Here is a 56,784-nt window from a genome sequence, read left to right on the forward strand (position 1 = left end):
CCCCAATCATTAGATGATTTTGTAGGTCAGCAACGTGTCCGACAGCAGCTCTCACTACTTCTCGAAGCATCAAAACTGCGTGGTAAGTCAGCAGACCATGTGCTGTTATCTGGACCTCCCGGTCTAGGAAAGACAACCTTGTCGATGATTATTGCCGCAGAGATGGATGCGCCCTTGCGTATTACCTCAGGGCCAGCCATCCAACATTCCGGAGATTTGGCTGCTATTCTTTCTTCCTTGACTCCCGGTGAAGTTTTATTCTTAGATGAGATACACCGTATGTCTCGTCCAGCAGAAGAAATGCTGTATATGGCGATGGAAGATTTTCGTGTGGATATTGTGGTCGGGAAAGGTGCTGGCGCTACGTCTATTCCTCTGGAACTTCCACCGTTTACGTTAGTGGGGGCAACTACTCGGGCTGGTCTTTTGCCGGGGCCTCTACGAGACAGATTCGGTTTTACCGGACACTTAGAGTATTACTCAACAGAAGAACTGGAAAAAGTGTTGCGCCGTTCGGCAGGGCTGATGGATATGAATATTAGCGCTGAAGGTTTTGCGGAAATTGCAGGACGTTCTCGTGGCACTCCTCGTATTGCTAATCGTCTTCTGCGTCGTGTACGAGACTGGGCATTAGTGCACGACATCCCTCATATCAGCGCCGTAGAAGCTGGACGAGCTCTTGACATGTATGAAGTAGACTCGCGGGGGCTTGACCGTTTAGATCGTTCCGTCCTTGAATCTCTTATTCATAAGTTTGGTGGTGGTCCTGTTGGGCTGTCAACTCTTGCTATTGCCGTAGGCGAAGAAGTTGAAACAGTAGAGACGGTCGCAGAACCTTATCTTGTCCGTGAGGGGATGATTGGTCGTACACCCCGAGGCAGAGTAGCGCTTTCAGCTGCTTGGGAGCATCTGGGGATAGAACCTCCAGAACAACTCTCATAAGATAAATATGTGGTTTTACCCAATTGCCTTACTGAGCTTAACGGTATTGCTAACCCTGATGTAATTGATGTTGGTCAGGTTATTGTTATTCAGCTTGGCTAATAACAAGGCGGGGCTGGGCATCACTTTTTGTGTGGTGCTCAGCCCCGCCTCTTTTTATTTGTTGGTTTTTAGGGCGGTGTAGGCGACCCCTCCCATGACGGCTGATAGGAGGAAATACCAGGGGTGACCTAGTACGGCTGGGATGAGGAATGCTACTGCGCCGATGGTTGCAAATAATGCAATTTTTTGTTTATCTGTCATGATGTTTTTCCTTTGTGATAGAGTCGGGGGTAACGCCCTCCCGCCCCTGATTAGTTCGGTTATTCAGGAGCGGGAGGGTTTTGTTACCTACTTTTCTCTTGAGTCTTCTTGATGGTAAAAGGGACAATAAAAAATATTATCGCCGATAGCTCCCACGTTTTGGCTGAGAATCAATCCACTCTTTCGCATTCTCAGGCAAATAAAGTGCTTTACCGTTAGGTAACACGAATATCATTAGTCATTACTTTACCGTGGTAACTGTTGATATATTGTCAGCCTCGTTGCTACATGTCTGTATTCACCAGTAGTACAAAAGATAAATGAAGCCATATCTTCATAAATATGTCTGATTTTATGCTCTGCAAACTCATCAGCGTATGCGGATTATTCGTTCGTGAACTACGATAGAGCGTGGAAACTTTTCTGCCAAGAAGTATTTTCTGATAAATATTTCTTGGTTTCAGTGATGACATGCACCGTTATCAAACATTGTAGATACTCACCATTAGAAGAAAAGTTCCACTAAATACGAATAAAAATGTTGAGCACATCGTTTACTAAGTATCAAGAAGTTAACGCATGTAGGTCGGGAGAGTAAAGGGGCGGTATGGCTAAGCGAAGCCAACGAGCTAAAGCGAGTAGAGCGCTTATCGCCATGGCTGTGATAGTCGTGGCTTTATGTGCTGGAATCTTTGCTAGCACATCCTATGGAGGGTCATGGCGAGCTAAGTTCGCTTTAGACCTCTCTGGCGGAACACAAATGATTCTTGCGCCTAAAGTCAACGGGGCGCAAGACCAAACAGTTTCTGCCGAACAACTAGAGCAAGCTGTCGAAATTATTCGTCAACGTGTTGACGGTTCAGGTGTGTCCGAAGCAGAAGTGACGACCCAATCAGGGCGTAATGTTGTTGTCTCGGTGCCAGGAACTATCGATCAAAAAACACGTGAGCTGATTCAAGCCTCTGCACAAATGGACTTCCGCGCAGTAATTTACTCAACTTCTCCAGAACCTGTTGCTGATGATAAAAAACTGGCTGATGACCAACTTCCTCACCCCGATGGAGAAGCGACAGACGGTTCCGACGTGCGGTGGGTGACCCCAGAACTCTGGCGTGAATATGAAGCAACTGACTGCACAAGCGGGAAAAGCCCTAACGCAGAGCATCAAGACCCTCACCAAGCTATTGTGGCTTGTGCAGTATCTGGGCATGAAAAATATATCCTAGGACCTGTAGAGCTGAGTGGCTCCGATATATCTAACGCAACCGCCTCACAGGTTGCTAACAGTAATGGTGTCTCAACGGGACAATGGGGTGTAAACATCAATTTTGATGAGAAGGCCCGCGAAAAGTTTAAAGACATCACCACTCGCCTTTACGGAATCTACGGAAAAAACCAGCAAGATCCACGTGCTCGTTTTGCGATTATGCTCGATGGCGCAGTTCTTTCTTCTCCGGTAGCTCAAGCAGTGATTGCCGACGGTAACCCACAAATTACCGGTAACTTTACGGAAGAAAGTGCACAGTCTCTTGCTCAGCAGCTCAAATACGGTGCTTTGCCCATCAGCTTCACCATTCAATCTGAACAGCAGATTTCTGCAACGTTAGGTTCTGACCAGCTCAAGATGGGGCTACTTGCTGGTGTTATCGGTTTGCTATTGGTCTTCGTCTATTCACTTTTCCAATACCGCTTACTAGGGTTCGTGACGATTGCATCGCTGATCGTTGCTGGTGTTATCTCTTATCTGGCAATTATTTTGCTTGGGTGGTCTATTAACTATCGTCTTTCCCTTGCCGGTATTGCTGGTTTAATCGTCGCTGTTGGGCAGACTGCTGACTCCTTCATCGTGTACTTTGAACGTATCCGTGATGAAATTCGTGGGGGTCGCACTATCCCCGCTGCAGTAGATCATGGCTGGCGTCGTGCTCAACACACGATTCTTGCTTCTAAAGCAGTCAACCTCCTTGCAGCAGTAGTGTTGTACATCTTCTCCGTCGGTTCGGTTCGTGGATTTGCTTTCACCTTAGGTTTGACCGCTATCGCCGACCTCATCGTTGTGTTCCTCTTTACACATCCTGTTCTGACGCTTCTTGCTCGTACCCGATACTTTGGTGAGGGTGGACGATTCTCTGGTCTAGACCCTGTTGCCCTTGGTGCTACACCGTTATATCGAGGCGCTGGTCGTTTGCGCACTGCAGAAGAATCTGAGCAAATGAGTATCGCTGAACGTCGTCGAGCTGCTGCTCGCGCCCAAGAAAACGCTCAAGAAGTAGAGGCTTCTCAGAGCACACAGAAGGAGGGGTAATTGTGGCTAACGCACTTGCTCGTTTTGGTAACGACTTACATTCTGGACAGCGTTCATACCAGTTTGTTGGAAAACGTAGATTGTGGTTAAGCATTGCAATGGTTCTCGTTGTTTTGTCCCTTCTCATCCCCGTCGTCAAAGGAGGGTTCAATCTAGGTATTGAGTTCCGAGGCGGTTCAGAGTTTACGATTTCTGATACTTCAAATACCGATATTTCGGTAGGGCAAAAAATTATTGCAGAGCACGCCCCTGAAGCCTCTGACGTTCGAGTGACTCATATCGCTGCGAAAACTATCAGGGCGCAAATGAGCCAGCTTAACGATGAAGAGACTCTTGCGGTAAAAACTGCCCTTCAAGAGGGGTACGGTGTTTCTGCAGACGACGTCACCTCGTCCTTTGTTGGGCCAAGGTGGGGCGCCGATGTGACCAGACAAGCACTCTACGGACTTGTCGCGTTCGTCCTTCTTGCTCTTATCGGCATGGCTTTATACTTCCGTACGTGGAAGATGTCTCTATCTGCTATTGCGGGATTGCTTTTCACCGTAATCGTGACAATCGGAATTTACGCTTTAGTAGGCTTTGAAGTGACGCCTAGCGCAATCATCGGTTTCTTAACCATTTTGAGCTATTCACTCTATGACTCTGTGGTAGTTTTCGATAAGATTCGTGAGAATACCGAAGGCATTGAGAAACGCCGTGACCTCACCTATGGTGAACAGATTAACCTTGCAACGAACCAAACTCTTGTTCGTTCCATTAACACTTCTGTTGTGGGCGCATTACCTGTTGGTGCAATTCTTTTCATCGGTGCGTTCATGCTTGGTGCTGGAACTCTACAAGACCTCTCGTTAGCTTTATTCGTCGGCATTATTGTGGGAACGATTGGAACACTCTATGTTTCTGCACCAATGTATGCGGCGTTGCGTCTAGGTGAGAAAGAAATTCGTGAGCATACACAGATGGTAGAAGATATTCGTTCTGGAAAAGTTATTGAACCAGAAGATGCTTCTGAGACTTCTGAGCAGAGCTCTCTCAACGAAATACGCATTGAAGTCAACACGATTTCATTGGATCGTTAACGTTGATTAGACAATAACTATAGTTTTTGTTAAAAAATCGGTAGCTATGAAAAGAAATAGCTACCGATTTTTTATTTTTGTTATAGTGCGAACAATATAAGGCTAAAATAGCCATACTAGCCTTGGAAGGATGAACACTATGGCGGATTCAGCACACACAGCACAAGATATTGTTTCACAAAAGGTTGTTGGTAACCTTCTTCCTACGACTCTTGGCGGATCGCATCGGGTGATGTCTGCCTCAGAGCGTATTCCCACTCGTCATGTTTTCGGACGTTCCATTCAGACTTCACGAACAAGTCCTACACGTTATTCACCAGTACTTGCCCCAGTGATTCGAACTGTTAAAAAATTTCATCCCGAAGAGGACCTTGACGTAATACAACGGGCCTTTACCGTTGCCGATAAATATCACCAAGGGCAAAAACGTAAAAGCGGTGACCCCTACATTACTCACCCCGTTGCCGTCACCACGATTCTTGCAGAGATGGGAGCCACTGGCCCTGTTCTTGTGGCTGGGCTACTTCACGACACCGTAGAAGATACTCCGTATACGCAAGAACAACTCATCGAAGACTTTGGCGAAGAAGTTGCTTATCTTGTTGATGGCGTCACGAAATTAGATAAAGTAACTTACGGGGAATACGCCTCGATAGAGACGATTCGTAAATTAGTGCTTTCTATGAGCAAAGATATTCGCGTCTTATTGATCAAACTTGCTGATAGGTTGCATAATGCTCGCACGTGGCGTTTTGTTCCCTCTGGCTCTGCAGCTAAAAAAGCTGAAGAGACTCTAAAAATCTATGCTCCTTTAGCACACCGGCTTGGTTTGAGCGCTCTTAAATGGGAGCTAGAAGATCTTTCTTTTGCTGCGATGTCTCCAGAGATTTATCGTGAAATTGTGCGCATGGTGGGGGACCGTACACCTAAGCTTGAAAAATATTTGGATGAAGCCAAAACGACGATTGAACAGCGTCTTGCCAAAGTTGGTATTAAGGCTACTGTCCATGGGCGTCCTAAGCATTATTATTCTATTCATCAGAAAATGAAGTCGAAGAATAAGAGCTTTGACGAAATTCATGACATCTTAGCTGTTCGTATCCTTGTCGATGATGAAGACACTTGTTATGGCGTATTAGGGCACGTAATGTCCTTATGGACCTCGGATCAGGGACGCTTTAAGGACTATATTAAATCTCCTAAAAATAATCATTATCAATCGATACATCTAACATTTGTTGGTCCAGGAAATCTTCCTCTCGAGGTTCAAATACGAACCTATAAGATGCATGAAGAAGCAGAATATGGTGTTGCTGCACACTGGAGATACAAGGCTGCTTCTCGCGGTGAAGATCTTGGAAAAATTGATGCTTCTGGTCGTAAAAAATCAGAGAATAAATCTTCTACTTTTAATGCTGGAATTTTACAAAATATCGCAGAGATATCGAATTCAACACCAGAGCCTGTAGCATTCTTTGAAGAGTTAGCTTATCACTTAGAGACTGACGAGATTGTGGTGATGACCCCCAATGGTGACGGCATCATCTTACCTGTTGGAGCCACACCGGTAGATTTCGCCTATGCTATCCATTCTGAGGTCGGCGAGAAAACTGTTGGAGCTATCGTGAATGGAAAGATAGCTTCTTTATATACGGGATTAAACTCTGGCGATGTTGTCGAGATTCGTACGTCAAAGAGCCCTCAGCAAGAACCTAGTGAAGACTGGCTAAAATTTGTGCGTTCTTCTAAAGCTCGCCAAAAGATTCGTCAGTATTTTGCTAAAGGTCGCCGATTAGAAGCTATTGATAAAGGCCGTGACGCACTAACTAAGGCAATGCGTCAGCATGAGTTGCCTCTGCAAAAGATGCTGACTGCAGATTTATTGATGCAAGTAGCCCATACTTTCCATCAAAATGATGGTGCTTCTTTGTATCATGCCATCGGTGAAGGAAATATCAAAGCTCAAGATGTCATCTCAAACCTTGTAAATATCTACTATGGCGATGAGGACGATAACCTTGACGTGTTGCCATCCGATTTTGATGAAGATATGTTCTCTTCTCGTCGCACAGTTAGCGATAACGGAATCGTTGTTCCCGGCGCAGATGGTATTTTGACGAAAATTTCTAAGTGCTGTAACCCTGTTCCACCGGATGAAATTCTTGGTGTCGTCACGCGTACTAGCGGAATATCGGTTCACCGAACAGACTGCCCTAATATGCGCAATATGGGGGACGAACCACGATTAACTGAGGTTCAATGGGCGTCAAGTTCTCAGGCTGTCTATCGAGTCAATATTCAGGTTGAATCAATAGACCGTAAATCTTTATTGATGGATCTGACCAGAGCCATCGGTGAGAACCATATTAATATTTGTCATGCTCGAGTACTGACTAGCGAAGATCGCTTCGCGATTAACCGTTTTTCGGTGGAAGTACGTGACCGGTATATGTTGGATCATGTTCTTAATGTTCTTAAGAATGTTGAAGGAGTCTATAAGGCGTATCGTCTCACAGGGGCAAAGCCCGTACACGAAAAATCTTCTACCAGTTAAACTTTCATAGGGTGTGAGGTCGGGATGTTCTGGGATATTTGTTGAAGGACCTGTTGAGCTTTTTGACGGTGGGGTACATACTTCTTGTGTTCAAGGTATGTGTGCATAGTGTCGACAGAACATCCTGAAAAGTTTGGAGTGTTGAGGAATCGTTCGACACTTTGACGAGCGATAGTTTCATCGTGGTGATAGATGAGCAAGTCTAAAGCGGTTCGTAGCGGAGTCGTAACGTGTACCTTGCCTAGGGCTAGGTAATCAGTAGGCGAAAACTGGTTTTGATGCGTAATGATGTTCTCTTGCCTAGTTTTACGAGTGTTAATTCTTGAATAGCGGTCAAAATCTATATAGAAATTCTCAAAGGCAGATGGAGTGCAACCCCATATCCATGCTGCACTATAACGAGAGATTCTACCTCTGGCAAAATATCGAGGAGGGAGGATAAGGCTTAAGGCGCTAGCTCTTAATAAAGGAGTGATACGTAACGCTGAAGGAGCATAAATATGGGGGAGTACCTCCTGATATTGATACTCTTGGGCGAGAACACGTAGCTCTTGAAGAGTGCCGTTAAAAGTCTCTTTGCTCAGAAGCTGAGAACAATATAATTTCATTTGTTGCTCAGAACTTAGTGAAGAACACACTATAGGTGTTGTTGGAGGTCTAAGACTTTGTTGAGTCCTGACACCTAAAACATGTTGAGGATGGCTCTCGACGAACAAGGGGCAAGGTAGTGTCTGAAGAAGAGAGCTAGGGCGCTGAGAATAAGCTGGTGGTGTACTCATACGCCCATTATGCGGTAGTTCTGAGTGAAACTATGTGTAGTAAAAAATATTTGTGGATATCTTCTTGTCTGCCTATATTAATCTGAATTCTTTCTACCCTCGGATTGCGGCTCGAGCGATACACGGACTACGGTTCACTAAATTATTAATTTTGGTAGCTAAGCAACCAATACGTCCGAAACTTCGCACAGAAAAGGCTCCCCAGTAAAAAACATCAGGGGAGCCTTTTCCGTGAGGGGTTTCAGTATAGGTTTTTTGAGCGTGCCAGTTGCTCATAATCTCCTTACCGAAAACAATTTTTTAGGCGTTAAAATCTGCAGAAGACGCCTGAAGCGTGCTCAACCATGTACGACGTGCATCGAGAGCTTCTTGAGCTTTTTTAATCTTCTGAGCATTGCCTGTTGCTTCCGCCTTCTTGAGGTCTTCTTCAAGGCCTGCTATGGAGTCCTCTAGCTGAGCAAGCATGGAGTTTGCGCGGGCTTTCTTCTCAGGGTCGCTCTTAGACCACTTAGCATGTTCTGCATTGTAGATAGCGTCCTGAACCTTCTTAAGTTCGCCTTCAACGCGACGTACTGCATGACGAGGTACACGACCGGCTGCATCCCAACGGTCTGCAATAGCTTCGAACTGAGCTTTTGCAGCTTTCACATCAGTGACCGGTAAAATGGCTCGTGCTTCTTCTAGAAGTTTTTCTTTGACTTCAAGGTTAGCCTCAAACTCTTTATCTAGCTCTGCATGAGCTACTTTACGAGCTTCAAAGAAACGATCTTGTGCGGCACGGAAACGAGTCCAAAGAGCGTCATCTTCACGACGTGAAGCACGAGGAGCGCTCTTCCAACGGTCCATGAGGTCACGGTATTTTGTTGCTGTTGCTGCCCAATCGGTAGAAGTAGAAAGTTCTTCTGCCTCTGCGATGAGCGCTTCTTTAATCCGTTTAGCTTTGGCATTCGCCTCATCGAGAGAGGAAAAATGTGCGCGACGGTGCTTATCAAAAGTTGTGCGAGCAGAACGGAAACGAGTCCACAAACTATCTTCTACACTCTTAGGTAGGTGGTGAGTGCGCTGAGTGGTTTTCCACGCGTCAAATAGTTCGTTCATGCGAGCATGAGAGTTTTTCCAGTGGGTTTTCTCAATGTCTTGAGAAGCAATGGACTCTGCTTCGCTCACGATTTCTTCACGAGCTTTAAGGGCTGCTTCGCGTGCTGCTGCTTGTTCTTCTTTTTCAATAACTGCACGTTCAGCAATTTTTCCGGTAATAGCAATGAGACGTTGCTGTAGGTCTGCATAATCGCCAACCATGTTGCGAATAGCAACCTGAGCGCCGAGCTGTTCTACAGATTTCTGCAAATCAGCAACAGCCGCACCATGCTCAACGCGTGCTTCAAGAAGTGAAATCTGAGCTTGGATATTTTCAAACTTACGAGCAAAATATGCGAGGGCTTCGTCGGGGGTAGCTTCTGGAAGCTGGCCGACAGCGTATTCTTCTCCCTCGACAATGACAAAAACGTGTCCGTCGTCGGATACTCTGCCAAACTGGCGTGCTTTATCGAGGTCTACTGGGGTGTTGTCGTCGGATTGTGTGGTCACCGCTATAACTCTTTCACATGAGGCGCACAAGCGCGTTAAACAAACAAAAGCCGCATTCTTCGGCTAGTTCCTCTGCGTATCAGAGGCGCAATTCGCCGTGAATGCGTACATCTTTAGAATACCTTTAGCTTTAAAAACTAGCAACGCAACACGTGAGAAAACCTCTATGAGAATGAGTTTCAAACTACATTTTATGTAGATGACTCCTGTTGATGTTGGGTGATAGCAAAACAACCGAGTACCCTAGAGTAAAGAACTAATAAACACCATCCGGCTTCATCTAGTCGTATATATAGGAGTAACACATGGCTCGTAAGGCTTCGCTATCTGGTTTTCCCGAATTTCTTCCCGAGGAACGCCTGGTAGAGAATCACGTATTGGATACTCTCCGTACCACCTTCGAGCTTCATGGATTCTCACCTATTGAGACTCGTTCGGTGGAGACAGTAGAGCAGCTACTGCGTAAAGGCGAAATCGATAAAGAAGTTTATGGTATCTCTCGACTACTTGACGAAGACGCCGCACACAACAGCACCAAAAAAGACAAAGAAAAACTAGCTCTTCACTTTGATCTCACCGTACCTTTTGCACGATACGTTGTAGAGAACGCCGGATACCTCAACTTTCCTTTTATGCGCTACCAAATGCAGAAAGTATGGCGAGGAGAGCGACCTCAAGATGGTCGTTTCCGTGAATTTACCCAAGCTGACGTAGACGTTGTAGGCGATGGAACATTGCCTTTCCGCTACGATGTAGAACTCGCTCTAGTCGTCGTAGACGCACTTTCACAACTGAACATTGGTGACTTTAAGCTACGCGTCAATAATCGAAAACTCTCTGAAGGTTTCTACCGTGGAATTGGGCTCGACGACACGGCAGGGGTGCTCCGCTCCATCGATAAACTCGAAAAAATTGGGGCAGAAGCAGTAGCGCAACTTCTCAAAGATGAGCTCGGAGCCAGTGACGAACAATCACAAGCAGCTCTATCATTAGCTCAAATCAGCGCCGAAGATACCTCGTTTGTTAAACAAGTACGCGCTTTAGGTGTTGAACATGAACTTCTTGAAGAAGGCCTTGCCGAACTAGAACAAGTTGTTGGTGAAGCAACTAAACGTGCCCCTGGGCGTGTTATTGCAGACCTGTCAATTGCTCGCGGTTTAGATTACTACACTGGAACCGTCTATGAGACAGTTCTTGTTGGACACGAAAAACTTGGTTCAATCTGCTCTGGAGGTCGCTACGAATCACTAGCTTCTAACGGTAAGAGAACCTTCCCCGGTGTGGGTCTTTCTATCGGGGTAACCCGCCTTGTCTCACGTATCATTGCAGAGCGCATGGCAGAACCAACTCGTAAAGTTCCTTCTGCCGTATTGATTGCTCTAACACATGAAGACATGTGGTCTGAAGCGCAAGACGTTGCCGTGGCATTACGCTCAAGAGGTATCGCTTGCGAAGTTTCTGCACAAGCAACCAAATTTGGTAAACAAATTAAATATGCAGAAAAACGTGGCATTCCTTTTGTCTGGTTTACATATGAGACAGAAGACGGCGGCTTGACTCATGAGGTAAAAGACATTCGTTCCGGAGAACAACTCCCAGTGAGCCCTGCACAATGGGTGCCATCAGCCGAAGACCTCACTGTACGTGTAGTAGCCACAGAGAACTCCTAAAAGATGAAGAACCTCATATGAGTTCTTGAGTGAAACAACTCTTTGAATATTTTTCAGTTCTTCATTCGCTGAGGAATATTAAGATTATGATTAGAATGACTATCACATTTTCGTGAACATACCACCTGAAGATAGGTGGTACCCGTGGAAAGGAATCGAGTGCTACGCACACACACCCTCGGCGAACTAACCGCCGAACACATTGGACAGACTGTCACATTAACCGGATGGGTAGCCCGCCGTCGCGACCACGGCGGTGTCGCATTCGTTGATTTACGTGACCGTGAGGGCGTCACACAGTGCGTTTTCCACGATGAACAAGACTTTGAGCACCTTCGCAATGAGTACGTTCTTAAAGTTGTTGGTGAAGTAACCCGCCGTCCAGAAGGTAACGAAAATCCTCAACTAACAACCGGTGAGATTGAAGTTGAGGTTAAAGAAACTGAGGTGCTCAATACTGCTGCACCGCTACCATTCCAAATTGACGAACACGTAGAAGTCGGTGAAGAAGCTCGCCTCAAGTACCGTTACCTTGACTTGCGTCGTCCAGAACCAGCACGCCTAATGCGTCTACGTTCTGAAGCAAACCGTGTTGCACGTAATGTTCTTGCAGAAGATGGGTTCACTGAAGTTGAGACGCCTACTCTAACTCGTTCCACCCCCGAAGGTGCACGAGACTTCCTTGTTCCAGCTCGTCTAGCACCTGGCTCTTGGTATGCACTTCCTCAGTCTCCTCAGCTTTTCAAACAGCTCCTACAGGTAGGTGGCATTGAAAAGTATTACCAGATTGCTCGTTGCTACCGTGACGAGGACTTCCGTGCAGACCGTCAACCCGAGTTTACTCAGCTTGATATTGAAGCCTCTTTCGTTGATCAAGAAGATATTATCGATCTTGGTGAACGCATTGTTGAGGCGGTATGGAACCTTATCGACGTCAAAGTTCCACGCCCTATTGAACGTATTACGTTCAAAGACGCTATGGAAAAATACGGTTCAGATAAACCTGATTTACGTTTCGGTTTGGAGCTAACAGAACTAACAGACTACTTTAAAGACACAACTTTCCGGGTCTTTAAGGCTCCTTATGTTGGCGCTGTTGTTATGCCTGGTGGTGCTTCCCAGCCCCGCCGCACTCTTGACGCATGGCAAGAGTGGGCTAAACAGCGCGGTGCAAAAGGTCTAGCTTATGTCCTGATTCAAGAAGACGGGGAGCTTACTGGCCCTGTTGCAAAGAACATCACCGAAGCTGAACGTGCTGGTCTGGCAGAAGCTACCGGCGCTAATCCTGGCGATTGTATCTTCTTCGCTGCAGGTGAAGCTAAAGCTTCTCGCGCGTTGCTTGGTGCTGCGCGTGTTGAAATTGGGCATCGAACTGGTCTGATTAAAGATGGTGAATGGTCCTTTGTTTGGGTTGTTGATGCACCCATGTTCGAACCAGCCGCAGACGCTACAGCATCTGGCGATGTGGCATTGGGCAACTCTTCGTGGACTGCAGTGCACCACGCCTTTACCTCACCTAAACCTGAGTTCTTAGAAAACTTTGATCAGAATCCCGGTGAAGCTCTTGCCTACGCATACGACATCGTATGTAACGGTAACGAAATTGGTGGTGGATCTATCCGTATTCACCAGCGCGACGTTCAAGAACGTGTCTTTGCCGTGATGGGTATCGGGGAAGAAGAAGCCCGAGAAAAGTTTGGGTTCCTTCTTGATGCGTTCTCCTTCGGTGCCCCTCCTATGGGCGGTATCGCTTTTGGTTGGGATCGTGTTCTGCAACTTTTGGGTGGCACTGATTCCATCCGTGATGTTATTGCGTTCCCGAAGACTGGCAATGGTTTTGACCCGCTAACGGCCGCGCCTGCACCAATTACTGCACAACAGCGTAAAGAAGCTGGTGTTGATGCAAAACCTAAAAAAGACGAAAAATAATCTTTGAGTCTTTACCTCTGAGATAAAAGGTTTGGGGTGCAACATATGTTGCACCCCAAACCTTTTTCGTATCTGATGCCCATAGATAAAAATAAGGTTTACCTAACTTTTAGTCTTCTTCTCTGGCATACTGGACTCATGAGCTTTCGTTGATGATGAGAAGAAGGGGTATCTCATGGGACGCGGTATATGCGGTGCGCTTCTAAAAGTTTTGCGTGCAGGAGATTATTCATGTACGGTACGTCGCATCTGGCAGCACAGCCCAAGTATGCTCGCATTACGAGTTAGCTCCCCAGAATTTGTTCAAGAAGTTCACCCCGTACAGGGAGAGTATCTTCGGTGTTGGTTTCCCTCTTTAGAGAACCCGAATAGAGAGGAAATGCGAGGATATACCATTACTGAGGTGGATGAACAGACAGGGGAGTTTACCTTATTCTTTCTTCTCCACACACCATATGGTCCGGGTAGTTATTGGGCTACTCATGCCGAAGTTGGTGACACCTTTGAGTTTTCCTATTATGGGTCACACCCTTTTGAAGTGCCGTCTAAGATACCTCAAGGTTTTGTCTTTATTGGTGACGCTGCAGGTATTCCTTATATTAATTCGGTGATTGAGGTTTTAGAGGGACGTTTTCCAATACAGATTTGGTTATCTCGGTGGCATGAAAGTGATGAAAGCATCCCGTTATGCTCTGGAGAAAATATTACGGTACATTGGATTGAACCTACCCCAGAAGCAATGCTGGAGAAAACAAAAAGCTGGGATTGGGAAGGGTGGTTCCCTCATCTTGTCTGTGAGGCTAAAGTTCTTTTGCCCACCCGAAGATATCTTCTTAAAGAGACTTCAGTTTCTAAAACTTTTATGCATTCTCACGCCTATTGGGTCAAAGGTCGTGCGATGGGAACTACGCGAGATATTCGCGAGGTAGAGGGCTAACTTTTTGGGATACGTTTAAAACGATAACTTAAAGAATAAATATCTTATTGCTCAACGTTAGATATAAGAAGAACAGGTTTTTATGAAAGTCGTGATTCAACGTGTACAGCAGGCTGAGGTCTGTGTAGGTGGACAACAAGTTGGTGCTATCGACCGTGCGGGGTTACTAGTTTTAGTTGGTATCACTCACACTGATACCCCTGAGATTGTCAAAAAACTTGCGGAGAAAACATGGAAATTGCGTCTTCTCGAGGGTGAAAAAAGCTGTTCAGATATTGGGGCACCCATTTTAGCTGTGTCGCAGTTTACCTTATATGCAGATTCTCGCCGTGGACGTCGTCCTTCGTGGTCAGCTGCTGCTAGACAAGAACTGGCAGAGCCTCTATTTAATAGTTACGTTCAGTATCTTGAAGAATTAGGTGCAGAAGTCTCTCAAGGAATATTCGGTGCTGACATGCAAGTTAGCCTCATCAATGATGGTCCTGTAACTATTATTCTTGATAGTGATGAGCTATAAAAGTCCTTCCGCAATGGTGGGGAAGGGTAGGATAGCAACGTGACAGATTCTCTTTTTACCTTTGATGATGGCAACGAAAAACCTGCTCCTGAAGCGAGTCGATCTTTTACTCAGGCACCTTTGGCAGTGCGGATGCGCCCACGTACCTTAGATGAGGTGATTGGACAGAAGCAACTTCTTCATCAGGGCGCACCTTTGAGGATTTTAGCGGGAGAGTCAGCTGGACCAGCTGGGCCCCAGTCTGTCATTTTATGGGGCCCTCCAGGTACGGGAAAAACTACTCTAGCGCATGTTATTGCTAGGGGTAGTGAGCGAAAATTTGTTGAACTTTCTGCAATAACAGCTGGTGTTAAAGACGTTCGTCAGGTCATGGAACAAGCTCTATTAGATCGTGACATGTATGGAACAACTACCGTATTATTCCTAGACGAGATTCATCGGTTCTCTAAGGCCCAGCAAGATGCTTTACTTCCTGGCGTTGAGAACCGTTGGGTTGTTCTCGTTGCTGCAACTACGGAGAATCCGTCCTTTTCTATTATTTCTCCGCTGGTGTCACGGTCTTTAGTGCTCACTTTAGAATCTTTACAAGACGATGATATTCGTCAACTATTACTTCGAGCAGTTGAAGATTCTCGCGGTTTCGCTGGAAACGTCCAGATATCAGAACATGCACTTGAACATTTTGTCGCTTTGTCAAAAGGTGACGCTCGTAAAGCGTTAACTGCCTTAGAAGCAGCTGTAGCTACCGCTTATGGGCAAGAAAAACTATCTCTTAAAGAAGTGATAGAAGAATCTGAAAGTTCACGCCCTATCGTGGTTTCTTTAGAACATGCTGAAGAGGCGTTGAACCAAGCATCTATTCGATATGACCGTAACGGTGATCAACATTATGACGTCATTAGTGCCTTCATTAAGTCTATTCGTGGTTCAGATGTTGATGCCGCATTGCATTATCTTGCAAGGATGATTACGGCGGGGGAAGATCCTCGTTTTATTGCCCGTCGTTTAGTCGTACACGCTAGTGAAGATATTGGCATGGCAGATCCTACCGCTTTAACTACTGCAGTGAATGCCGCACAGGCTGTGCAACTAGTTGGTATGCCAGAGGCTCGTCTTAATCTTGCTCAAGCAACTATTCACCTTGCGACAGCACCTAAATCTAATGCTGTGATTGCTAGTATCTCTCAGGCGATAGGGGACGTGAAAGCCGGTAAAGGTGGAGCCGTTCCTGTGCACCTTCGTGACAGCCATTATCCTGGGGCAGCTGAAATGGGTCATGGGCGTGATTATATTTACCCTCATAGTGTTCCTTTTGCTGTAGCCGAACAACAATATCTGCCAGATGATTTAGTAGGTCGGAAATATTACCACCCCACTGAGTATGGTGAGGAAAAGAATATTGCTCGTCGTTTGAGAGCTATTGTAAAAATTTTACGAGGGTCTTCATCTGGTGAAACCACACGGAAAAATCATGAAAAATAGGTGTGAAAAAATACACCTAAGATGTGTAGGTGTTTATGCACATGTGAGGTAAGGTAGAACCGTGGTTGGCAAGCCTATCTAAAACGCACATTTCGATGTGATCACCAAATAGGTTGCAGTGTCTGAAGTGCGGCTGCTTCACACTCTCCACCGCATAAAATCGTGTGCGGATATTTTGGAGGCCAATCCATCAGAACAAATGGTCGGCACACTAGCTGTTTTGTGTGCTACCAACCGCTATGAAAGGTAAATTGTGGCTAAAAATAACCGCACCCGCCGTACCGTGCGTCATTCTCGTGCTCTTGGTATTGCGCTGACTCCTAAGGCAGAAAAGTACTTCGAACGTCGTCCTTACAGCCCCGGTCAGCATGGTCGTAACCGTCGTAAGGCTGATTCCAACTACGCAACCCACCTTCGCGAGAAGCAGCGTCTACGCGCTCAGTACAACATTCGTGAAGCTCAGATGCGTCGCGTATACCTCGAAGCTAAGCGCGTTGAAGGCCAGACCGGTAAGAACATGGTCGAGATTCTTGAAACTCGCCTTGACGCACTCGTTTTGCGTTCCGGTTTTGCACGCACCATTGCTCAGGCACGTCAGCTTGTAGTTCACCGCCACATTATGGTTGATGGTGTTCGTGTTGACCGTCCTTCCTTCCGTGTGAAGCCAGGTCAGCTCATCCACGTTCACCCTAAATCTGAAAAGATGGCTCCTTTCCAGGTAGCTGCTACCGGTGCACACAAAGATGTTTTGCCTGATACTCCGGCATACCTCAACGTTGAGATTGAGAAGCTCCACGCTAAGCTCGATCGTCTACCTAAGCGTGAAGAGATTCCGGTCATCTGCGAAGAGCAGCTTGTCGTTGAATACTACTCACGTTTGGCATAAGCATACGTTCGTACAGCCCGTGCTCTTTTCATCACTGGAAGAGGGCACGGGTTGTCCGTTTTAATGCGTCAGTTTTTGATTCAACCGTCGTTTTCTGCGGTTAATGTGTGCTCCGAAAAAGATGAGAAAATACGATAACCCGAAAATAAATCGTCTGTATCTTATTCCATGCAGTAGTATTGTTATCAATTCGTGTTCTTAATTTCTGATATTGAGGCGCACATCGTACACACGAGGAAAGAAGGATCTATGAGCGGTGGAGACATTGCCGGGCTTATTGCTGCGGCAGTATTTGCAATACTTGTAGCGCTTCTAGCCTTACCCATCATTAAATTAGGGAAAGTTTTTGACGAACTAGTAGTAACGATTCGTTCTCTCAACGGAGAAACCACTCCTTTAATTAGGGAAGTGACGAAAACTGTTACAACCACCAATACCCAATTAGAAAAAGTAGACGACATTACCAATAACGTTTCTGACGCTTCAGCTAACGTGTCTGCTCTTTCCTCGTTGGTGACATCAACGGTTGGGCAACCTCTTATTAAGGTTGCGTCATTCTCTTATGGTGTACGTAAAGCTATGCGTTCAGATAAACAAAACACACCACCTGCAACACCGAAGGAGCGTCCATAATGGGGTTCTGGAAAAGTGCGGCATTATTAGCTGGTGGGGCAGTAGCTGGTTATCTGGCGCAGCGCATCAACCAAACAACAGACGTGAGCCAAGCATTGGCACAACGAACTTCATCAGAGTTATCTTCAGCTTCTGGACGGAAGGCTCAAGTGGCACGCTTCTTTGATTCTCCGTGGGGGCAACCTCTTCAAAAGGTTGTACTAAAAGCAACTCAATTTGCTGCTCAAGTAAAAAGCGGGATGCAAGAACACGAAGCTCAGCTACAACAAAGATTTCAAGAACAAAAGAATGAGGCTCGCCCCGGTTCTTTAGACACATGGGCAGTACCTGAGAACTCTGACAGTGCTGAACTAACACCGCATAATACGCCTTCGCCACTGGCCGGCACGGAACGTAGAGTTCAACGTGACCGTCAGCTAGGTGAAGACTTTTTTGAAGGTCATACTTCTAGCGGGTCTTAAACGTTATCGGCTCTAGTAGCCTTTTATACATTTTTAGAACATTTATTCATCATCATAGGTTAGGAATATAGCTTCATGCTTTCACAGGAAATATCAAAGCGATGGCTTGAATTCTTTAAAGAACGCGGTCACACAGTCGTTCCCTCCGCCTCGCTTGTTTCCAACGAGCCAGGTGCAATGTTTACCATCGCCGGTATGGTTCCTTTTATTCCTTATTTCTTGGGTCGTGAAGTTCCTCCTTATCGTCGAGCAACTTCCGTACAGAAATGTATCCGCACCCTCGATATTGAAGAAGTAGGTAAAACAGCTCGCCACGGAACGTTCTTCCAGATGGCTGGCAACTTTTCTTTCGGCGACTACTTCAAAAAAGAGGTGATCCCTTGGGCGTGGGAACTTCTTACTACCTCTGTTGAAAAAGGCGGGTTTGGTCTTGACCCAGACCGTCTTTGGGTGACCGTCTATGAAGGCGATGATGAGGCCTACGAGCTATGGACGAAGACCGTCGGGCTACCTGCCGAACGCGTACAGCGTATGGGTATGAAAGAAAATTATTGGTCTACCGGACAGCCTGGCCCTGCTGGTCCTGACTCTGAAATCTTCTATGACCGTGGGCCTGCCTACGGTAAAGATGGTGGCCCTGCTGTTGACGATGATCGCTACATTGAAATCTGGAACCTTGTGTTCATGCAATACCAGCGTGGTGAAGGTACTGGAAAAGATAGCTTTGAAATTCTTGGGGATCTACCCGAGAAGAATATTGATACGGGTCTAGGCGTTGAACGTCTTGCAATGCTATTACAAGGCGTTGAAAACTTCTACGAAACCGATCAGGTTCGTCCGGTACTTGATGCTGCAGCAAAACTATCAGGCAAGACATACCACGGTTCTGAAACAGCTCAAGATGAAGGATATGAAGATGACGTTCGGATGCGTGTTGTTGCAGACCATATCCGTTCTTCACTGATGCTCATTGCTGATGGCGTGACCCCCTCTAACGAAGGTCGTGGATATATTCTCCGCCGCCTGATGCGTCGCGCTATTCGAGCTATGCGACTTTTAGGTGTTACTGAGCCATGCTTGCCAGTGCTATTCCCAGCTTCTCGCGATGCAATGGGTGGCGCATTCCCCGTCGTGCTTGAAGACTTTGAGCGTATTTCACGTATTGCGTATGCGGAAGAAAAAGCATTCTTAAGAACTATTGAGTCAGGTACTGAACGTCTCGAAGAAGCTGTTAAAGAAGCTAAAAAGGGAAGCTCTATTGTTTCTGGAACTGAAGCTTTCACTTTGCATGATACCTATGGTTTCCCCATCGACTTGACGCTAGAAATGGCTGAAGAAGCTGGAGTAAAAGTCGACGAAAAAGCTTTCCGTGAACTCATGGAAGAGCAACGTACTCGCGCCCAAAAAGATGCTAAAGCCAAAAAGGGTGCTTTCGCAGATCTTTCTGCATTACGTGAACTTGCTAATGAACGCGGCTCCGTATTTACCGGTTATGAAGAGCTCAAAACACAGACTGTCTTACGCGCTATTTTGGTTAATGGTGTTACTGTTCCTGTTGCTCAGGCAGGGGACCGCATTGAAATCGTTTTGGATGAGACTCCTTTCTACGCTGAAGCAGGTGGTCAGGCAGCTGATACCGGAGTGATTAGTGGTAACGGTTTTGTGATTGATATCGATGATGTGCAGCAACCTGTTAAAGGTTTGAGCGTGCATCGTGGTGTTGTTCGTGAAGGCGAAGCTCTAGCTGGTGCTGAAGTTGTTGCACAGGTGAACGAACGTCGCCGTCGCGATGGTGAAAAAGCTCACTCTGGTACACATATTGTGCACGCAGCATTGCACCAAGTGCTTGGAAATGAAGCAACGCAGCGTGGCTCTTTCAATAAAGAAGACTACCTACGTTTCGACTTTGCATGGGGTGAAGGATTATCTGAGTCTGTTCAGCGTGAAGTTGAAGAAGTTGCTAACACCGCAATTCGTGACAACCTACAGACTGTGACACGAGAGATGCCGTTAGATGAGGCGAAGAAACTCGGCGCAATGAGTCTCTTCGGTGAAAAATACGGTGATACCGTACGTGTCGTCGAAATTGGTGGAGATTTCTCTCGTGAACTTTGTGGAGGAACCCACGTGTCATCCTCTGCAGAGATTGGTTCTTTGACATTGCTTTCAGAACAATCTGTTGGTTCTGGTAACCGTCGTGTTGAAGCGCTTGTCGGATATAGCTCCTTTAACCATTTGGCAACAGAACGTACTCTTGTTAACCAGCTGACAGGCATGATGAAAGTACAATCTTCTGCTGAACTTCCAGAACGTCTTTCTCAGACCCTGACAAAACTGAAGAGTGTTGAAAAAGAGCTGGAGAAACTTCGTACTGAAAAACTTCAGGCTGAAGCTGGAAAACTAGTAGAATCAGCAGAACTCATCGGACAAATCCGAGCTCTCGTTCATAATGCTGGTGAACTATCAGTGAATGAGTTACGTAATCTTGCAATGGATTTGCGTCAACGTCTAGGCTCAGAGCCTGCTGTTGTTGCAGTAACAGCTGTTAATAATGGTCGCCCGGTTGTTCTCGTGGCAACTAATGAAGGTGCTCGTGAACACGGCGTTAAAGCTGGAGCTTTGGTTCGTGTTGCTGCAGGCATCCTTGGTGGCGGCGGTGGCGGCAAGGACGATATGGCTCAAGGTGGCGGACAAGACCCAACAAAGGTTGAGGATGCGCTCACCGCTATTCGTTCTGAACTTGCGAAAGTCAGTGCTTAACCTATGACTTTTACACCAGGAGTGCGCATGGGAGTCGACGTGGGTAACGCTCGCGTCGGTCTCTCCCTCTGCGATAGAGATGGAATTCTAGCGACGCCGCTCAAGACTTTACGTCGAGACCTTAAAAAGAACTCTGATCGTAGAGTCTTGCGTACCCTGGTGAAAGTCCACGAAGTTACCGAAATTTTCGTGGGCTTACCTAAGACCATGCGCGGTGGAGAATCATCATCAACGCTTATGGCTCGTTCTTATGCACAAGATCTCGTTACTGAACTTGTAGCAGAAGGATATTCCATTCCTGTATGGTTAGTAGACGAGCGTTTAACGACGGTCAGTGCTCATCGCACTTTGCATGAGGCTGGGGTATCGTCACGAGATTTTAAGACAATGGTGGATCAGGTAGCTGCAGTTAATATCTTGCAGTATTGCCTAGACACACTGAAAGCAGGCAATCATGTTGCTGGATTTTTAGTGGAGCCTCAGACAATAGAATGCGCTGAGGAGATTTCCTCAGCACCACAGACGAAAAACGATATGGAGAACTTGAGTGAGCAATAAAACGAACTCGAGCCGATCGCCGAAACGTTCAGTTCACCGTGATGAGCCAGAGAACCTCAAAATGATTTTGAGCCCCTCTGAAGAAGATGAACGTGAGGGTATCCTCGGATTAGTTGTTGAGCATGATCTGCTCACTCCTGAACAACGGCGTAAAATTCGTCTTCGCAGGCGCAATACCATGCTCAGTGCAGGACTTGTTTTCGCCATTGCCGTGGTCATGATTATCGCAATTATTAGCCCTCAGCTAGGGTGGTTCAAACGCAAAGATTTTAGTGGTTCCGGTAATGGGACAAGCGTGAGCTTCACGGTTGCCCCTGGTGCTTCTACTATTGGTGTAGCAAACCAGCTAGAGAAAATGGGTGTTATTGCTGACGCTGACCGTTTCCTCTCTGTCTACAGTGATATGGGAGAGAAGAAGTATATTCAGCCTGGTGAGTATAACCTTCAAGAAGAGATGAGCAGCCAATCAGCACTTGATGTTCTTCTCCGTTTGAACGAAGCTAATCAAGTGTATATTGCTTTGGCTCAGACTCTTCGTATCGAAGAATCTCTAGATATTATTGCTCAAGCTACTGGTGTTTCACGAGATGAACTCAATAAGTTTAATCAGAACCCTCAGAGTCTTGGAGTTCCTGCTAATTTCCCTTCTCTAGAAGGTTGGATGCATCCTGGTGAATATCGTTTTGACCAGGGAACAGACATCAAAGATATTATGCAAAGCATTGTCGATGAGACGAAGAAAGCATTATCTGATGCTGGTGTAAAGGGCGATGAGCAAGCATTTTATGTTCTAACGGTAGCTTCCATCGTGGAATTTGAAGGTATTACGCCTGACTATAAGGCTATTGCAGGGGCTATCGAAAACCGTATTAATAACCCTGATGGGGAAACTAGCGGGTACATTCAGTCCGATGCTACGGTTGCTTATGGTCTAGGGAAGAAGACCGTTCACATTACAAATGAGCAAAAGCAAGACCCGTCAAATAAGTACAACACTTTCTATTACAAAGGCCTTCCTGCTGGCCCTATTGGTTCACCGGGTACTAACGCTATTGATGCCGCAGCAAACCCCGATAAGAATGACTACTATTTCTGGGTGACTGTCAATCTTGATACTGGCGAAACAAAGTTTGCTAAGACCTATCGTCAGCATCTGAAGAACGTTGAAGAATACGATAGATGGTGTCGTGAACATGATGGCAAGTGCACCTAAAATAGATGATTCGATGAATACTCGGAAGAAAGCTTTTGTTCTAGGTGACCCTATTGAGCATTCGCTTTCTCCGAGCCTTCATCAGGTTGCCTATGAGCATCTTGGGTATGAGATTGATTATGGTCGTTGGAAAACCTCTATTGAGGAACTTCCAGAACGGTTTTTACCTGCTCTAACCGAAAATGTGGTTGGCTATTCTGTAACGATGCCGCTGAAAAACGCCGTGATTGAGAATCTTCATGAACTGACTGATTTTGCGAAGGTTCTTGATGTTGTCAATACGGTGTATTGGCGAGGTGAAGGTTCTTCTCGACGAGCTATAGGGCATAATACTGATGTTTCGGGCATCGTCAATGCCTTGCACCATGCTGGTGTTCGCGTATCTACAGACGACTTGCCACGGGCTATTCTTGGTGGTGGCGGAACTGCTACCTCTGCATTGATGGCACTGTCCTTTTTGGGTTCTACTGAGGTCGATCTTTATGTGCGTTCTGTAGAGCGCGCGGCAACTGTTCTTCGGCTAGCCGAGAAACTGGAGATCCGTCTTAACATCTGTCGTTTTGAAGATTTTGCTTCACAATATTCGGTTTATGAAGCCGTTATCTCAACTTTGCCGGCAGGAGTGGCTGATCAATTTGCCCCAACGCTGGGGTCTTCTTTGAACGGTGTACTTTTCGATGTGAGTTATGACCCGTGGCCTTCTACCATTGCCTCGCGTTGGGAAGATGCTGGGGGAGTTATTGTCTCTGGTTTAGATATGCTGCTGTATCAGGCTATCGACCAGATTAAGCTTTTTACAGGTCATGCGTTAGAAGAGACGTTACCTGAACAGCTTCAGATGATGAATGCGATGTGTTCAGCTATTGGGTTGTTACCACGAAATAAGCTACCGCTTAATGTTTATTCGATGGAACATTTTGGTTCTTGTGGTTAACACAGTTTTCATGTGAAGACATCAAAAATTTTATTCAGTTTATTTTCTGGGTACTCTAGTGCTTAGGGAAGAACCTTTTGGTTATCACACTACATATGTAAAGGAAGTCAGAGCATGTTGCGTTGGCTCACAGCCGGTGAATCTCACGGTGAAGCTCTTGTCGGTATTATTGAGGGCGTCCCAGCAGGTGTAGAACTGACCTCGCAGATGGTGCGTGACGCTTTGGCTCGACGTCGTCTCGGTTACGGGCGTGGAGCACGTATGAAGTTTGAAGAGGATCAGGTTCGTATTTTAGGTGGGGTGCGTCATGGTAAAACACTGGGTGGACCTGTTGCTTTAGAGATTGCGAATACGGAATGGCCAAAATGGGTTGATGTGATGAGCGCTGACCCTGTAGATCCTGCACTACTCGAAGGACGCGCACGGAACGCACCATTGACTCGTCCTCGACCTGGGCACGCTGATTTTACGGGAATGCAGAAATATGATTTTGATGAAGCACGACCTGTTCTAGAAAGAGCTTCCGCACGAGAGACGGCAACTCGTGTAGCTCTCGGTGTTGTTGCTTCTCAGCTTCTCAAAGCTCTAGGAGTGCAGTTGGTAAGTCATACAACAGCTATTGCTGATGTATGCACTCCAGAAGATGCTCCTCGTCCATGCCCTTCTGATGTTGGGGCACTTGATGCTGACCCATTACGTTGTTTTGATTCTGCCACTTCTGCTGCGATGGTTCAGGCTGTAGATATGGCTCATAAAGATGGTGAGACTCTTGGTGGGGTTGTTGAAGTCCTTGCCTACGGTCTTCCTCCTGGGCTTGGTTCTTACGTTCATTGGGACCGTCGTCTTGATGCACGTCTTGCTGCTGCATTAATGGGGATTCAAGCCATTAAGGGTGTCGAAGTTGGAGATGGGTTTTTGACAGCTTCTCGTCCGGGAACTCGTGCGCACGACGAGATAAGCGTGAATGAGCACGGTGTTACTCGTGATTCAAATCGTGCCGGAGGTATCGAAGGTGGTATGAGTATCGGAGACCTCTTGCGAGTTCGTGCTGCGATGAAGCCTATTGCTACAGTCCCTAAAGCGTTGAAAACTATTGATACTTCTACTGGTGAGGTTGCAAAAGCTCACCATCAGCGTTCAGATGTATGCGCGGTACCTGCTGCTGGTGTTGTTGCTGAAGCGATGGTTGCACTGGTTCTTGCTGAAGCTGCTTTAGAGAAGTTTGGTGGGGACTCTGTGACTGAGACTCGACGGAATATGGATGCTTATCTTGCTGCTATTCCGCAGTCTTTGAGCTGGGAGTCGAACGTTGCCGGTTGGGACCGTTAGACGCCTATGTCGAAGCAGCGTCTTTCTCCAGAGCGTGTTAGTGTCTCATCACCGGACCCTCAGCATGTTCGTGAAGTTCAAGAAGAGTTCTTAGATCGCCGTCGGCCAGTAGTTTTTATTGGTCCGATGGCTGCTGGAAAGTCTTATATAGGGATGCACTGTGCCCGTTTTTATGGGTATCAGTTTTTAGACGCAGATCAGCTCATTACCGAACAATATGGATCGATACCAGAAATGTTCGATACTTTAGGAGAAGAATATTTTCGTAAAGTTGAGAGCGAAACTATTTTTCAAGTTCTTGAGTCTCCACAGTATCGCAACAGTATTTTTTCGTTGGGTGGTGGTGCACCCATGAGTGAGCAGGTTGCACAGAAACTCAAAAATGAATGTGTTATTTATCTGAAGGTGGATGCTGATACTGTTCGCCCACGAATTTTAGGTAATAAGACGCGTCCACTTTTGCAAGGGGATCCTATCCAGCGTTGGAATGATATTTTTCAACTACGCAAAGAACGCTATGAACAGTTAGCAAGCTACACGTTGGATGTTCGGGGGTCTCGTCCTATTTCAGAGATTGCTGCAGAAGTTCAACAATTTATTTTACGTACTCGTGGGGGAGTAACAGCATGAGCAATAATATGGAGCCAACCGTTATTTCGGTTACGGGAGATACCCCGCAAGAAAATTATGATGTTTTTGTTGGACATCATCTTTTAGCTCAGTTACCTGAGATTCTGGGTGCTCAAACTCGCCGTGTGTTGATGATTTATCCGAGGGCTTTGCGTTCTACCGGTGAACTGGTCATGGAAGATTTACGTTCGGCCGGTTATGACTCTTTCAGCGCAGAGATACCTGACGCAGAAGAAGGAAAACATCTTCAAGTAGCAGGTTTTTGCTGGCAGGTGTTAGGGAAGAATGATTTTACTCGTTCTGATGCAATTATCTCTATTGGTGGCGGAGCAGTCAGCGATGTGGCAGGTTTTGTGGCCTCCACCTGGTTGCGCGGTGTGAAGGTTGTTCATATCCCGACAACTTTACTTGGCATGGTCGATGCTGCAATCGGTGGAAAAACAGCGATTAATACTGCTGAGGGAAAGAATTTGGTAGGGACGTTCTACCCTCCGGCAGCTGTTTTATGCGAGTTAGGAACGTTACGGACTTTGCCCGTTCATGAATTATTGACGGGGCTGGCAGAGGTCATTAAATGTGGGTTTATTGCTGATCCTGAGATTCTCGATATTATTGAAGGCAATCCTGATGCTTTACGTGATTCTCAGTCTGCAGTAATTCGTGATTTAATTGAGCGCTCTATCCGTGTTAAAGCTCGTATTGTTTCTGAGGATTTAAAGGAATCTGGCCTTCGAGAATTCCTGAATTATGGCCACACTTTTGGTCATGCTATTGAGCGAGTTGAGCGTTATCAGTGGCGTCATGGTGCGGCAGTTGCGGTAGGCATGGTTTTTGCTGCTGAGTTATCTTTGGCTGCAGGGTATGTTGATGAGTCAGTGGTAGAGCGTACTCGTCGTATCTGTCAGTCGGTGGGTCTTCCGGTGAGTTATCGTGGGGACCGTTGGCAGCAGCTCATTGAGTCGATGCGCCGAGATAAAAAGGCTCGTGGAAATTTGCTTCGTTTCGTCCTTCTTGAGGGGTATGGTTCACCTCGTATTTATGAAGTTCCTGATGATTCTTTGTTGTTTGCAACGTATCAGGAAGTTTCTTCTACCTCGTAGGCTTTATAGACCCTCATCTATATGATGAAGGCTGTGTGTTCTGGCACAGGGGAGCATCTATTTTATGTTTCTTCGTCCAATACAGCTGTCTTTATCTCGTTGAAGCGTTACAATGGCTAAGAATCATTTGATTATTGATAATTCCCATATATTTGAAGGAGAGTCGGTTGGCTACTACCGCTGACATTAAGAACGGCGTTGTACTTAAGATTGATGGTAACCTCTGGTCGGTTATCGAATTCCAGCACGTCAAGCCAGGAAAAGGTGGAGCGTTCGTTCGTACCAAGTTGCGTAATGTAACCTCCGGCAAAGTTGTCGATCGTACGTTTAACGCTGGCGCAAAGGTCGATACTGCTACTGTTGATCGTTCTGATTATCAGTATCTCTATCAAGATGGTGATGATTACGTTTTCATGGACGTAAAAACTTACGATCAGATTAACGTTCCTCAGGTTGTTGTTGGTGACGCAGCAAATTATCTTCTTGAGTCTCAGGTTGCTACTATCGCGATGCATGAGGGTGAGCCACTATACATTGAGCTTCCTGCATCTGTTGTTCTTGAGATTACGTACACTGAGCCTGGCCTTCAGGGTGACCGCTCTACCGGTGGCACAAAGCCTGCAACAGTTGAGACTGGTGCTCAGATTCAGGTTCCACTCTTCTTGGAGACTGGCACTAAAGTTAAGGTTGATACTCGTACCGGTGAGTATCTTGGTCGTGTAAACGACTAGAAGAACAGGGCATAAAATACGTGAATTCACGAACTAAAGCTCGATTGAGAGCAGTTGAAGTTCTTTTTGAAGCTGAGCAACGAGATGATGAGATTCTAGACGTATTGACTCGTCGTCGTTTACATACTTCCGCGCAGATTTCTACGTACTCTGAGCAGATTGTGCGCGGTGTACAAGAACATGACGAAGAGATTCGTGAGTATATCGAAACGTACTCTCAGGACTGGACCATGGACCGTATGCCTAGCGTAGATCGTATTCTTTTGCGTATCGGAGCATGGGAACTTCTCTATAATGATGAGGTTCCAGATCTTGTTGCTATTTCAGAAGCAACGGGACTAGCTCGGGTGCTTTCGACTAACGATTCACCTAAGTTCATCAATGGTCTTTTGGAGCGGTTGCGTCAAGTTAAACCTACGCTTCTTGCATAAAAGTATCTTTCAACGGTGGGGTGGCTACACTATGTGGCCACCCCACCGTTTTATGCGTGGTGACGTGCTGATTTACCGGATAACTTCATCGTTTTTCTCAAAAACTTTTCTCAAAACATCTCTTCTTGCAGGTTTGCCAAGATAAAACATGATAGATTGCTCCATAAAGCAAGCAACCTTTAAGTCCGTCCCGTGAGGCGGGGAAGGAGGCCGGCAGATGAGTGAACTCTACCCAGTGATGGGTCGCACCATTCTTAACGAAGCCGATATTAACCGTGCCTTGACACGTATTGCTCACGAAATCCTTGAAGGAAATCGTGGTGCAGAAAATCTTGTCCTTGTGGGGATTCAGCGCAAGGGCGCACCATTAGCGCAACGTTTAGCAGAAAAGATTGCGCGCACTGATTCGTCTTTTAATCCTCAGCTATGCCTCGGTCAATTAGATATTACAAAATACCGAGATGATCTCAATTCAAAACCTGAGAAGACTCCTTTACCAACAGTTCTACCAGCATCCGGTATTAACGGTAAAAATCTCGTGCTCGTCGATGATGTTTTATATTCCGGAAGAACGATTCGAGCAGGTTTAGACGCTCTCAAAGACTACGGGCGTCCGGCATGTGTGCGTCTAGCTGTTCTCGTTGATAGGGGACATCGCGAATTACCTATTCGTGCAGACCACGTTGGTAAAAACCTTCCCACCTCATCTGAAGAACTTGTTCGTGTATATCTCGAAGAAATTGACGGTTGCACCGATCGCGTTGAGATTTTGCACCCTAATAGCGGAGAATAAAAGACCATGCGTCATTTACTAGACACTAAAGAATTAACTCGCGAAGAAGCGATAAGTATTCTCGATACCGCCGATTATATGGCAGAAGTGGGCCGGCAGGAGGTGAAAAAACTTCCTGTCTTACAGGGCCGTACCGTGGTAAATCTCTTCTTTGAAGACTCTACTCGTACTCGACTTTCTTTCGAAACAGCCGAAAAACGCCTCGGCGCCGACATCATTAATTTTGCTGCTAAAGGTTCTTCTGTTTCTAAAGGGGAATCTCTCAAAGACACTGCTCAGACCTTAGCTGCAATTAATGCTGACGCGTTTGTGATTCGGCATAGCGCATCAGGGGCACCTCAGCGTTTAGCAGAAGCTGGATGGACCAATATTCCAGTTCTTAATGCTGGCGACGGTACACACGCTCACCCAACACAAGCCCTTCTTGATGCGATGACACTTCGACAGTTCCAGCATCAGCTATCAGGTATTCCGACTCAAGGTTCTGCACTTGAGGGAATGCGTGTCGCTATCGTTGGCGATATCCTTCACTCTCGTGTTGCTCGTTCAAACCTCTGGCTTCTACACACATTAGGAGCAGAGGTTATTTTTATAGCACCGCCTACTCTTTTACCTCATGATATTGATCATTGGCCAGTTCAGGTGTACTACAACTTTGATCAGGCCTTAGCGCATGGTGTTGATGCGGTAATGCTACTTCGTATTCAAAAAGAACGTATGAATGCTGCGTTCTTCCCTAGCGTTGAAGAATACGCCCGATTATGGGGGCTTACCCCTGAACGTTTCAAAGCTTTAGCACGTTCGGGAGAACAGACAGCCGTTCTACATCCGGGCCCAATGAACCGCGGGCTTGAGATTAGTTCTCTTGCAGCAGATTCTTCACAATCGTGGGTTCTTCGCCAGGTCAATAACGGAGTCTCTGTGCGCATGGCGGTGCTCTATATGCTAATGACTGGCCAAGACGGCAGCGAACTTTACTCTTCAAATAACACACAGATTCACCCATAGCGAGAAGATATGACACAGAAATACCTCATTAAAAATGCTTCTATCCTTGGCCAAGATATAGCAGATATCCTTATTGAGGCCGGAAAGATTGTGCAGATAGGTACAGCATTGACAGCTGATGATGCTCACACCATTGAAGCACAGGGGCTCATTGCTTTGCCTGGTCTTGTCGATTTGCACACCCATTTGAGAGAACCGGGCCAAGAAGATGCTGAAACGGTTGAATCTGGAACTCAAGCGGCAGCTTTAGGTGGCTATACAGCGGTTTTTGCGATGGCGAATTCACAACCAGTAGCCGATACTGCAGGAGTTGTTGAGCAAGTATATGATCTTGGAAAAAAAGCAGGCTGGGCGCAAGTCTATCCTGTTGGCGCAGTAACCGTAGGTCTCAAAGGAGAACGTCTTTCAGCAATCGGTGCGATGGCAGATTCTCGTGCTCAAGTACGGGTTTTCTCTGATGATGGTATGTGCGTATGGGATCCGGCACTGATGCGTAGAGCCTTAGAATACGTCAAGACTTTTGACGGAGTCATTGCTCAACATGCGCAAGAACCTCGGTTAACCGAAGGTGCTCAGATGAATGAAGGAAAAGTTTCAGCAGAACTTGGTTTAGCAGGATGGCCTGCTGTAGCTGAAGAATCCATTATCGCTAGGGACGTTCTTTTAGCTGAACATGTTAATTCTCGTGTGCATATCTGCCATCTTTCAACACGTGGGGCAGTAGATATTGTGCGCTGGGCTAAGTCTCGTGGTGTTCAGGTGACGGCTGAAGCAACACCTCATCATTTACTTTTGACCGAAGAACTTGTCCGAAGCTACGACCCTGTATATAAGGTGAATCCTCCTTTGCGAACCGAAGAAGACGTTATGGCTCTCCGTCAGGCGGTTGCAGATGGAACGATCGATATTATTGGCACAGATCATGCTCCGCACCCAGTAGAGTCTAAAGATTGCGAATGGGCTTGCGCGGCAAATGGTATGACCGGTTTGGAACAGGCATTATCAATTATTCAGAAAACGCTTGTTGATACTGGTCTTATTGGTTGGGAGCGTGTTGCAGAAATTATGAGTTTCCGTCCTGCTCGTATTGGCAGTGCAACAGGTCAAGGACGTCCCATTGCACCAGGCGAGCCAGCACATATCGTACTTTATGATCCTCAAGCAACACGCGTTATCAACTCAGCTGAACAGGCGACACGAGGTAAGAATAATCCGTACCAGGGGTTAGAAGTTCCAGGCGCCGTTCGTGCAACCTTCTTTGCCGGTCATCCTACTGTTTTAGAGGGGTCTTTAGCGACGCCGCGCCGACAACCAGCAGAGGGGAACAGCCTCTAAACCATGTCAAAATATTTTTTCCCCACGCTTGTATGTATCGGTGTTGTTGTCTTAGCTTGCCTTTTGATGTGGCGTGGCTGGTCGGCACGTAAAAGACGTCAAAGTGAGCTAGGCCCTTTAGCGCCGGTACCAGAACGTTACGATGAGTTACCGCCTGATGTTGTTGTAGCGGGAACGTATGTTGTGACAACTCTACTAGGGGATTGGTTGGCTCGTGTTGCAGTGCATACTTTAGGTGTTAAATCTCGGGCTGAGTTATTCATTTTTGATGAAGGACTTGTTTTAGCCAGAGAAGGTGCACAACACCTATGGATTCCTTATCGCGATGTTATTGCCGTACGCCAAGAATCAGGTATTAACGGAAAGTTTGTTGAGAAGGATGGTCTTCTCATCATCTCCTGGATGTTCAATAGCACTGCCGTTGATACAGGGTTTAGGCTATTGCACCCGCAAGAACAAGAAAGTATTCAAAAAGAAATTCTTCGAAGAGCACCTCAAGCGAAGGATTCTCTTCCAGCTCTTTAGCCCTCAATGATTGATGCGAATTATCGCAAAACACTATATAAGGAAGTTAGTTGATGTCTAATCTAACTCAGCACCAGCCCGCTCTTCTCGTATTAGAAGATGGCACGGTTTACCATGGACAGGCTTATGGAACAGTAGGAAAGACTCTGGGAGAAGCAGTGTTTTCTACGGGTATGACCGGTTATCAAGAAACTCTCACTGACCCTTCTTACGCTGGTCAAATTGTGGTGCAGACTGCTCCTCATATTGGAAATACTGGTGTTAACGCTGTGGATGCGGAATCACGTCAAGTGTGGGTTGCCGGTTATGTTGTACGAGATGCTGCTCGACGTCCTTCAAATTGGCGTAGTGAAGGTTCTCTCGATGATTATCTTTCAGCGCAGGGAATTGTAGGTATTGAGGGGATTGATACTCGTGCCCTTACCCGTCATTTACGTTCTGCTGGCGCTATGCGTGCTGGTATTTTTTCGGGCGAGTACGCGCAACGTCCGGTATCTGAACTGTTGACGATGGTGCAAGAGTCTGAGCCGATGCAGGGACGACAGTTAGCGGAGAGTGTTTCTTCTGAACAAGCGTATACCGTTGAGCCACAAGACTTCGGGTGGGAGGGCCCCATTCAAGGGGTGTTAGCAGCTCTTGACTTAGGTATTAAATCGATGACTCCCGAACAGTTCGCACGTCGTGGTGTTCGTGTTCATGTTTTGCCTGCTTCATCAGACTTTGAGGCTATTCAGGCGGTCAAACCTGACGGCGTGTTCTTCTCAAATGGCCCAGGAGACCCCGCTACTGCCAACCAGCAGGTTGAACTTCTACAACAGGTTCTTCGTTCTTCTATTCCGTTCTTTGGTATTTGCTTTGGCAACCAATTGTTAGGTCGTGCCTTAGGTTTTGGTACATATAAGTTGCCTTTCGGTCATCGTGGGATTAACCAACCTGTTCTTGATAAGACAACAGGCAAAGTAGAGATTACAGCCCAAAACCATGGCTTTGCAGTGGACGCACCTCTTGATGAGGTGGTGATGGCTCCATGTGAGGAATTTGGTCGTGTTGAGGTTTCTCATATCGGCCTCAACGACCGTGTTGTTGAAGGATTACGTTGCTTAGATATTCCAGCCTTCTCAGTGCAGTATCATCCTGAAGCTGCGGCTGGGCCACATGATGCAGCGTATCTTTTTGACCGCTTTATCGATTTGATGAAACAACACCAGAACTAAGAAACTCACAAAGGATTTTGTAAACAATGCCACGTAGAAAAGACCTCAACTCTGTGCTCGTTATCGGTTCTGGCCCTATTGTGATTGGGCAGGCAGCCGAGTTCGATTATTCCGGCACTCAGGCGCTTCGAGTTCTCAAGGAAGAAGGAATCCGAGTGATTCTTGTGAACTCAAACCCTGCGACGATTATGACTGACCCAGAGTTTGCTGATGCAACATATATTGAACCAATCAGCGCAGAAGTTATTGAAAAAATTATTGAAAAAGAGCGTCCTGACGCGATCTTGCCAACTCTTGGTGGGCAGACAGCCCTCAACGCCGCAATTGACCTTGACCGCCAAGGTGTTTTGGCAAAGTATCAGGTAGAGCTGATTGGTGCGAATATTGAAGCTATTAATCTTGGTGAAGACCGAGAAAAGTTCAAGGGTGTCGTAGAACGTGCTGGTGGTGAGTCTGCTCGCTCGGTCATCGTTCATAGCATGCCAGAAGCTTTGGCGGCAGCTGAAAAACTAGGTTACCCGATGGTGGTGCGCCCTTCCTTTACAATGGGCGGTTTAGGTTCTGGTATGGCTTATAACGAAGAAGACTTATACCGTATTGCCGGTGCTGGTATTCAGTACAGCCCCACGAGTGAGGTTCTTTTAGAAGAATCTATTCTTGGGTGGAAAGAATACGAGCTAGAGATGATGCGTGATAAGAACGATAACGTTGTTGTTATTTGTTCTATCGAGAACTTTGACCCAGTAGGTGTGCATACGGGAGATTCCATTACTGTTGCACCAGCCTTAACCCTTACTGACCGTGAGTTCCAAAAGCTTCGTGATATTTCTATTAACGTTATTCGCGAGGTGGGTGTTGATACGGGTGGATGTAATATCCAGTTTGCGGTGGATCCTCATAGTGGTCGCGTTATCGTCATTGAGATGAACCCTCGTGTGTCTCGTTCTTCTGCTTTGGCTTCTAAAGCGACAGGGTTCCCTATCGCAAAGATTGCGACAAAGCTTTCATTGGGATACACCTTAGATGAAATCCCTAATGATATTACGCAGAAGACTCCGGCATCTTTTGAGCCAACCTTAGATTATGTTGTTGTTAAAGTTCCGCGTTTTGCATTTGAGAAGTTTCCCGCAGCTGACCCCACGCTAACAACAACGATGAAATCGGTCGGTGAGGCGATGGCATTAGGCCGTAACTTTACGGAGGCTCTGCAAAAAGCTATGCGTTCTTTGGAGCAGAAGGGGGCAGAATTCAGTTTTGATATTTCTTCTGCAACCGAGGAAGACCTCGATCAGTTACGTCAGCTTTGTGCCCGTCCGACGGCAGAGCGTATCCACTATGTTCAACAAGCGTTAGCTCTTGGTCTTGGGGTTGAGGAGCTCTACCAGCTTACTGGTATTGACCCATGGTTCTTAGACCAGTTGGTGTTGCTCAATGAAGTAGCAGAGAATATTCGTGAGCATAAAAACCTTGATGAGCAGACTCTACGTCTGGCGAAGAGACATGGTTTTTCTGATGCGCAGATTGCACATATCGTGGGTTCCTCAGAGGAAGTTGTTCGAGGTATCCGTTATGCCTTAGGTATTCGTCCTGTTTTCAAAACGGTTGATACTTGTGCTGCAGAGTTTGAGGCTTTTACTCCGTATCATTATTCTTCTTACGATATGGAAGATGAGATTGCACCACACCAAAAACCATCTGTGATGATTTTGGGTTCTGGTCCTAACCGTATCGGTCAGGGTATCGAATTCGATTATTCGTGTGTTCACGCCTCACTGGTGTTGCGTGAAGCGGGATATGAGACGGTGATGGTTAACTGCAATCCGGAGACAGTGTCAACTGATTATGACATTTCAACCCGTCTGTATTTTGAGCCTCTCACTCTTGAAAATGTTTTAGAGATTATTGATGCAGAGCGCCGTACTGGTGGTCTTCTTGGGGTGTTCGTTCAGTTGGGTGGGCAGACTCCGTTGAAACTCGCTCAGGCGTTGAAAGAAGCCGGTGTGCCGATTCTTGGCACTTCACCTGAATCTATTGATTTAGCAGAAGACCGTGGTGAATTCTCGCGAGTTCTTGAAGAAGCTGAACTGATTTCACCAAAGAATGGTACCGCTTTTACGTTTGAGAATGCTCGTCGTATTGCTGATGAGATTGGTTATCCAGTGTTGGTTCGTCCTTCCTATGTTTTGGGCGGTCGTGGTATGGAGATTGTGTATGAGCCTAAGCAATTGGCTCGTTATCTTGAGAACGCCACCGAGGTTTCGCCTTCACAACCTGCCTTGATTGATAAGTTCCTTGAGGACGCTATCGAAATTGATGTGGATGCTCTTTATGATGGTGAGCAACTTTATCTTGGTGGCGTGATGGAGCACATTGAAGAAGCGGGTATTCACTCTGGCGATTCAGCATGTACTTTACCTCCAATTACTTTGAGCCCTGACACTATTGCTCAAGTGAAGGAAGCAACGCTTAAGATTGCTCGTGGTGTCAACGTTCGTGGACTGATTAATATTCAGTTTGCGGTGCAATCTGATGTTTTGTATGTGATTGAGGCTAATCCTCGTGCTTCACGTACTGTTCCTTTTGTGTCAAAGGCTACAGGCGTTCAGTTAGCTAAGGCAGCAGCGTTAATTGGTATGGGCAAGAGTATTGCTCAGCTACAGTCTGAAGGTGTTTTGCCGGTCACCATGGATGGAGCTTCTTTGCCTTCAGATACTGCTATTGCGGTTAAAGAAGCAGTGCTTCCTTTTAGTCGTTTCCGTACCCCTGAAGGCGTGGTCGTGGACTCGTTGCTAAGCCCTGAGATGCGCTCTACTGGTGAGGTGATGGGCTTACATCGACATTTTGATACGGCTTTTGCGAAGGCAGAGAGTGCTGCTGGCGGGGCGTTACCTGTTGAAGGCAAGGTTTTTGTTTCTATTGCTAATAGGGATAAGCGTCATGCGATTATTTATGTTCGTATGTTGCAAAGTCTTGGCTTTGAAATTATTTCTACTGGTGGTACGGCACAGGTGTTACGTCGTAATGGTGTTGATTCTGTGGTTGTTCCAAAGATTGCTGAAACTACAGCAGATGAGAAATCCATTGTTCAGATGATTACTGAGGGTGAAATTTCGTTGATTCTTAATACACCTTCCGGTGGTGAGAATGCTCGCGGTGATGGGTATGAGATTCGTGCCGCAGCAACCTCTGTTGGTTGCCCTGTGATGACGACGGTATCGGAGTTTGGTGCAACGGTACAAGCAATTCAAGCGATGCGTGAGCACAGCTGGGATGTGATGACTTTACAAGAACATAGTGCTTCGTTAAAGGCTGAGCAGATGCGTCGTCTCAGTGAGTCTGAGGAGTTGGCTGATGCGTAATTCGTGTGTAGGTTTTGGCGATGTGCTGTTTCAGAAGATGGAGCAGTATGGGCCGTTATGTGTGGGTATTGATCCTCATCCTCAGCTTTTGCAGCAGTGGGGGTTGCCTGTTAGCGCTGATGGTGTAGAGCGTTTTTCGCAGTTAGTTCTTCAGACATGTGCTGGAAAAGTTGCTGCCGTCAAACCACAGGTTGCTTTTTTTGAGAGCTATGGTTCAGCTGGTTTCTTGGCTTTAGAGCGTTGTATCAAACAGGCTCAGAGCCTGGGGCTGTTGGTGATATCTGATGCAAAGCGTGGAGATATTGGTTCTACGATGAGTGCTTATGCTCATACGTGGTTGGATGATTCTTCGTCTCTTGCAAGTGATGCGCTGACTCTTAGTCCATATCTTGGGTTTGGAAGTTTATCTCCGGCGTTGGAACTTTCTGAGTCTCAAGGACGTGGGGTTTTTGTTCTGGCGTTGACGTCTAATCCTGAGGGTAAGAGTGTCCAGCATCGTGGGGGAGAGCGTTCTGTTGCTGCTGAGGTGATTCGTTCTGCTCAGGAGAGAAATGCTGAGCAGTCGTGGCAACGGATGGGCTCTTGTGGTCTCGTTGTTGGTGCGACAGTGGCTGATGCTTTAGATGTACTATCGATTGATTTGTCTGGTTTTAACGGTCCGATTTTAGCTCCAGGGTATGGTGCTCAGGGTGCTACGGCTGAACAATTGTATGAGGTTTTTTCTGGTTGCCAATCGCAGGTTTTGGTGAATTCTAGCCGTGGGGTTTTGTCTCGGGGTCCGTCTGTTGAGGGGCTTATTGATGCGATTGAAAGTTCGCAAGAAAATCTCAAAAATAATTTAAATGACAGAATATAATAATTCGTCGTTTATTAGGAGTGATTGGTCTAAATAATCTGACTTAATCTGAGTATCATCTAGTAGAAATATCCAGTAACGTCCCCTAAAGTGTTAGATTAATACACGTCAAAGGTGGTTTGTTCAGCACCTTGCATACCTTCGTATCGGGTGCTGAACAACCCACCAAAAGACAGGTTCGCAAATATAACACGTCACATTTACGCTAAGGGGAATTAGCATGGCACTCCGCCCACTCACCGAAGAAGAACGCGCAGCAGCTCGCGAAAAAGCTAAAGTTTCTCGCACCATTCGCGCTGAGGTCAAAGAATCTCTCAAAAAACGTGAAACAACTATCGCAGAAGTTCTCAAACGTGCTGATAATGAAGAAGCTGTGAGTAGACTAAAAGTAACAGATTTGCTAATGGCCCTTCCAAGCATTGGTGAGATTCGCGCTAACGCAATTCTTAAAGAACTCAATATCGCGCCGTCCCGCCGTTTACGCGGATTAGGTGTACACCAGCGACGCGCATTAATCGACTTCCTCGAACGCTAAAGGCGGTTTTCAATGACTGAGAGCACTACACCTCGACTCACTGTTTTAGCAGGACCTACCGCCGTAGGTAAAGGTACTGTTTCGCAGTATATTCGTGAGAATTATCCAGATGTATGGTTCTCAGTTTCAGCTACAACACGAGATCCGCGCCCTGGTGAAGAAGAAGGCGTACACTACTATTTCGTGTCCGATGAAGAATTCGATTCGATGGTAGAGAACCGCCAAATGCTTGAGTGGGCACAGGTTCATAATAAATATCGTTATGGAACCATGAAGAATATGGTCACTCGTGCTCTTGAATCGGGAAAACACGTCTTATTGGAGATTGATTTACAAGGTGCTCGTCAAGTGCGTAACAGCATGCCAGAAGCTCGGCTTATTTTCCTCGCTCCACCAAGCTGGGAAGAACTTGTTCGACGCTTAGTTGGACGCGGTACAGAGTCTGCTGAAGAGCAACAACAACGTCTAGATACCGCAAAAATTGAGTTGGCTGCTGAACCCGAGTTTGATCATACGGTAGTTAACGACACCGTTGCACAAGCTGCTCAAGAGATTATTGAGCTTATGGGTCTGGAAAAAACCTCAGCATAAAACTTCTACGAGGGGTGAGAATCTTTGCACTGAAGATTCTCGCCCCTCATAATATTTTTTATCGTAGAGTGCAATTTATCGGGCTTTTAGATATACTTATTTTTTGTCTTAGGCAAGTTTCTCTCTACGAAGCTTGCTGGTTGTCAATCTTATGGGAGTATTCGTGGCTAACGCACACAATGAAGAAGGAATCATCAACCCTAGCGCAGATGAGCTACTTGAAAAAGCAGAGTCTAAGTATGGTCTGGTGATTTTTGGCGCTCGTCGTGCCCGCCAGATTAACGCATACTACTCTCAGATGCACGAAAACCTTTTCGACCACGTAGGTCCTCTCGTCGACAGTGAACCTAACGAGAAGTCACTTTCTGTTGCAATGCGCGAAATTAACGAAGGCCTAATTGAAGCTCGTCACGTTAACGAGGGAACCTTCGATGAAAACGGTGATCTCATCCCTGAGGAAGCTCCTTCAGCTTTCTTGACCGGAGGGTTCTACAGCGAAGAATACTCTGAATCAGCACCTATCGTAGAATACGTAGACGCCGAAGACTCCGAATAAGGTTTTCGGCTTCTGTCAAGAAGAGCGCACTATGCGTATAGTTATCGGCATCGGAGGAGGCATCGCGGCGTATAAAGCCACGTCCCTCCTTCGTCTTTTTTCAAAAGCAGGGCATGAAGTCATCGCTATGCCCACAGAAACTGCCCTAAACTTTGTAGGTAAAGCAACTTTTGAAGCTCTCAGCGGCAACCCTGTAGCAACTTCTGTTTTTGAGCGAGTACCTGAAGTAAACCATGTCAAGCAAGCAGAAGATGCTGACGGTATTGTGATTGCACCTGCTACAGCAGATCTTCTCTCACGGTTAGCTTCTGGTCGCGCTGATGATCTTCTTAGCGCAACAGTACTTACCACCCACGCCCCAGTTATTCTTGCTCCAGCAATGCATACCCAGATGTGGGAACATCCTGCAACCACACACAACGTCCGTAAACTTCGAGAATACGGTTACCACGTTATTGAACCAGCAATTGGACGGCTCACGGGAAAAGACTCAGGTATTGGCAGAATGCCAGAACCTGAAGATATTTTTGAACAAGCCCTCAATGTTCTCAACCGCAATGTTCCAGACGGTACAGGCAACCAACCCTTTACCGGAAAACACATTGTGATTACTGCAGGTGGAACTCGAGAGCCTTTAGACCCGGTACGTTTCTTAGGTAATCGATCTTCTGGTAAACAAGGCGTAGCTTTGGCACGAGTAGCTCATTCTCTCGGTGCACGGGTTACTCTTATTGGTGCCCATCTACAAGTGCCCGTTCCCTCTACTGTAGAGCGCGTTGACGTTTCAACAACTGAAGAACTACGCCAAGCAGTTCATCACCATAGTGAGGGAGCGTATGCTCTCATCATGGCGGCTGCAGTTGCTGATTTTCGTCCAGCGCATTATGCAGAATACAAAATTAAGAAAACGGCGAATGACGACGAAGCCCCGACGATAGAGCTTGTCAGAAATCCTGATATTCTGCGTGAGATGGTTCAGCGAAAAGAGCACTCTGATCCTCAAGCGCCGAAGATTATTGTTGGTTTTGCCGCCGAAACGGGTAGCCAAGAAAAGACTGTACTAGAGCTCGGTCGTGAAAAGCTACAAAGAAAAGGGTGCGACTATCTTGCAATCAATCAGGTAGGAAAGACACTTGGCTTTGGTACCGACACCAATACGGTGACGCTACTCTCACAAGATTTAGCTACTGCCGTTGAGGTGAGTGGCTCAAAAGAAGACGTTGCTCAAGCCTTATTACTCCATATAGCGCAACATGTGCACAAAAATTAATATTTTTCTTTTATCCCGTCTAACTAAGTAGAGTAAATACGTGAATTCTCATCCTTCTCATCTTCGTTTATTTACCAGCGAGTCTGTTACTGAAGGTCACCCTGATAAAATTTGTGACCAGATTTCAGACGCAATTCTTGACGCTCTTCTCACCGAAGACCCTCATGCAAACGTGGCTGTTGAAACCATGGTAACCACCGGCCAAGTGCATGTTGCCGGCGAGGTCACAACCACGGGGTACGTCGATATTCCCTCTATCGTACGTAAGACCATCCTTGATATCGGATATAACTCTTCCACCCACGGTTTTGATGGTGAGTTCTGCGGCGTGTCGGTATCTATTGGTGAACAGTCTCCTGATATCAATGCTGGTGTTTATCATTCTCTAGAAACCCGTACCGGTTCTGAAGATGAACTAGACCGTCAAGGTGCTGGAGACCAAGGCATCATGTTTGGGTACGCATCAAACGAAACTGAAGTCCTCATGCCCGCGCCAATTTGGGTTGCACATCGATTGTCTGAACAGCTTACGGCTGTACGTAAAAATGGAACTCTTGAACGTTTACGCCCTGATGGAAAAACTCAAGTTACTCTCGGATATGACGGAAATACTCCCGTTTCAGTAGATACTGTTGTTGTGTCTACACAGCACACTAAAGACTATGATTTAGCTGAGCTTGAAGCTGATATCCGTCAACACGTCATTTCGCCGGTACTGCAAGATCTTGATTTTGACAGTTCTCAGGCCAAAATTATTATCAACCCTGCTGGACAGTTCGTTCAGGGCGGCCCAGTAGGTGACGCGGGACTTACCGGACGAAAAATTATTGTTGACACCTATGGGGGATTTGCCCGACATGGTGGAGGGGCGTTCTCCGGTAAGGATCCGTCAAAAGTTGATCGTTCTGCCGCATACGCTATGCGTTGGGTAGCAAAGAATGTTGTTGCTGCCGGACTTGCTGATCGTGCAGAGGTTCAGGTTGCTTATGCAATTGGTAAAGCTTCTCCTGTCGGACTGTATGTTGAGACTTTTGGAACTGAAAAAGTGAATCCCGTCATCATTGAACAGGCTATTCGCGAAGTCTTTGATTTACGTCCTTTAGCTATTATTCGTGATTTGGAGCTTCGCCGCCCAATTTATGCGAAGACGGCAGCTCACGGGCATTTCGGCCGTGAAGAAGAAACTTTTACGTGGGAGAGAACAAACCGCGTAGAAGAACTACGCGCCGCAGCAAATCTCTAAATATACTAGGTTCTATGACGAACGTTTCTTCTGCAGGGTCCTTGCAAACAGATTTGTTTGCGGGGACCCTCAATATCACCAATATGCTGAGGCAAGAACATCCTCTTGCTCAGCAGTTCCCTGTTGCGCGGGTGATACTAGAAACAGACGTCCCGCATCTTGACCGCGCATTTGACTATTTAGTTCCTGAATCTTTAGCTGATAGCGCTCAACCGGGAGTAAAAGTCAAAGTTCAGTTCAACGGGCAGAACATGATGGGATACATTAAATCTCGTCAAGATAGCAGTGAATATGACGGCAGCATGCGATATATCGATCAGATTATTTCGCCTGTTTCTTTAGTATCGCCAGAGATTTTTCAACTGGCAGAAACTCTTGCTGATCGTTATGCAAATATTCTTCCGCATGTTTTACGTTTAGCAATTCCAACACGAGTAGTTGGTGTGGAAGAGAAATTTCTTGCACAATCTCCAGAGTTCTTTCGTTCTCAAGCACCTTCTATCCATCTTAAAAAAGAACTCAACACTGCTCTTTTTGAGCCTTATGACGGGGGACTAGAATTCCTCGATGATACCAGTTCTGCTGTACCTACACGGGCAGTGATGAATACGTTGCCCACCGCCTCAGCAGCTTGGGAAGACATTCTTGCTGTTGCTCTAGTTAATACTATTGCATCGGGGCAAGGCGCTTTAGCTGTTGTCCCTGATAAAAAATCTTTAGAACGTTTAACCCACGCACTTTTAGAGTATATAGATGAAGAGAGCTTTGTCCGTCTTACGGCGCACGATAAACCCTCAGAGCGGTATCGCTCTTTTCTTAAAGTACGTTCTGGTGAAGTTTCTTTAGTCATTGGCACACGTTCGGCAGCTTATGCTCCCGTTCATCGGCTCGGACTAGTTGTGTGTTGGGACGATGGCGATGCTAACCATATAGAACAACGTGCCCCATATTGTCATGTGCGTGATGTTTTGACGTTGAGAGCAATTCAAGAACAGTGTGCAGCTCTTTTTGCTAGTTATTGTCTCAGTAGTGAGTCTGCTCGATTAGTTCGCACACGATGGGCTAGTTTCTTGGGTGCCCATCGTGAGATAGTGCGTGCTCATGCTCCGCGGGTTGTACCGGTAGGAGATGACTATCAGCTAGCACGTGATCCTTTAGCGGCTAAGGCTCGTATTCCTCATCTTGCTTTTGAAACTGCTCGTGCAGCATTGAAAAGAGGCCCCGTATTAGTTCAAGTTGCGCGTTCTGGATATATTCCGTCGTTATCATGTCAGCGTTGTAGAATGCCAGTTCGGTGCCCAGAATGCCGTGGCAGTGTTTCAGTAACGTCTTCTGAATCTATACCAAATTGTACTTGGTGTGGGCGCCTTATCCAGCAATGGTGTTGCCCTGAATGTGGCTCTCAGTCGTGGCGAAGCAGCGCTAAAGGGGTTTTACGTACGGCAGAAGAACTAGGAAGGGCTTTCCCCGGCGTTCCGATTATTTCTTCAGGCGGAGATCATGTCCGCAGTTCGGTAGGTTCTTCTGCTGCACTTGTGATTGCAACATCTGGTGCAGAGCCTGTGGCAGAAGGTGGTTATAGTGCCGCTTTATTGCTTGATGCAGATTCGATGTTACACCGAGATTCTTTGCGTGCTCCAGAAGTTGCTTTGCGTTCTTGGTTCAACGCGTCTGCGTTAGTTCGGTCTGCTGCGGAGGGGGGCACCGTGATTTGTACGGCTTCTCAGTCGTGGGCTTTAGAATCTTTAGTTCGTTGGGATTCACCGGCTTTTGCGCTTCGAGAACTTTCAGAGCGTCAAGAGCTTTCTTTACCGCCTGCTGTCCGTACAGCAGCTATTACAGGTACTCAACGAGCGGTAGAGTCTTTTGTTTCTTCACTATCTTTACCGGATGAAGTAATTGTTCGTGGGCCTTTGGAAGTCTGCGACCATAGTCTTTACTGGTCTGAGGAAGATGAAGAGTCCAACCAGTATCGAACCATTCTTTTCTTTAGTTTTGGTATTGCTCCAGAAGTTACTCATCATCTACGAACGACGCGTGCTTCGCAGTCCATACGTCAAGCTGAGCCGGTACAGATTCGTTGCGATGGTCTTGATATTTTCTAGGTATTAGCTCGTGTCATATTGGTGGCGACGTTAAGAAGTTGTAGCGCTGATTCTTTCCATGAAAATCGTTGTGCATCGCGTAGTCCTTCGCGAACCACCTGCTGATAGTGTGCGGTATTTTCTAAAGTTCTAATAGCTTGTACAAATGCTTGGGGGTCTTCTGGGTTGCAGTGTAACCCGTGAGGGGCAATTTCGTGGAATATATCGATATCGCTGATGACGACGGGGCATCCTTGTGCTTGAGCTTCAACAACAGGTAGTCCGTATCCTTCTGCTCGAGAGGCTGTGAGCAATGCGGTGCTTGTAGCTAAGAGTTGTTGATATTCTTCGTCACTGACTCCATGGCAAAACTCGATGTTATCGGTCACGTATTGGTGTAGTTCTTGCTGACGTTGTTCGCTGATACGAGAAAGCAACAATAGCCGGTACTCTGGTAAGTCTTTCATGGCTATCATGAGAGTTTCAACATTTTTATATTCCATAAAAGAGCCCATATAGAGGAGAGTTTTTTGACGGTGCGCGATACGGTCTTGGGCTTGTTCTTCGCTGACAATACTGCCGGTAGCAGCAGCATTAGGAATAATGTGTAAGGGTTTTTTGGTGAGGTGGTGTTGTCGAATCAGCTGGGCACTTGTCTGAGAAACGGTTGCCACAGCGTCGGCACGGTTGAGGAGCAAACGTTGTGGTGTGTAAGAGCGGTGGAAAAGTCTCCATCCCCATTGGATAGGACGCGGTAAAAAGCTTGGGGGAGTTGGGTGTTCGTAGTAGATGAGGTCGTGCAAGGTGAGGATTAGATGAAATTTTTTGCCCCAACTTCCAATAGTTTGCATGGGTGAGAAAACAACGTCTGGATGATATTTATTAAGTGTTCTTGCGATAAATGGCTCACGAATATTGGTGGGAGATGAGACGAGGATATAGTCCATATCAGGGAGCATTTTAAGCTGCCTGATGTCACTAATAGCCATGATAATCTCAAGGTCAGCGCAGAGGGGGTGCTGTTCATCGTGAAGTTTTTTGAGCGCTTCCAGTAACGATGCAGTGTAGCGACTAATACCATCGTGAAAGCCGTATCGGGTATAGCGGGCGTCAATAATGAGTCTCATGCGCTCTCTTCCATGATAAAACTCCGAATGAGTTGTGCAGCGTATCGGGGTGTCTCGTAATGAATCAGGTGACCAACTTCGGGGATAATGTCCATTTTCCCTCGACGTATTTTCTGGTACATCTCTTGTTGTGTTTCGAGTGTACCTAGGTCATCTTTTTCTGCAACTACCATGTGTACGGGAATGGGTACCTGAGCAATATATTCTGCGGCAGTGTGCTGTGTTGAGATTTGGTAGGCTTCATAGACACTTTGGGCGGATGCAAAAGAACCAAAATAGAGACGATGTTGAGTATTGATAAAAGATCGTAGGAGTGGATTCTTTGTTTTCATCATGATTTCGCTCATGACGCGTGTGATACTTTTTGAACGTAATAAAGGCAAGCCAAAGATTGGAGGAAGGTGCGCACCTAGCCAGTAATATCCCTGAACCGCGAGGGTGAGCAATTGAGCAGAGCTTTTGAGCGGATATTGGCTGATGGGGTTAATGAGCGATAGCTTTTTGATGTGTTGTGGGTAGGTGGATGCTGTATAGCTACAAATAATGGAACCGAAACTATGCCCGACAAGGTAGATAGAGCGATGTTCATTGCTGAGTGTAAGTATTAGAGCATGTAGCCATTGTCCGTAAGCGTCTATGTTGTGTTGGTCAGAAGGGAAGGGTTCTGTTCTGCCGAATCCTGGTAGGTCAGGGATAATAATGCGGTATTCAGACAGATATGAGCCGATAAGTTCTAGTCCGTGGTGGTCGCCTCTAAAACCGTGGATTAACAGTAGAGGTTCCCCTTCGGGGTTTCCGTATTCCCAGTACCAGGTAGATAGTCCATTGATGGTGAGGTGTTGGGCTGTCCCATGGGGGTAGGAGGTGGGAGGAACTTCAAAAATATTCTGTTCGGTTACACCCATGAGTACGATGTCGCTTTCTGGTTAGTATGCTCTTAAAATTCTTGTACCTTTAAGACTATGGCAACATTAACTGATGGGCTGGTCATCTATAAGGTGTTTTCACGATAGACTAAAGACAAATAAGTCTAAGAGCATTTAAAGTTTTGTCGCATGTGCATAACACACAGCACATTGAAGCTCATCGTACCGACGTTCAACAACCAAAGGAAATCGCTGTGTCAGCTGAGGTGAAAGCTACTAAAAACACGGAAAAGTCGTATGACTTCCGCGCTATTGAGCAAAAATGGCAACCCTATTGGGAAGAAACTAAGATTTTTAACCTAACGGGTGATGAAAACCGAGAAAAACGGTATGTCCTCGATATGTTCCCCTATCCTTCTGGTGACCTTCATATGGGTCACGCAGAAGCTTTTGCTGTTGGCGATGTCACTTCTCGTTATTGGAAACAGAAGGGGTTTGAAGTATTTCACCCTATTGGTTGGGACTCTTTTGGTCTGCCAGCAGAAAATGCTGCTATCAAGAACAATACCCACCCACGTGAATGGACATATAAGAACATTGAGACTCAGGCTGAGTCTTTTAAACGCTACGGTATTATGGTGGACTGGAGCCGACGCATCCACACCTCAGACCCCGAATACTACCGTTGGACTCAATGGCTGTTCCAACAGTTTTATCGTAAAGGACTTGCCTATCGTAAGTTCTCACAGGTGAATTGGTGCCCCAAAGACCAGACTGTTCTCGCAAATGAACAGGTCGTTGATGGCGCATGCGAACGTTGTAAATCTGAAGTCACCAAGAAGTCTCTAAATCAGTGGTATTTCAAGATTACTGATTATGCTCAAGAGCTTCTGGACGATATGGAACAAATCAGAGGTCATTGGCCAGATCGTGTTTTGGCAATGCAAAAAAACTGGATTGGGCGCTCTGAAGGTGCAGAGATTCGTTTTGATGTTGAAGCAGGCGGAGGAAAAGATAAAACCTCCATTACTGTTTTCAGCACTCGTCCAGATACTCTATACGGTGCGACCTTCTTCGTCGTTGCTGCAGATTCAGAGCTTGCTCTAGAAATCATTGCAGAAGACCAGAAAGAAGCCCTCGAAGAATACCGTGAAAAGATTAAAGCTTTTTCTGACATTGATCGTCAGTCTACAGAGAACGAGAAAAGTGGTATCTTTACCGGACGATACGCGTTTAACCCGCTAACCGGAGAGAAACTTCCTATTTGGGCTTCCGATTATGTTCTTGCAGATTATGGAACCGGCGCAATTATGGCTGTTCCAGCTCACGATCAGCGTGACCTCGAATTCGCGAAGGCCTTTGATCTTCCTATCGTAACGGTGGTAGATACTGGGGAAGAAGACCCAGCTATTTCAGGTGTTGCTACCACCGGCAACGGGAAACTTATCAATTCTGGTGAACTCACGGGACTTGATAAAACCGAAGCCATCAAGAAAGCTATCGAGATGATTGAGGCTGCTGGAACAGGTGAAGGTAAAGTTATTTACCGTCTACGTGACTGGTTGCTATCTCGTCAACGTTTCTGGGGCACTCCTATTCCTATTATTCATTGCGATGATTGTGGAGAAGTTCTTGTCCCTGAGGATCAGCTTCCTGTTCGTCTACCAGAAGACCTCAAGGGTGATGAACTCGCCCCTAAAGGTCAATCTCCTCTAGCAGCAGCCGAACAATGGAATACTGTAGACTGCCCACAATGTGGCAAGAGCGCTAAACGTGACTCTGACACGATGGATACCTTCGTGGATTCTTCGTGGTATTTCCTCCGTTACCTCTCACCAGATGAAGACCAAGCACCGTTCAACAAAGAAGCTGTCCAGCAGTGGGGCTCAGTTGATATGTATATCGGCGGTGTGGAGCACGCAATTTTGCATCTACTATATGCTCGTTTCTTCACCAAGGTCATTCGCGATCTGGGCATGATTGATTTTGATGAGCCTTTTGCCTCTTTGATGAATCAAGGACAGGTCCTCAACCGTGGTAAAGCTATGTCTAAGTCTTTGGGTAATGGTGTGAACCTCGGTGAACAGCTCGATACTTTCGGTGTTGACGCTATTCGCACAACTATGGTTTTTGCCTCTCCACCAGAAGATGATATTGACTGGTCTGATGTATCTCCCGGTGGTGCACAGAAGTTCTTGGCTCGTGCATGGCGTATTGCCGCAGACGTTACTTCAGAACCTGACGTCGATTATCAGAATGGAGATAAGAATCTGCGGTACTTTGTACACCGCACGGTTCGTGATGCTACCGAAAATATCGAAAGCGGTAAATTTAACGTCATGGTCGCAAAAACCATGGAATTGGTGAATGCGACACGTAAGGTCATTGACTCTGGTACGGGACCGGCTGATCCTGCAGTTCGCGAAGCAGCTGAAGTTATTGCTATTTTGCTTTCTTTGTATGCACCATATACCGCAGAAGATATGTGGCATATTCTAGGTCATGACGCTCCTGTACTGACTGCCGGTTGGCCACAGGTCGATGAGTCATTATTTGCTGATGAAATGGTGACTGCTATCGTACAGATTAAAGGTAAGGTCAAAGACCGTTTTGAGGTTTCTCCACAAATTAGTGAAGAAGAGCTAAAGCAAAAAGCCTTGAACTCAGAGACGATTCAACGTCTTATCGGCGATTCTCAGGTTGTTAAAGTGATTGTTCGAGCACCTAAACTCGTCAACATCGTAACCGCCTAGTAGAGTTATGTATGTGGGTGTGGAAGTATGACTTTCACACCCACATATGTTTTTAAGTTCTAGGGAGATAGGAGAAGAATGGTGCGCCGTATTGCTGTTGTGACGGATTCCTCAGCTGCTTTAGATAAAAGTACTCTTCGTCATCTCGTAGATTCTGGCGGTTTTGCGATGATTCCCTTAGACGTCTTTATCGATGATCAGTTAGTTTCTGAGAAGTTTGTAAAGTCAGCTGAACCTTCTTTAGAAGAACAAGAAGCCGTAGTTCTTGCTCATGTTTTAGGGCAAAAAGTACATACCTCAGCTCCTTCTCCAGAACGTTTCCGGAGTGTCTATGAGAGTTTCGCAGCTCAAGGTTACGAGGCTATTCTTTCCCTACATCTGTCTCGACATCTTTCGAGCGCTTATTCTTTTGCTTGTACAGCTGCTACACATAGTCCAATCCCTGTGTATGTCGTTGATTCTCAGACTGTGGGTATGGCTCTAGGACATGTTGTCTTATCTCTCCACACGATGATTTCGCAAGGTTTCGATGCTGCTGAGTTATCTCAAGTAGCGGTGGAAATGCTTGAAAATACGGATATCTTTTTCTACGTGCCAACTCTTGACGCGTTACGCCGCGGTGGAAGAGTTCATCCAGCGCTTGCACGAGTAGGACAAATGTTGCAGATTCGTCCAGTGGGAACTATTCGTGAGGGGAAGCTGATGTATCTTCATCGTCCTCGTTCGTTGGAGCGAGCGCAGTCCCTGCTAGCAGAGGTGGTGTCTGAGCGTTCTGTCTGTAAAGGGGCTGAACAGTATCAGCTGGAGCAAGTAGCAACACCTTCTCCTCGTGGTCGTATTGTTGCTGTTCATTATTGTGCGCAGGAATTGGAGGCCCGACGTTGGGCTTCTTCTTATCGTATTCATCCTGATTTTTTTACTCCGCTGCCGACGGTTCTTGCTGCTCATGCAGGGCTTGGGGCGTTGGCGGTTGTGGTGTATTAGTGATTCTCAGGGTGCACCATACCCTGTGCACGAGTAGATTAGAGTAGAGATTTATCCACATTTTTTCGTGAGATTGATGTTTTTTTGTGCGCTTTTTTAGACTCAGGTCTATGAAAAGTTTTTCTGATGTGTCCTCTCAATATTTATCTTCTGATACGGATCGGTGTTCGTCAGATGATGCCCCTGCGTATCGTCTTTATCGTGCTCGTCATATTGATGGTAGGGAACGATCTGCGAGCTTATATGAGGATATAGGTGAGCCTGAGGTTGATAGTCAAGAGCGGTATAGGCATCGGGTGATACGCTGGAAGATACCATGGGCCGTTGCCATTCTTTTATGCATCATTTTAGCGGTATGTAGTGTACTGGCGTTCTTTTCCTCTTCACGTCACGAATCATCTATTGATGAAAAAGAAGTTTCTTCTTCTGAGGTGTATTCTTCTGTGGAGGAACCTTTAGCTAGTGTTCACTCTTCGGGGTCTGCTCCTTCTGTGTGGGTTCATGTTGTGGGTGCGGTGAAGTCTCCGGGACTTTATGAGCTTCCTGATCAAAGTCGTGTTGCTGATGCTATTTCAGCAGCGCAAGGACTGGTAGATGATGCCAATCCAGATTCTATTAACTTGGCGTCAAAGATAACGGATGGTCAGCAGGTACGTGTTCTTTTTCAAGGACAGTCCGTTGATGCTGTTCAAGGGGTTTCTCCGCAGAATCATCAAACAGGTGATGTTGTTGGTTCATTGGTTAATATTAATACTGCTTCTGCTCAGGAGTTAGAGACTCTTCCTCGGGTAGGTCCCGCGACGGCACAAAAAATTATTGAGTTTCGTCAGGCTCATGGAGGTTTTCGTGATGTTGATGAGCTCGAGAGTGTTTCGGGTATTGGTCCAGCACTTCTTGAACGTCTTCGGCCTTTAGTGCGAGTTTAATGATGGCGTCGACTGAACGTATTGTTTCTTCATATCATGATGTTCGTTTAGTTTTGGTTGCACTGTGTATCTGGGTTTATACGTTAATCAGCTATGCAGGTTTTGGGTTATCAGGTGATGTTCTTGTTGTATGCGGGGGCGTGGCATGTTGTGTTGTATGCGGGCTATTTCTTGTATCACCATATTTGAGGGTACTTTTCCCAGTATGTTTGACGCTGTGTAGTGTGTTTTTAGCGGTTTGCTGTCAGGGATTGAATTTGTCTGCCAGGGATATTACAAGTTCTGTTCATGTTCTTGAGCAAGTTGAGGGTGGTTCTACACGTTTTTGGGGGAGTGTCCAACGTTCTTCGCAGATATCTTCTCATCGTTATGCTGTGTATTTTCATGCTGAAAAGGTTTTTGCCCCTTCTTTAAAGCAGCCTCAGGTGTTGAATCTTCCCCTGATGTTTTTCTCCTCAGAGCGCCTTGAGGAGGGGACTTTTGTGAAGGTTATTGGTGTTCCAGAAAGCTCTATATTTCAGTTTCGGTTAAATTCAGCTAAGGTGTATCCGTTATCGGAGCCTGTGTCTTCTCCTGTTAAAAGGGTTAAAGAACAGGTGGCACAGTATGCCTCAGGTACGGTAGGTGCTGCGGAGAGCGCATTGATTTTAGGGCTAGGGTATGGTGATGATAGCCAGCTTCCGTCTCAGAACCGGCAGGAGTTTCGAGTTTCGGGGTTAACACATCTAACCGCTGTATCTGGTGCAAATATTGCTTTTATTTTTGTATTGTTTTATCGATTTTTAACGTATTTTAGGGTTAGCCGCTCTTATGCTATTTTCTGTGCATCTATGGTGACGTTCTTTTATGCTGGTGTTGTTGGTTGGGAGGATTCGGTACTGAGAGCGTGGGTGATGGGTGCTCTCGGCGCTTATACCGTGTTACGGGGTAGCATAAAATACCCGTTGCATCTCTTGTCGTTGAGTGTCATTGTTCTATTAGTGTATTCTCCTGAGTTGGCGATGAGCGTAGGGTTTTCTCTTTCTGTCATCTCTTCAGGTGCGCTCATAGTATTTGCACCAGTTTTGGTAGATATTTTTTCGTCGTATTTTCCGTTATGGTTGTCGGAGCTTTTAGCGATTCCTTTAGCAGCTTCGTTATGGTGTGCACCAGTGCTTGTTCTTATGACGCAGACGATTACTCCGTATACGGTTCTTGCAAATATGCTTGCTAGTGTTTGTGTTCTTCCGCTAAGTGTTGTGGGGTTGTGTGTCTTATGTTGTTCGTGGTGTCAATGGTTTTGGATGGTTGATATTTTGCTACAGGTAGGTTGGTATCCTGCCCATATATTAGTGTTGATTGCACGAGGTATTACACGTTTACCGTTCAGTTCAATAGCGGTTCCTTCTGGTAGTCTGAGCGTGATAGTTGTGGCCGGTGTTGTTATGGTGCTAACTGGTATTTCATTTTGCGTGATGTTGTCCAAAGAAAAGTTCTTTAGGGTTTCTATGAGAAAATAGGGTTTATCTCTTGGTCGCGTTGAAAGGCACATCTTATGGCGAGGAAGTCTCGTTCATCTTCTACTAGTTCTGCATTGTCGTGGCGTTCAGTTCAGTTGGCGCCAGTTACGTTGTTATGGGGTAGTGAAGAATATTTTATTTCGCGTGCAAAGACACGGATTCGTGCACAGTTTATGGAACGCTATCCAGAAGCTGATCGTGTAGAGATTTCTGCCAAGGATTATCGAAGAGGGGAACTTGCTGCGGCCTCTAGCCCATCGTTATTTAGTACCTCAAAGATTATTGAAGTAGATCAGCTTTCTTCGATGAGTGAGGATTTTCTTCATGATGTGATGGATTATCTTCAACGTCCTGAGCAGCATATAGCTATGGTGTTGTCTCATAATGCTTCGAACAGCAGGGGGAAGAAGTTGGTTGATTTTTTCCGTTCCTCAGAGTCTTTTCCCTTCGTTGAGTGTAAACCGCTTAAGACAGATCGTGAGAAGTTAGAGTTTGTCTCTCAGGAGTTTAAAGATCATCGAAAAACTATCGATGCTAAAGCTATTCAGCTACTGGTGGCTGCTACTGGTGCTGATACCGCAGAGTTAGCTTCTGCGTGTTCTCAGCTAATGAGTGATGCGCCTGATGTTGTGACAGAAGAACTAGTCCATCAATATTATGGGGGAAGAACAGAGGTCACAGCGTTTAAAGTCTCTGATGCAGTGGTTTCTGGTAATAGTAGGTTAGCATTGACTCTTTTACGTCATGCTTTAGCAACAGGTGTTGACCCTATTCCTCTTGTTGGTGCTTTAGCTGCTCGTATGCGTCATATTGCTAAAGTTTATGGGAGCCGCGGGAATACTACCGTTCTAGCTTCAGAGTTGAAAATGGCGCCGTGGCAGGTTGAACAAGCTCAACGCGATTCACGGCGTTTTTCGGAGCAAGATTTAGCGGAGATTTTTCGTGTTTTAGCAGAAGTTGATGCTCAACTTAAAGGGGAGGGTACAGACCCCTTATTTGCTCTTGAAAAAGCGATTCTTACGATGAGTCGTTCATAGTGGTTCCAAAGGGACATAGATATGGGTAGTCCCCGGTAAGTTAACTTACCGGGGACTACCCATCACTTCGCTAATAGACAGTTACCGCCCCAAGGGACGATAAGTGAAATTAGGAAAGCTTATTTACTCGTACAGCAAGACCTGATTTCTTGTTAGCAGCGGTCTTCTTGTGAAGAACGCCCTTAGAAACAGCCTTGTCCAGTTTGCGGCTTGCAAAACGAAGTGCAGCAGTTGCTTCTTCTACGTTCTGCGCCTCAACAGCTTCGTTAACCTTGCGGATAGCGGTCTTAAGCTCGGACTTGTAAGCGTTGTTACGAAGGCGAGCCTTCTCGTTGGTGAGGATGCGCTTTTTCTGGGACTTGATATTAGCCACGATTAAAACTTTCTTTTTGTCTAATTGGTCGGTGAGGGCTACGCTGATCGATCATCGACTGAGCGGCGTGGGGATGCCTATGGCAACCGATCAGCAGTGCCCGATGACCATCGGACACACATAGAAAACTCTAGCAGAAACTTACAGCAGAGTCAGCAGAGTTATTCCCCACAATTGCCGTGTTGTTTGAGAATCCTCTCACGCACCACGGCGAGCTAGTGCCTGATGAACACGGTCAAAAGTCGCTTTATCCATCACGGCTCCCTCTCGACGCATATCTGCAGGACTTACCCGAATGATTCGATCGAGTTTCACTTCAGATGGGCGGCCACTTTTATCCCAAGACCCTGCCCCAATATCCATATAATTTCGGTCTCGGTGAGTTGAGTTTGTATGATCTTTACTCGTCAGCATCAAGGCCAGTAAATATTGTCCGTCTCGTCCAATAAGAAGAACAGGACGGTCTTTTCCTTGAGTATGGTCTTCTTCATAAGGCACCCACGTCCACACCACTTCACCGGGGTCTGGCTCTCCGTCAAGGTGGGGAGAATATTCAAAATGTACAGGGCCACGATAATCACCAGGGTAGCGAGCTGCAAAATCTTCACGACGGGTTGTACCGCTATCGGAGCTTCTGCGGGGTGCAGAGTCCGCTGATCCTTGCTGAATTTTTTGGAACTCTCGGTATGCTCTTTGAGCAAGACTGATAATACGGCGCACCGTTGAAATATTAAACTTCATTCCCTTAACATAACTGTTTTGAGCATTATTGTCTGCTTGTTATCGAGATTACCGCCATTATCTTCACTGTTTACCACGTCTTAGACAGCAGAAAAACAGAAAACATGGGAAACTAGATACTTGATGATCACATTATTCGCAGGTTTCTGCGGCTGAAAGGAATGCCCTACGTGTCACCTCTAGCTGCCAACGCTCCCGTTCCCGCGGCAACGTCACCAGAAATTATCCGCAATTTCTGTATTATCGCTCATATTGATCACGGGAAATCTACGTTGGCTGACCGCATGCTTCAAGCGACCGGCGTTGTTACACCGCGCGACATGAAAGCGCAGTACCTTGACCGCATGGACATTGAACGCGAACGTGGAATCACCATTAAATCGCAGGCTGTGCGCATGCCGTGGGAGGTTGATGGTACAGCCTATGCTTTGAATATGATTGACACTCCCGGCCACGTTGACTTTACATATGAGGTCTCTCGTTCCTTAGCAGCATGCGAAGGCGCATTACTACTTGTTGATGCGGCTCAAGGAATTGAAGCTCAGACTCTCGCTAATCTATATTTAGCGATGGAAAATGAGCTAACCATTATTCCAGTCCTCAATAAAATTGATTTACCGGCGGCAATGCCTGACAAGTATGCTGAGGAGCTGGCAAATCTTATTGGTGTTGAACCAGAAGATGTCTTAAGAGTCTCTGGTAAAACCGGTGAAGGTGTGGAAGAACTCCTTGACCGCATTGTTGAGCTGATTCCTGCCCCTCAAGGCTCTGCTGAGGCACCGGCACGCGCCATGATTTTTGATTCGGTTTACGATTCTTACCGCGGCGTCGTCACCTATGTTCGTGTTGTGGACGGACAGCTAAGCCCTCGTCAAAAAATCAAGATGATGTCTACCGGCGCGGAACACGACTTATTAGAAATTGGTGTTATCTCTCCCGAACCTATTCCGTCGAAAGGTCTTGGAGTCGGAGAGGTCGGGTATCTTATTACCGGTGTGAAAGATGTACGCCAGTCTCGCGTTGGTGATACCGTTACGTCTTCTCATCATCCAGCAGAGGAATCTCTTGGAGGGTATGAAGATCCTAAACCGATGGTCTTTTCAGGGTTATTCCCTATCGACGGCTCTGACTATCCTGCCCTTCGAGACGCTCTCGACAAGCTGAAGCTCAATGACGCAGCATTAGTATATGAACCAGAGACCTCAGCTGCATTAGGTTTTGGTTTCCGTTGCGGATTCTTAGGTCTTCTGCACCTTGAAATTGTGCGTGAACGTCTAGAACGAGAATTTAACTTAGATCTCATCTCTACCGCACCTAACGTTATCTACGATGTGGTTGATGAGTCAGGAACTTCTCGACGAGTCACGAACCCTAGTGAGTTCCCTGAAGGAAAAGTCGCCCTCATCAAAGAGCCGATGGTTGCTTGTACTATCATTGCACCCAGTGAATTTATCGGCGCGATTATGGAACTTTGCCAGTCACGACGTGGCATCATGGGTGGAATGGATTATCTATCTCAAGATCGTGTTGAGCTACGATACCGTATCCCTCTTGCAGAAATTGTTTTTGACTTCTTCGACCAGCTCAAATCACGTACCCGTGGTTATGCTTCCCTTGACTGGAAATTTGATGGTGAAGAAGAAGCTGACTTGGTTAAGGTAGACATTCTCTTACAGGGCGAAAAAGTAGATGCTTTCTCTGCTATCACTCACCGTGATAAGGCATATTCTTATGGTGTGATGATGACAGGAAAACTACGTACTCTCATCCCTCGTCAACAATTCGAGGTACCGATTCAAGCGGCTATTGGCTCTCGCATTATTGCTCGCGAGAATATTCGTGCTATCCGTAAGGATGTTCTCTCCAAATGCTATGGTGGCGATATTTCTCGTAAACGTAAACTTTTGGAGAAACAAAAAGAGGGTAAGAAACGTATGAAGATGGTCGGTCGAGTAGAAGTTCCTCAAGAGGCTTTCATTGCGGCTCTATCATCAACTGAAGAAGCTAAGGACAAGTCTAAGAAGTGACCCCTCCGGCGCAGCCTTTAGGTATTCCTGCTCCTAGCGATGGGATGATACCCGCTGATTCTGCCGCAGCTAGTCAAGAACAAGAGTTTAGTCTGTACGTTCACGTACCTTTCTGCTCTATCCGATGTGGCTATTGTGACTTTAACACCTACGCTACTGAAGATTTTGGGCAAGGTGTCGGTTTAGCTACGTATGCAAACGACGCTATAGCAGAGTTAGACTTTGCTCAGCAGGTCTTGAAACGTTCTGGTGTTCCTGAACGAACTATGAATACGGTATTTTTTGGGGGAGGAACACCCACGAAATTACCCTCAGCAGATCTCGTCAGAATACTACATCATGCCATCGAACTTTTTGGGTTATCCCCAGATGCAGAGGTCACTACTGAAGCTAACCCTGACTCTGTATTAGAAAAAGATTTAAGCGTGCTTGCAGCTGGTGGATTCACACGCGTTTCGATTGGTATGCAGTCAGTTGTCCCTGAAGTTCTTTCAGTACTTGAACGAACCCATACTCCAGAGAACGTACCGAAAGTTGTTTCGTGGGCTTCTCAGGAGGGGTTACAGACTTCTGTTGATTTAATTTATGGTTCACCGGGGGAGACACTTGAACAGTGGAGACGTTCTGTAGAAGCTGCGATTAGTTACGAACCTGACCATATTTCTGCGTATTCGCTCATTGTTGAAGATGGCACAAAACTTGCTGCTCAGATTCGTCGCGGAAAGTATCATATGCCAGATGAAGATCTCATGGCAGATATGTATCTGTTAGCAGAAGAACTGCTTACAGAAGCGGGATACCATTGGTATGAAGTGTCAAACTATGCTAAGGCTCCACAGTATCGGAGTACTCATAACTATTCGTATTGGCGTAACCAAGATTGGTGGGGAATCGGTCCTGGAGCGCATTCTCATATTGCTGGTACACGCTGGTGGAATGTTAAACATCCCGTAACCTATGCGCATCGTCTTCGGCAAGGAGATTCACCGGCAGCAGCTCGTGAAATTCTTGATCACAAGACACAGTTTTTTGAAAAGGTGATGTTGGAGCTCCGTACTGTCGATGGTATCCCTTATGAGGTCTTAGCGAATATACACGGTACTGAAACTCTCGACCGAAAGCTTCGGTGGCTACAAAATCAGGGACTTATTGATGATGAGCAACTTAAACGCGGTGTTGTGGGGCTGACTCTTCAGGGACGTTTATTAGGTGATGCGGTCACCAGAGAACTGCTTCCAGAATAATTTTTTGCTTTCGAGGTGTTCTGATAAAACTGTGGGTGGTGTTGTTGTTTCTCGTGCACGTCGTATTGAGCAGTTCCTCTCTCAGAAC

The 56,784-nt window shown here is 46.3% G+C and carries 50 protein-coding genes (1 of these 50 cut by a window edge); 42 read left to right on the forward strand and 8 right to left on the reverse strand.

The genetic code is table 11. The annotated features are described in order from the left end of the window. Positions 1-942 carry the 3' portion of a Holliday junction branch migration DNA helicase RuvB gene (gene ruvB, locus ACN081_RS06570; RefSeq protein WP_419101636.1) on the forward strand. Its footprint begins 21 nt before the window's first position, so the window shows 942 of its 963 coding nt (coding positions 22-963); its start codon lies beyond the left edge, outside the window; its stop codon occupies positions 940-942. 9 nt (positions 943-951) lie between these two features. Continuing rightward, a complete protein-coding gene (locus tag ACN081_RS06575; protein ID WP_419105888.1) occupies positions 952-1,044 on the forward strand; it encodes a LysM peptidoglycan-binding domain-containing protein in 93 nt (30 codons plus the stop codon). Positions 1,045-1,098: 54 nt separating this feature from the next. Here ACN081_RS06575 and ACN081_RS06580 read toward each other — a convergent pair whose 3' ends face one another. Then, positions 1,099-1,245 carry a hypothetical protein gene (locus tag ACN081_RS06580; RefSeq protein ID WP_419103735.1) on the reverse strand — a complete coding sequence of 49 codons (147 nt, stop codon included), beginning with the start codon at positions 1,243-1,245 and terminating at the stop codon, positions 1,099-1,101. Between the two features lie 607 nt (positions 1,246-1,852). On the opposite strand from ACN081_RS06580, the gene secD reads away from it, so the two are divergent. The 3 genes from secD (at position 1,853) to ACN081_RS06595 (ending at position 7,183) form a co-directional block, all read left to right on the forward strand. Next, complete coding sequence (gene secD / locus ACN081_RS06585; RefSeq protein ID WP_419107311.1) at positions 1,853-3,550, forward strand: protein translocase subunit SecD; 1,698 nt, start codon at positions 1,853-1,855, stop codon at positions 3,548-3,550. 2 nt (positions 3,551-3,552) lie between these two features. Continuing rightward, a complete protein-coding gene (gene secF, locus ACN081_RS06590) occupies positions 3,553-4,629 on the forward strand; it encodes a protein translocase subunit SecF (RefSeq protein ID WP_419101311.1) in 1,077 nt (358 codons plus the stop codon). A gap of 232 nt (positions 4,630-4,861) precedes the next feature. After that, positions 4,862-7,183: a RelA/SpoT family protein gene (locus ACN081_RS06595; RefSeq protein ID WP_419103777.1), complete on the forward strand. Its 2,322-nt coding sequence runs from the start codon at positions 4,862-4,864 to the stop codon at positions 7,181-7,183. Here ACN081_RS06595 and ACN081_RS06600 read toward each other — a convergent pair. The 3 genes from ACN081_RS06600 to ACN081_RS06610 form a co-directional block, all read right to left on the reverse strand. Next, entirely contained in the window at positions 7,180-7,821 is a 642-nt protein-coding gene (locus tag ACN081_RS06600; RefSeq protein WP_419107312.1) for a hypothetical protein, read from the reverse strand. The genes ACN081_RS06595 and ACN081_RS06600 overlap by 4 nt on opposite strands. 234 nt (positions 7,822-8,055) lie before the next feature. Further along, a complete protein-coding gene (locus ACN081_RS06605; protein ID WP_419107313.1) occupies positions 8,056-8,238 on the reverse strand; it encodes a hypothetical protein in 183 nt (60 codons plus the stop codon). A gap of 24 nt (positions 8,239-8,262) precedes the next feature. Then, positions 8,263-9,549, reverse strand: coding sequence for a DUF349 domain-containing protein (locus ACN081_RS06610; protein ID WP_419107314.1), 1,287 nt, complete (start codon positions 9,547-9,549; stop codon positions 8,263-8,265). A gap of 305 nt (positions 9,550-9,854) precedes the next feature. Here ACN081_RS06610 and hisS point away from each other — a divergent pair, with 305 nt between their 5' ends. The 30 genes from hisS to ACN081_RS06760 all read left to right on the forward strand — a co-directional run bounded on the left by hisS (position 9,855) and on the right by ACN081_RS06760 (position 43,140). Further along, entirely contained in the window at positions 9,855-11,219 is a 1,365-nt protein-coding gene (gene hisS / locus ACN081_RS06615; protein WP_419107315.1) for a histidine--tRNA ligase, read from the forward strand. Between the two features lie 159 nt (positions 11,220-11,378). Continuing rightward, positions 11,379-13,148: an aspartate--tRNA ligase gene (aspS, locus tag ACN081_RS06620; RefSeq protein WP_419107338.1), complete on the forward strand. Its 1,770-nt coding sequence runs from the start codon at positions 11,379-11,381 to the stop codon at positions 13,146-13,148. Between the two features lie 175 nt (positions 13,149-13,323). After that, positions 13,324-14,085: a siderophore-interacting protein gene (locus ACN081_RS06625; RefSeq protein WP_419107316.1), complete on the forward strand. Its 762-nt coding sequence runs from the start codon at positions 13,324-13,326 to the stop codon at positions 14,083-14,085. An 82-nt stretch (positions 14,086-14,167) separates the two neighbouring features. Continuing rightward, on the forward strand, positions 14,168-14,602 hold the full coding sequence (gene dtd, locus ACN081_RS06630) for a D-aminoacyl-tRNA deacylase (RefSeq protein ID WP_419107317.1): 435 nt from the start codon (positions 14,168-14,170) through the stop codon (positions 14,600-14,602). A gap of 39 nt (positions 14,603-14,641) precedes the next feature. Continuing rightward, the gene (locus ACN081_RS06635; protein WP_419107318.1) at positions 14,642-16,084 is read left to right on the forward strand and encodes a replication-associated recombination protein A; all 1,443 of its coding nucleotides are present in this window, start codon (positions 14,642-14,644) and stop codon (positions 16,082-16,084) included. Positions 16,085-16,337: 253 nt separating this feature from the next. Beyond that, the gene (gene rpsD / locus ACN081_RS06640; protein ID WP_419103744.1) at positions 16,338-16,970 is read left to right on the forward strand and encodes a 30S ribosomal protein S4; all 633 of its coding nucleotides are present in this window, start codon (positions 16,338-16,340) and stop codon (positions 16,968-16,970) included. A gap of 249 nt (positions 16,971-17,219) precedes the next feature. Then, positions 17,220-17,603 (forward strand): DUF948 domain-containing protein, encoded by a 384-nt coding sequence (locus tag ACN081_RS06645; RefSeq protein WP_419103745.1) that lies wholly within the window; start codon positions 17,220-17,222, stop codon positions 17,601-17,603. Continuing rightward, positions 17,603-18,064 carry a hypothetical protein gene (locus ACN081_RS06650; RefSeq protein WP_419103746.1) on the forward strand — a complete coding sequence of 154 codons (462 nt, stop codon included), beginning with the start codon at positions 17,603-17,605 and terminating at the stop codon, positions 18,062-18,064. The genes ACN081_RS06645 and ACN081_RS06650 overlap by 1 nt, the downstream gene beginning before the upstream one ends. A gap of 75 nt (positions 18,065-18,139) precedes the next feature. Beyond that, positions 18,140-20,824 carry an alanine--tRNA ligase gene (alaS, locus tag ACN081_RS06655; protein ID WP_419107319.1) on the forward strand — a complete coding sequence of 895 codons (2,685 nt, stop codon included), beginning with the start codon at positions 18,140-18,142 and terminating at the stop codon, positions 20,822-20,824. A gap of 3 nt (positions 20,825-20,827) precedes the next feature. Continuing rightward, a complete protein-coding gene (gene ruvX / locus ACN081_RS06660; RefSeq protein ID WP_419103748.1) occupies positions 20,828-21,382 on the forward strand; it encodes a Holliday junction resolvase RuvX in 555 nt (184 codons plus the stop codon). Beyond that, complete coding sequence (gene mltG, locus ACN081_RS06665) at positions 21,372-22,595, forward strand: endolytic transglycosylase MltG (protein ID WP_419103749.1); 1,224 nt, start codon at positions 21,372-21,374, stop codon at positions 22,593-22,595. Before ruvX ends, mltG begins: the two co-directional genes overlap by 11 nt. Next, positions 22,576-23,529, forward strand: a complete 954-nt coding sequence (locus tag ACN081_RS06670; protein ID WP_419107320.1) for a shikimate dehydrogenase family protein — start codon at positions 22,576-22,578, stop codon at positions 23,527-23,529. The genes mltG and ACN081_RS06670 overlap by 20 nt, the downstream gene beginning before the upstream one ends. A gap of 114 nt (positions 23,530-23,643) precedes the next feature. Then, on the forward strand, positions 23,644-24,858 hold the full coding sequence (aroC, locus tag ACN081_RS06675) for a chorismate synthase (protein WP_419107321.1): 1,215 nt from the start codon (positions 23,644-23,646) through the stop codon (positions 24,856-24,858). Positions 24,859-24,864: 6 nt separating this feature from the next. Next, the gene (locus ACN081_RS06680) at positions 24,865-25,488 is read left to right on the forward strand and encodes a shikimate kinase (protein WP_419103752.1); all 624 of its coding nucleotides are present in this window, start codon (positions 24,865-24,867) and stop codon (positions 25,486-25,488) included. Next, the gene (gene aroB / locus ACN081_RS06685; protein WP_419103753.1) at positions 25,485-26,588 is read left to right on the forward strand and encodes a 3-dehydroquinate synthase; all 1,104 of its coding nucleotides are present in this window, start codon (positions 25,485-25,487) and stop codon (positions 26,586-26,588) included. The genes ACN081_RS06680 and aroB overlap by 4 nt, the downstream gene beginning before the upstream one ends. A gap of 167 nt (positions 26,589-26,755) precedes the next feature. Then, positions 26,756-27,319: an elongation factor P gene (gene efp, locus ACN081_RS06690; protein WP_419101667.1), complete on the forward strand. Its 564-nt coding sequence runs from the start codon at positions 26,756-26,758 to the stop codon at positions 27,317-27,319. A 20-nt stretch (positions 27,320-27,339) separates the two neighbouring features. Next, a complete protein-coding gene (gene nusB, locus ACN081_RS06695; RefSeq protein ID WP_419103754.1) occupies positions 27,340-27,750 on the forward strand; it encodes a transcription antitermination factor NusB in 411 nt (136 codons plus the stop codon). A 217-nt stretch (positions 27,751-27,967) separates the two neighbouring features. Continuing rightward, positions 27,968-28,543, forward strand: a complete 576-nt coding sequence (pyrR, locus tag ACN081_RS06700; protein ID WP_419103755.1) for a bifunctional pyr operon transcriptional regulator/uracil phosphoribosyltransferase PyrR — start codon at positions 27,968-27,970, stop codon at positions 28,541-28,543. Positions 28,544-28,549: 6 nt separating this feature from the next. Further along, entirely contained in the window at positions 28,550-29,551 is a 1,002-nt protein-coding gene (locus tag ACN081_RS06705; RefSeq protein ID WP_419107322.1) for an aspartate carbamoyltransferase catalytic subunit, read from the forward strand. Between the two features lie 9 nt (positions 29,552-29,560). Further along, positions 29,561-30,886, forward strand: coding sequence for a dihydroorotase (locus ACN081_RS06710; protein ID WP_419107323.1), 1,326 nt, complete (start codon positions 29,561-29,563; stop codon positions 30,884-30,886). Between the two features lie 3 nt (positions 30,887-30,889). Next, a complete protein-coding gene (locus ACN081_RS06715; protein ID WP_419107324.1) occupies positions 30,890-31,411 on the forward strand; it encodes a hypothetical protein in 522 nt (173 codons plus the stop codon). Positions 31,412-31,464: 53 nt separating this feature from the next. Then, complete coding sequence (gene carA, locus ACN081_RS06720; protein WP_419107325.1) at positions 31,465-32,625, forward strand: glutamine-hydrolyzing carbamoyl-phosphate synthase small subunit; 1,161 nt, start codon at positions 31,465-31,467, stop codon at positions 32,623-32,625. A 26-nt stretch (positions 32,626-32,651) separates the two neighbouring features. Beyond that, a complete protein-coding gene (gene carB, locus ACN081_RS06725; protein ID WP_419107326.1) occupies positions 32,652-35,984 on the forward strand; it encodes a carbamoyl-phosphate synthase large subunit in 3,333 nt (1,110 codons plus the stop codon). After that, entirely contained in the window at positions 35,977-36,840 is an 864-nt protein-coding gene (gene pyrF, locus ACN081_RS06730; RefSeq protein WP_419107327.1) for an orotidine-5'-phosphate decarboxylase, read from the forward strand. The genes carB and pyrF overlap by 8 nt, the downstream gene beginning before the upstream one ends. Before the next feature lie 220 nt (positions 36,841-37,060). After that, positions 37,061-37,375 (forward strand): integration host factor, actinobacterial type, encoded by a 315-nt coding sequence (mihF, locus tag ACN081_RS06735; protein ID WP_419103762.1) that lies wholly within the window; start codon positions 37,061-37,063, stop codon positions 37,373-37,375. A gap of 12 nt (positions 37,376-37,387) precedes the next feature. Beyond that, positions 37,388-37,966, forward strand: coding sequence for a guanylate kinase (gmk, locus tag ACN081_RS06740; RefSeq protein WP_419103763.1), 579 nt, complete (start codon positions 37,388-37,390; stop codon positions 37,964-37,966). Positions 37,967-38,117: 151 nt separating this feature from the next. After that, positions 38,118-38,522 (forward strand): DNA-directed RNA polymerase subunit omega, encoded by a 405-nt coding sequence (gene rpoZ / locus ACN081_RS06745; RefSeq protein ID WP_419107328.1) that lies wholly within the window; start codon positions 38,118-38,120, stop codon positions 38,520-38,522. 31 nt (positions 38,523-38,553) lie between these two features. Further along, complete coding sequence (coaBC, locus tag ACN081_RS06750) at positions 38,554-39,792, forward strand: bifunctional phosphopantothenoylcysteine decarboxylase/phosphopantothenate--cysteine ligase CoaBC (RefSeq protein WP_419107329.1); 1,239 nt, start codon at positions 38,554-38,556, stop codon at positions 39,790-39,792. Between the two features lie 40 nt (positions 39,793-39,832). Next, positions 39,833-41,035 (forward strand): methionine adenosyltransferase, encoded by a 1,203-nt coding sequence (gene metK / locus ACN081_RS06755; protein ID WP_419103766.1) that lies wholly within the window; start codon positions 39,833-39,835, stop codon positions 41,033-41,035. Positions 41,036-41,049: 14 nt separating this feature from the next. Then, positions 41,050-43,140, forward strand: a complete 2,091-nt coding sequence (locus tag ACN081_RS06760; RefSeq protein ID WP_419103767.1) for a primosomal protein N' — start codon at positions 41,050-41,052, stop codon at positions 43,138-43,140. Here the strand turns inward: ACN081_RS06760 and ACN081_RS06765 are convergent. Further along, a complete protein-coding gene (locus ACN081_RS06765; RefSeq protein WP_419107330.1) occupies positions 43,137-44,246 on the reverse strand; it encodes a glycosyltransferase family 4 protein in 1,110 nt (369 codons plus the stop codon). The genes ACN081_RS06760 and ACN081_RS06765 overlap by 4 nt on opposite strands. Further along, positions 44,243-45,151: an alpha/beta fold hydrolase gene (locus tag ACN081_RS06770; RefSeq protein WP_419103769.1), complete on the reverse strand. Its 909-nt coding sequence runs from the start codon at positions 45,149-45,151 to the stop codon at positions 44,243-44,245. Before ACN081_RS06770 ends, ACN081_RS06765 begins: the two co-directional genes overlap by 4 nt. A 170-nt stretch (positions 45,152-45,321) precedes the next feature. On the opposite strand from ACN081_RS06770, the gene leuS reads away from it, so the two are divergent. From leuS to holA, 5 genes are all read left to right on the forward strand, one after another. Further along, positions 45,322-47,865, forward strand: coding sequence for a leucine--tRNA ligase (gene leuS / locus ACN081_RS06775; protein WP_419107339.1), 2,544 nt, complete (start codon positions 45,322-45,324; stop codon positions 47,863-47,865). 78 nt (positions 47,866-47,943) lie between these two features. Continuing rightward, positions 47,944-48,849 carry a DegV family protein gene (locus tag ACN081_RS06780; RefSeq protein WP_419107331.1) on the forward strand — a complete coding sequence of 302 codons (906 nt, stop codon included), beginning with the start codon at positions 47,944-47,946 and terminating at the stop codon, positions 48,847-48,849. 110 nt (positions 48,850-48,959) lie between these two features. Next, positions 48,960-49,775 (forward strand): helix-hairpin-helix domain-containing protein, encoded by an 816-nt coding sequence (locus tag ACN081_RS06785; RefSeq protein ID WP_419107332.1) that lies wholly within the window; start codon positions 48,960-48,962, stop codon positions 49,773-49,775. Positions 49,776-50,032: 257 nt separating this feature from the next. Beyond that, on the forward strand, positions 50,033-51,274 hold the full coding sequence (locus tag ACN081_RS06790) for a ComEC/Rec2 family competence protein (protein ID WP_419107333.1): 1,242 nt from the start codon (positions 50,033-50,035) through the stop codon (positions 51,272-51,274). A gap of 35 nt (positions 51,275-51,309) precedes the next feature. Next, positions 51,310-52,311, forward strand: coding sequence for a DNA polymerase III subunit delta (gene holA, locus ACN081_RS06795; protein WP_419107334.1), 1,002 nt, complete (start codon positions 51,310-51,312; stop codon positions 52,309-52,311). Between the two features lie 109 nt (positions 52,312-52,420). On the opposite strand, the gene rpsT is transcribed toward holA, so the two are convergent. Further along, the gene (rpsT, locus tag ACN081_RS06800; RefSeq protein WP_419101688.1) at positions 52,421-52,684 is read right to left on the reverse strand and encodes a 30S ribosomal protein S20; all 264 of its coding nucleotides are present in this window, start codon (positions 52,682-52,684) and stop codon (positions 52,421-52,423) included. A 198-nt stretch (positions 52,685-52,882) separates the two neighbouring features. Further along, positions 52,883-53,425, reverse strand: coding sequence for a type II toxin-antitoxin system PemK/MazF family toxin (locus ACN081_RS06805; RefSeq protein ID WP_419107335.1), 543 nt, complete (start codon positions 53,423-53,425; stop codon positions 52,883-52,885). A 170-nt stretch (positions 53,426-53,595) separates the two neighbouring features. On the opposite strand from ACN081_RS06805, the gene lepA reads away from it, so the two are divergent. Next, positions 53,596-55,452, forward strand: coding sequence for a translation elongation factor 4 (lepA, locus tag ACN081_RS06810; RefSeq protein WP_419103775.1), 1,857 nt, complete (start codon positions 53,596-53,598; stop codon positions 55,450-55,452). Positions 55,453-55,496: 44 nt separating this feature from the next. Next, positions 55,497-56,696: a radical SAM family heme chaperone HemW gene (gene hemW / locus ACN081_RS06815; protein ID WP_419103780.1), complete on the forward strand. Its 1,200-nt coding sequence runs from the start codon at positions 55,497-55,499 to the stop codon at positions 56,694-56,696. Positions 56,697-56,784: the final 88 nt, after the last annotated feature.

Origin of the sequence: Rothia sp. P13129, from assembly GCF_048512865.1 — a bacterium.
Lineage (GTDB): Bacteria > Actinomycetota > Actinomycetes > Actinomycetales > Micrococcaceae > Rothia.

Excerpts from the sequence above, each read along its gene's own strand:
- ACN081_RS06580 (WP_419103735.1), bottom strand. The coding sequence starts at position 1,245 with ATGACAGATAAACAAAAAATTGCATTATTTGCAACCATCGGCGCAGTA.
- secD (WP_419107311.1), top strand. The coding sequence starts at position 1,853 with ATGGCTAAGCGAAGCCAACGAGCTAAAGCGAGTAGAGCGCTTATCGCC.
- ACN081_RS06595 (WP_419103777.1), top strand. The coding sequence starts at position 4,862 with ATGTCTGCCTCAGAGCGTATTCCCACTCGTCATGTTTTCGGACGTTCC.
- ACN081_RS06605 (WP_419107313.1), bottom strand. The coding sequence starts at position 8,238 with ATGAGCAACTGGCACGCTCAAAAAACCTATACTGAAACCCCTCACGGA.
- hisS (WP_419107315.1), top strand. The coding sequence starts at position 9,855 with ATGGCTCGTAAGGCTTCGCTATCTGGTTTTCCCGAATTTCTTCCCGAG.
- ACN081_RS06625 (WP_419107316.1), top strand. The coding sequence starts at position 13,324 with ATGGGACGCGGTATATGCGGTGCGCTTCTAAAAGTTTTGCGTGCAGGA.
- dtd (WP_419107317.1), top strand. The coding sequence starts at position 14,168 with ATGAAAGTCGTGATTCAACGTGTACAGCAGGCTGAGGTCTGTGTAGGT.
- ACN081_RS06645 (WP_419103745.1), top strand. The coding sequence starts at position 17,220 with ATGAGCGGTGGAGACATTGCCGGGCTTATTGCTGCGGCAGTATTTGCA.
- ACN081_RS06650 (WP_419103746.1), top strand. The coding sequence starts at position 17,603 with ATGGGGTTCTGGAAAAGTGCGGCATTATTAGCTGGTGGGGCAGTAGCT.
- alaS (WP_419107319.1), top strand. The coding sequence starts at position 18,140 with ATGCTTTCACAGGAAATATCAAAGCGATGGCTTGAATTCTTTAAAGAA.
- ruvX (WP_419103748.1), top strand. The coding sequence starts at position 20,828 with ATGACTTTTACACCAGGAGTGCGCATGGGAGTCGACGTGGGTAACGCT.
- ACN081_RS06670 (WP_419107320.1), top strand. The coding sequence starts at position 22,576 with ATGATGGCAAGTGCACCTAAAATAGATGATTCGATGAATACTCGGAAG.
- aroC (WP_419107321.1), top strand. The coding sequence starts at position 23,644 with ATGTTGCGTTGGCTCACAGCCGGTGAATCTCACGGTGAAGCTCTTGTC.
- ACN081_RS06680 (WP_419103752.1), top strand. The coding sequence starts at position 24,865 with ATGTCGAAGCAGCGTCTTTCTCCAGAGCGTGTTAGTGTCTCATCACCG.
- aroB (WP_419103753.1), top strand. The coding sequence starts at position 25,485 with ATGAGCAATAATATGGAGCCAACCGTTATTTCGGTTACGGGAGATACC.
- pyrR (WP_419103755.1), top strand. The coding sequence starts at position 27,968 with ATGAGTGAACTCTACCCAGTGATGGGTCGCACCATTCTTAACGAAGCC.
- ACN081_RS06705 (WP_419107322.1), top strand. The coding sequence starts at position 28,550 with ATGCGTCATTTACTAGACACTAAAGAATTAACTCGCGAAGAAGCGATA.
- ACN081_RS06710 (WP_419107323.1), top strand. The coding sequence starts at position 29,561 with ATGACACAGAAATACCTCATTAAAAATGCTTCTATCCTTGGCCAAGAT.
- ACN081_RS06715 (WP_419107324.1), top strand. The coding sequence starts at position 30,890 with ATGTCAAAATATTTTTTCCCCACGCTTGTATGTATCGGTGTTGTTGTC.
- carA (WP_419107325.1), top strand. The coding sequence starts at position 31,465 with ATGTCTAATCTAACTCAGCACCAGCCCGCTCTTCTCGTATTAGAAGAT.
- carB (WP_419107326.1), top strand. The coding sequence starts at position 32,652 with ATGCCACGTAGAAAAGACCTCAACTCTGTGCTCGTTATCGGTTCTGGC.
- pyrF (WP_419107327.1), top strand. The coding sequence starts at position 35,977 with ATGCGTAATTCGTGTGTAGGTTTTGGCGATGTGCTGTTTCAGAAGATG.
- mihF (WP_419103762.1), top strand. The coding sequence starts at position 37,061 with ATGGCACTCCGCCCACTCACCGAAGAAGAACGCGCAGCAGCTCGCGAA.
- gmk (WP_419103763.1), top strand. The coding sequence starts at position 37,388 with ATGACTGAGAGCACTACACCTCGACTCACTGTTTTAGCAGGACCTACC.
- rpoZ (WP_419107328.1), top strand. The coding sequence starts at position 38,118 with ATGGGAGTATTCGTGGCTAACGCACACAATGAAGAAGGAATCATCAAC.
- coaBC (WP_419107329.1), top strand. The coding sequence starts at position 38,554 with ATGCGTATAGTTATCGGCATCGGAGGAGGCATCGCGGCGTATAAAGCC.
- ACN081_RS06760 (WP_419103767.1), top strand. The coding sequence starts at position 41,050 with ATGACGAACGTTTCTTCTGCAGGGTCCTTGCAAACAGATTTGTTTGCG.
- ACN081_RS06765 (WP_419107330.1), bottom strand. The coding sequence starts at position 44,246 with ATGAGACTCATTATTGACGCCCGCTATACCCGATACGGCTTTCACGAT.
- ACN081_RS06770 (WP_419103769.1), bottom strand. The coding sequence starts at position 45,151 with ATGGGTGTAACCGAACAGAATATTTTTGAAGTTCCTCCCACCTCCTAC.
- ACN081_RS06780 (WP_419107331.1), top strand. The coding sequence starts at position 47,944 with ATGGTGCGCCGTATTGCTGTTGTGACGGATTCCTCAGCTGCTTTAGAT.
- ACN081_RS06785 (WP_419107332.1), top strand. The coding sequence starts at position 48,960 with ATGAAAAGTTTTTCTGATGTGTCCTCTCAATATTTATCTTCTGATACG.
- holA (WP_419107334.1), top strand. The coding sequence starts at position 51,310 with ATGGCGAGGAAGTCTCGTTCATCTTCTACTAGTTCTGCATTGTCGTGG.
- ACN081_RS06805 (WP_419107335.1), bottom strand. The coding sequence starts at position 53,425 with ATGAAGTTTAATATTTCAACGGTGCGCCGTATTATCAGTCTTGCTCAA.
- hemW (WP_419103780.1), top strand. The coding sequence starts at position 55,497 with ATGATACCCGCTGATTCTGCCGCAGCTAGTCAAGAACAAGAGTTTAGT.